Origin of the sequence: Stenotrophomonas sp. ZAC14A_NAIMI4_1, from assembly GCF_003086915.1 — a bacterium.
In the GTDB taxonomy this organism is placed as follows: domain Bacteria; phylum Pseudomonadota; class Gammaproteobacteria; order Xanthomonadales; family Xanthomonadaceae; genus Stenotrophomonas.
Genome location: NZ_CP026002.1, coordinates 1489472 through 1547142, shown reverse-complemented (window position 1 = coordinate 1547142; position 57671 = coordinate 1489472). Strand labels below are relative to the sequence as shown.

The following is a 57671-nucleotide window of genomic DNA, read 5'->3' as shown; positions in this document are numbered from 1 at the left end:
CCGCATGGCAATGGCCGCAGCTACGGCGACAGCTGCCTCAACCCGGACGCGTCGCTACTGGCCAGCCGCGCCCTGGACCGCTTCATCGGCTTCGACCCGGGCACCGGCATCGTGCGCTGCGAGGCAGGGGTCACCCTGGCCGAGATCCTCGACATCGCCCTGCCCAGTGGCTGGTTCCTGCCGGTCACGCCCGGTACCCGCTACGCCACCGTGGGCGGGGCCATCGGCAACGACGTCCACGGCAAGAACCACCATCGCGCCGGCACCTTCGGCCACCACGTGCGCTGCCTGGAACTGCTGCGCAGCGATGGCGCCCGCCAGCAGCTCACCCCCGCCGATGACAGCGGCCTGTTCGCCGCCACCGTCGGCGGTCTCGGCCTGACCGGATTCATCACCTGGGTCGAACTGCAGCTGCGGCGCGTACCCGGGCCGTGGATCGAAACCGAATCGATCCGCTTCGACAACCTGGACGCCTTCTTCGAGCTGTCGCGCGCATCGGCCAGCGACTTCGAATACACCGTCGCCTGGATCGACTGCCTGGCCAGCGGGCCGAACCTCGGCCGCGGCCACTTCCTGCGTGGCGACCATGCGCCGGGCGATGCACGAGCCGCCACGCCCAGCGCGGCTCCGCGCCGCAGCATGCCCATCGTACCGCCGGTATCGCTGGTCAATCCGCTCACCCTGCGCCCGTTCAACACGCTCTACTACTGGCGCCAGCCCGCACGGCGTGCCCGCCACCTGGCGCACTACCAGAGCTACTTCTACCCGCTGGACGGCATCAACCACTGGAACCGCATGTATGGCCCGCGCGGTTTCCTGCAGCACCAGTGCGTCCTGCCGCCCGCCGTCGCCCGCGATGCCACCGCCGCCCTGCTGGCGGAGATCGCGCGCAGCGGACGCGGCTCGTTCCTGGCCGTGCTGAAGGAGTTCGGCGACCGCCCCTCGCCGGGCCTGCTGTCGTTCCCGCGCCCGGGTACCACCCTGGCCCTGGATTTCCCCAACGACGGCCCGGAACTGCTGAAGATGCTTGACCGCCTGGACCGCATCGTCAGCGAGGCCGGTGGCGCCGTCTATCCGGCCAAGGACGCGCGCATGTCCGGCGCGCTGTTCCGCCAGGCCTACCCGGCCTGGGAAGAATTCTCCCGCTTCATCGACCCCCGATTCTCATCCGGCTTCTGGCGCCGGGTGATGGAGTAAGCATGCAGAAGATCCTGATCATCGGCGCCACCTCGGCCATCGCCGAATCCGTCGCGCGCCTGTACGCCGGGCGCGCCGCCGCGCTCTACCTGGTGGGCCGCAGTGCCGGCAAGCTGGATGCCATCGCCGCCGACCTGCGCGTGCGTGGCGCCCCGCACGTGCATACCGGCGTGCTGGACGTGAACGACCTGTCCGCACACGGCGCGCTGCTGGACGATGCCTGGTCGGCCCTGGGTGGCGTGGATACCGTGCTCATCGCCCACGGCACGCTGCCGGACCAGGCCGCCTGCGATGCGTCGGTGGAGCTGTCGCTGCGCGAGTTCGCCACCAACGGTACGTCCACGATTGCGCTGGCGGCCGCCCTGGCCCAGCGCCTGCAGTCCGGCGCCAGCCTGGCGGTCATCTCCTCGGTGGCCGGCGATCGCGGCCGCGCCAGCAACTACCTCTATGGCAGCGCCAAGGCGGCCGTGACCGCCTATCTGAGCGGTCTGGGCCAGCGCCTGCGCCCGGCCGGCGTCAACGTGCTGGTCATCAAGCCGGGCTTCGTCGATACGCCGATGACGGCCGCCTTCAAGAAGGGCGCGCTGTGGGCGACGCCGGACAAGGTGGCCGCCGGCATCCTCAAGGCCATCGGCAAGCGCAAGGCCGTGGCCTACCTGCCCGGTTTCTGGTGGGCGATCATGATGATCATCAAGAACATTCCCGAATTCGTCTTCCGCAGGATCAAGCTCTGACATGACCGACAAGCACGCCAAGATCGTCATCACCGGAGCCGCCGGGCTGGTCGGGCAGAACCTGATCGTCGAGCTCAAGCAGCAGGGGTATACCCAGCTGGTGGCCATCGACAAGCACGCGCACAACCTGGACATCCTGCAGAAGCTGCACCCGGATGTGCGCGTGGTGCTGGCCGACCTGGCCGAGCCGGGCGCCTGGGCCGGCGAGTTCAACGGCGCCGCCTGCGTGGTGCAGCTGCATGCACAGATCACCGGCAAGACCACCGACCTGTTCGTGCGCAACAACATCACCGCCACCGGCCATGTGCTGAAGGCAACCCAGGGCGCGGCCGTGCCCTACATGGTGCACATCAGTTCGTCGGTGGTGAACTCGGTCGCCAAGGATGACTACACCAACACCAAGCGCGAGCAGGAAGAGATGGTGGTGGCCAGCGGCCAGCGCCACTGCGTGCTGCGTCCCACGCTGATGTTCGGCTGGTTCGACCCCAAGCACCTGGGCTGGCTGTCGCGCTTCATGGCCCGCACGCCGGTGTTCCCGATCCCGGGCGATGGCAGGTTCATGCGCCAGCCGCTGTACGAGCGCGACTTCTGCCGCTGCATTGCCAAGTGCATCGAGACCGAACCGGATGGCGAGGTCTTCGACATCGTCGGTGACACCCGCGTGGACTACGTGGACATCATCCGCACCATCAAGCGGGTGAAGAAGCTGCACACCGTCATCGTGCATATCCCGATCGGCTTCTTCGGCTTCCTGCTGAAGGTCTACAGCCTGTTCAGCAGCAAGCCGCCCTTCACCGCCGACCAGCTGAAGGCACTCAGTGCCGGCGATGATTTCAAGGGCATCGACACCGAGGCCGTGTTCGGCGTGAAGCAGACGCCGTTCGAAGAGGCCATCCGCGAAAGCTACACCGACCCGCGCTACGCGAAGATCGTACTGGAGCGTTGACGCGTGCGAGCAGGACGCTGGTACCTGGGCCAGGGACTGGCCGCCGCATGCCTTCTGGTGGCGCTGCTGCTGTGGATCCGGCCGCCGGTACCGGGGCTGCCGCAGGGCGCTGGCGGTCCCGACGGCGGCTGCGCGGCGTCGGCATCGCCGTTCCTGCGTACCGGTACGGACATCCACCATGCCGCCGTCACCTACTGCGCAGGCGGTGACGCCACGCGCGGTTCCATCAGCCTGCGCCTGCCGGCCGACCCCGCGGCACGACCGCAGCTTGCGGTCGCCGGCTACATCGACGGGGAGGCCGTGCGCCTGCGCATCGCCCCGGAAGATGGCGGGGAATCGCTCTATGTGATCCAGCAGGCGGGCGAGCAATGGCAGCCGCTGAACATCCGCGTGCCAGAGAGCTGGTCGGGACGCCCCCTGCGCGTGGAGCTGGATGACCAGGGAACGGGATTCCGGCAGTGGGCCGGCATCGGCCTGCTGCGCGAGCCCGGACACCTGGACAGCACCATCGCGGCGCTGCTGCTGGCCAGCCTCCTGCTGGGCGTCTTCGCGCTGCCACCCACGACAGGCGACGGCACGGTCATGCCGTGCAGGAAAGCCCGCGTCCGCCGCACCGTGTCACTGGTGTTCCTGGCTGCGTCGGTGGCACTGCTGGGCGCACGCTTGTACCAGGGCGATGTCGCAGGCGTCTGGCACCATCCCGACCAGGCCATTCCGGTCAAAGTCATGGTGGCCATGCACGAGCATGGCGACCTGAACACCGATTGGGCGCGCGCGGACCTGCCTGAGTTCCATGCGTTCCGCTACAACTTCTCCGGTTACATCCAGGCGGCCTACCTGGCCATCCACGCGGTGGCACCGGCGGCATTCGACAACGAGCTTGACCTGCTGCACTGCCTGCTCGAGTTCTCGCGCTGGTCGGCCGCGCTTACCCTGGTGCTGTGCTTCCTGCTGCTGCTGCGCACGCTGGGCGCAGGCTATGCATTGGCCGGCGTGCTTCTGGTCGCAACCGCTCCCCAGTTCCTGCAGGATGCGCATTACGCCCGGCCGGAGCCATGGAGCACCCTGCTGGCGACGCTGGCGTTCGCGCTGGCCTGCCTGGCGCCCCGGCAACGGCGGGGCCAGTACGCGCTCCTGGCCGCGCTGGGCATGATCGCCGGCCTGCTGACGACCGTGAAGTTCACCTACGCCGTTTTCACCCTGTACTGCGTCGCGGTGGCCTGGCAACCGGCACGGCAGGCACCCGGACTGGCGCGGCAACTGCAGCAGCTGGGCATGTCCGGCGGCGTATCGCTGGCGGGGTTCGTCTTCGGCATCTGCCTGGGCTCACCGGCCATCGTGGCCGACCTGCCCGGCTTCCTGGCGGGCATCCAGGCGCTGGACCACCAGTACGGCGGGGGCCATCCCCCGTTCGGGCCGATGACGCACGGGCTGGTCCCGCAATGGCACTGGATCACCGGTTACTACCTGGCCACCCTCGGCCTGCCCTTGGTGGTGCTGCATGTGCTGGGCTACTTCCGCGCCTCGCTGGCGCCGGCCAAGGCCGGCTTCCTGGCGGTCTTTGCCATTACGTTTGGCGCCTTCCTGGTCCAGTCGGTGTTCTTCGAACGCAACCTGACCGCGTTGGTACCGGCCTTCATGATGATTGCCGTGGCGGGCGCCGCCAACATCGAGCGGTTCGCTGCGGCCCGCCTCGCGCTGCAGCGCCCCTTGGCCCGCACGCTGCTGCACCTGGCCTGCGTGGGTCTGCTGGTGCTGGCAGGCGCCTGGGGCATGTCGGTCAGCGCCCGGCTGGTGCCCTATTTCGACCGCATCCAGCTGCAGCAGATGCTGGATGAACGCACCGACCGGCTGCAGGGCATCGCTGCGGAAATGGGCGCCGTACGCACCGAGGTCATCACGTTCCCCCAGGTATTGGGCATGGACCTCCCACCACCCTCGACGGACTGTGTGCTGTTCATCGGCACCTCGTTCAACGACGACTGGTCAAGGCGCTATTATTCCCAGATGGATCAGTCATTTATCCGGATTGGCAGAATCGCCTCGGATTTCGACGACGTCCCGACCGGTACCCTGCACATCTACCACAGCCCGGCGTACGAATTGTTCGCCACGCGCCCGGCGTGCCGTCTCACGGCGCTCCCCACTTCCTTCCATTGAAACGATTGCCATGACCCAGAAGCGATTTGCCATCATCGGCGCAGGCCCCATGGGCCTGATGGCCGCCGTGAAACTCCTCGACCAGGGCCATTCGGTCACGATCTACGAACGTGACGACCGCATTGGCGGCATGTCGGCCAATTTCGATTTCGATGGGCTGTCGATCGAACGCTACTACCACTTCATCTGCAAGACCGATTACCCCCTGTTCGCGCTGCTCGAGCGCTATGGCCTGTCCAAGGCGCTGTGCTGGACCGACACCAAGATGGGCTATTTCTACAAGGGAAAGCTCTACAAGTGGGGCAACCCGTTCGCACTGCTGGCCTTCCCCCACCTCGGGCCGATCAGCAAGTTCCGCTATGCGCTGCACGTGATGTACACCAAGGGCATCAAGGACTGGACGGCGCTGGACAAGGAAGAGGCCGGCACGTGGATCCGCCGCTGGGTCGGCCAGAAGGCCTATGACGTGATGTGGAAGGATGCCTTCCGCCTGAAGTTCTTCGAGTTCAAGGACAACCTGTCGGCCAGCTGGATCGGCACGCGCATCAAGCGCGTGGCCCTGTCCCGCCGCAACCTGATGAACGAGAGCATGGGCTACCTGGAAGGGGGCTCGATGACCCTGCTCGAGCGCATGGTGCAGGACATCCAGGCCCGTGGCGGCCGCATCGAACTGTCCCGCGGCATCGATGAAGTGGTTTCCGAGAACGGCAAGGTCACCGGCGTCTCGATCGGTGGCGCGTTCACGGCCTACGATGCGGTGATCTCCACCGCGCCGATCCAGTACGTGCCGGCCCTGGTGCCGGGCCTGCCGGCCGACTTCCGCGACAAGGTCGCGGCAGTGCAGAACATTCCCGTCGCCTGCGTGATCCTCAAGCTCAAGCACGCGGTGAGCGAGAACTTCTGGATGAACATCAGCGATCCGGGCATCGAGATCCCGGGCGTGATCGAGTACAGCAACCTCAACCCGGGCCACGATCCGGAGCAGAAGATCCTGTACGCGCCGTACTACATGCCCAAGACCCATCCGAAGTGGCAGCAGTCCAACGCCGAGCTGATCGAGGAAGTGCTGGGCTACCTGGCGCGCATCAACCCGGCCTTCAAGCGTGACTGGGTGCTGGCGTCGCACTGCCATCGCTATGAGTTCGCGCAGACGATCTGCCCGCCGGGCTTCCAGGACATGCTGCCGTCGATGCGCACGCCGGTGCAGGGCTTCTTCATGGCCGACACCGCCTACTACTACCCGGAAGACCGCTCGATCAACGAGAGCATCAACACCGCCCAGGCACTGGTGGACGAGGCACTGCGCTGATGAATCCGAGGTCAGGCGCCGTGCGCGCCCGCTTGTCGCAGTGGTTCCATCCGCAGCACCCGGCGTTCCTGCTGGCGATCCTGCTGGTGCCGATGATGGCCGTGCGCGCCTACCTCGTGCTCCGCTTCGGCAGCAGCAGCCCGTTCTGGGACCAGTGGGATGCCGAGTTCGACAACCTGCTGCTGCCCTACCTGCGGGGCGAACTCGGGCTGGGCCACTTCTTCGCGGCCCACAACGAGCACCGCATCCTCTTCACGCGCCTGATCTCGCTGGGCCTGTTCTCCGCCAACGGCAACCAGTTCGATGCCAAGGTGGAGATGCTGTTCAACATCCTCCCGCATGCGGCAGCCCTGGGCGCGATGGCATTCGTTGGCATGCGCACGCTGCCGGCAACGGCACGCCCCTTCCTTGTGCTGGGCGTGTTCGCACTCACCGCCGCGCCGTTTGGATGGGAAAACCTGATCGCCGGCTTCCAGAACCAGTTCTTCATCCTGGCGCTGCTTTCGGTGGTGACGGTCTGGCTGGCATCGGCCGACGTGCTTGACCGCCGACGCCTGCTGGCCATGGTGGCCTGTGCCGTCCTGGCGCTGTTCACGATGGCCACGGGCGTGCTTGCGGCAGCCGCCGCAGCGGGGCTGCTGATCTACCGCCTGCTGGGCCGCGACATCAACACGCGCACCGGTTGGCTGGGCGTGGTGCTGATGATGGCCATTGCCGGCGCGGGCCTGCTGGCCATGCCGGCGGCACCCCATGGCGCGGCGTTCCACGCACAGTCCATGGCGCAGTTCATCGAAGCGCTGAAGCACACCCTGAGCTGGCCGATGCGCCCAAACTGGGCCAGTGTCCTGGTGCTGTGGGCACCGACGATCACGCTCACGGTCGTGTTGCTGAAGCGCCTGCTGTCACGCCAACCTGCAACCCGTGGCGAGCGCTTTGCCTTCGCCATCGCCGGCTGGGTCCTGGTCCAGGCGGTCGCGATGGCCTACTCGCGCGGCGTCGAGGTGCACAACGGGGTGACCTCGCGCTACACCGACCTGCTGGCCATCGGCGTCATCAACAACCTGTGGCTCGTCCTCCATGCGGCCTTCCGGCATGGGCGTGCGCTCCCGCAGTGGGCAAAGGCCACCGTGCCTGCCGTCTTCATCGGCTGGCTGGCGCTGTCGTCGTACCCCATCTTCATGGCATCCCAGGCCAGCATGGCGCACCGCGCGGTGATCGGTTCGGACCAGGAACGCATCCTGGCCGCGTACCTTGCCGACGGCAATGTCGACGCCCTCCGGAATGCGCCCGGCCTGCTGCCCTACCCGGATGCCGATCGCCAGGCGCGGCTGCTCGACAGCACCGAGGGCGCCTCGATGATGCCCGCGGAGATCAGGCGTCCGCTGGCGTTCAGCCCCACGGCATGCACTGGCATCAGCCACCCGGGTGCCTACTTCGCCCTGGGCAACAGGCCGCAGGCGCTGGGCACCTACGAGCCGGCGTCCGGCGATGCCAATACCACCGAGTGCAGCAGCGAGCCCGTCGCCTTCGAGGGTGGCCGCGTGGTCTATTTCCAGGGTGGCTACGGCCCGCCGCTGGTGTCGGCCACGCTGGTCGGCAAGCAGCACACCATCGAGCTGGTGAAGCGCGGCGTGGCCGGCGAGCGCTGGCAGGGGCATGTCCTCACGCTGCCGGCGGATGAGTACCGCCTGCGCATCGTCGACAACGACCCCCATGGCTGGGTCGCCGTGACGCCTCCGACCCCCGTCGGCGCGCTCACCGCACTGCGGATGTGGGCCGAGGAGCGCCGGGGCCCTGCGCTGTTCCTCGCGCTGGTGCTGACCCTGATGCTGCTCACCGTCGCGGTGGTCCGATCAACCCATAGCAGTGGGGAGGCGCTCGCATGAGCCGCCAGTTCCTGCTGTTCGTCATCTGTGGCGGCACCGCGGCGGCGGTCAACGTGGGCAGCCGCATCCTGTTCAGCCTCGCCGTACCGTTCGAGGTTGCCGTGTGCCTGGCCTACGGGCTGGGCATGCTGACGGCCTTCATCCTCAACCGCGTGCTGGTTTTCAAGGGCTCGGACCGCCCGATCGGCCAGCAGGTGGCGTGGTTTGTCGGCATCAACGTCATCAGCCTGCTGCAGACGCTGGCCATCAGCGTCCTCCTCAAGCGCTGGCTGCTGCCGGCGCTGGAATGGCCGCTGGACATCCCGCTCAGCGCCCATCTGGTCGGCGTCGCCGTCCCGATCGTCACCGCCTACCTGGGGCACAAGCACTTCACGTTCGCGCGCAGCAAGGGCAGCTGAACCTGAACGTTCACGCTGCGGCCCCCTCGGCCGCACAGTAAACTAGGGGGTCGATCCCTTTGTCACCGATGAATGGAAGCCTATCCCAGCTCCCCGCTGCACCTCCTGCGCAGCCTGCGCCATAACCGCGGGCTGGTCCTGGCCCTCGCCGCCCGCGAGATTGCCGCCCGTTACCGGGGGTCGCTGCTGGGCCTTGCCTGGGCCCTGGTCCAGCCGGTCTTCATGCTGGCCATCTACACCTTCGTTTTCAGCGAGGTGTTCAAGGCACGCTGGCCCGGCGGCAGCGGCTCGCGCACCGAGTTCGCCCTGGTCCTGTTCAGTGGCCTGCTGGTGTTCAACCTGTTCTCCGAAGTGTTCAACCGCGCGCCCACTCTCATCGTGGGCAACGCGAACTACGTGAAGAAGGTTGTCTTCCCGCTCGAAGTGCTGCCCTGGGTGAGCGTGCTCACCGCCATGTTCAGCCTGGCGGTGAACCTGGTGGTGTGGCTGCTGTTCTACCTGGTCTCGACCGGCCTGCCGCCGGTGACCGCCCTGCTCGCCCCGGTGGTCATGCTGCCGATGGTGCTGTTCATGACCGGCGTGGCCTGGCTGCTGTCGGCACTGGGCGTATTCCTGCGCGACACCGCACAGATCACGGCCATCATCACCACCGCGGTGATGTTCCTGACCCCCATCTTCTATCCGATCGACGCGATCCCGGCCTCGCTGCGCCCGTTCCTCAACATCAACCCGCTGGCGCCGATCGTCGCGCAGATGCGTGATGTCCTGATCTGGGGCAAGGGCCTGGACCCGGTGCTGTACCCCATCTGCCTGCTGGTCTCGGCACTGGTGTTCGTCGCTGGCTTCGCCTTCTTCCAGCGCACGCGCAGGGGGTTTGCCGATGTGCTCTGACATCGCGATCCAGGTGCGCGACCTGGGCAAGTGTTTCAACATCTACGAAAAGCCGGCGCATCGCCTGATGCAGATGCTCTGGCGTGGCCGCCGGCAGTACTACCGCGAATTCTGGGCACTGCGCGAAGTCGGCTTCACGATCCGTCGCGGCGAGACGGTCGGCATCATCGGCCGCAACGGTGCCGGCAAATCCACCTTGCTGCAGATGATCTGCGGCACCCTCACCCCGACCGAGGGCGAGATCACGGTCAATGGCCGGGTCGCCGCGCTGCTGGAGCTCGGCGCCGGCTTCAATCCGGAATTTTCGGGCCGCGAGAACGTCTACCTGGCAGCTTCGCTGTATGGCGTCGATCGCGAGACGGTGTCCAAGCGCTTCGATGCCATCGCGGCATTTGCCGATATCGGCGCCTTCATCGAACAGCCGGTGAAGACCTACTCCAGCGGCATGTATGTGCGACTGGCGTTTGCGGTGATCGCGCACGTGGATGCGGACATCCTCATCATCGATGAGGCGTTGAGCGTGGGTGATGCCTACTTCCAGCAGAAGTGCATGCGCTTCCTGGCGGGGTTCCAGCGCCAGGGCGGCACCCTGCTGTTCGTCAGCCATGACATGGGCGCGGTCAACGCGCTGTGCGCGTCGGCCGTGCTGCTGCGCCGCCAGGAAGGGCATTACCTGTGCGATGTGGGCAGTGCGCGCGAGATCTCGGCCATCTACCTGCGCGACCTGTATGCCGACCGCATGGACGCCCCCGAAGTGTCCGCACCGCAGGCGGCCCGGGCGGGCAACTACCAGGCCAGCAACGTGCAGTCCACGCATTTCCACGCGGGCAGCTTCCGCCCGGACGCCGAGGGATTCGGCGCCGGCGGCGCGACCATCGAGGACGTGGTGTTCACCGATGTGGATGGCAACGCGCTCACCGAGTTCACCTCCGGTGATGACGTTCGCCTGTGCATTTCCGCGCGTGCCGGCAAGGCCCTGGCCTACCCGGCGGTCGGCTTCATGCTGAAGGACCGCAAGGGCCAGTTCGTCGTTGCCGAAAGTTCGGACAGCTACCTGCGCGAAGAAGCGATTTCGGTCGATGCCGGCAGCGCGTTCACGGTCACGTTCCAGATGCGCCTGCCGCGCCTGATACGTGGCGAATACAGCCTGGATGTAGCCCTCGCCGAAGGCCCCGGCGATGATCACGTGCAGCATCACTGGCTGCACGATGTGATCGTCCTGACGGCCCTCAACTCCCAACTCGTCCATGGCATCTCCGGCGCCGAACCGCTGGATGTCTCGTTCCGCACGTCGCACACCACATGACCACGATCAACGGGCGCCATGGCGTCTTCGAAACCCTTCCGGGCGACTCCGTCGTCGCCGATTCGCTCCGCTGGTATGGCGAATGGGCCGAGACCGAGCTGGACCTGCTGCGCCGCTTCGTCCCCTCCGGCGGTGTCGTGGCCGACGTCGGCTCGTTCATCGGCACCCATGCCATCGCACTGGCCCGTGCCACCGGCCCGCTGGGGCGCGTGCTGGCCTTCGAGCCGCGCCGCGACACCTTCGCCGTGCTTGGCCGCAACATCCAGCGCAATGCGCTGGAGGCGATCATCGAGGCCCGCAACGTTGGTGTCTCCAGCCAGCCAGGCAGCATCCGCCTGCTGGATCCGGAGGAAGGCAGCCAGAACCTGGGAAGCCTGGCCCTGGTCGACCATCACGAGGGTTACGAAGTCGCGTTGATCACCCTGGACATGCTGGAACTGCCGCGCCTGGACCTGATCAAGATCGACGTCGAGGGCATGGAAGCCGACGTGATCCATGGCGCGCGGGACACGCTGCAGCGCTGCCGGCCGGTGGTGTTCGCCGAGTGCAATTCGGTCAGTGGCGCCGCATCGACGCTGGCCGCGTCCGAACAGCTGGGCTATCGCGCGTTCGGTGCGATCTATCCGGCGTATAACCCGGACAACATCAACCGCTGCCCGGACAACTTCTTCGGCAGCAATGCCGAGTGCGCGCTGTTCCTAGTACCGGAAGAACGCGTGGATGACCTGCCCCTGCAGGACATGCGGCCGATCAACATCCTGGAAGACGTGGTGGCCCTGCTGCTCGAGAAGCCGCAGTACCTGCCGGAGATGCTGCCGGATGCGCCGAAGGTGGAAGCGGTGCGCCGCCAGGCAATGCACGCCACCCCCGAAGAAGCGCAGGTCCGCCCGCCGCTGCACGTGGTGGTTCCCTTCTATCGCAACGAACAGCTCGTCGCCCCGTTGATGCGCGGGCTGCGCAACGTCGCCAGCGAGCTGGCTGCCGCACGCGCCTCGGTCTGGTTCTACAACGACAGCCCTGGCCACGACGGCCTGGCGCGGGCCCTGGATGATGCACTGCAGGCCGGCCTGGAGGGCGTACCGCTGCAGGGCATCGCCAACGAGGACAACCTGGGCTTCATCGGCACCTGCAACCGCGCGTTCGCCCGCGCGATCGCAGAGGGTGCCGACGTGCTGCTGCTCAATTCGGATACCGAAGTGATGCCCGGTGCGATCAGCGAAATGCTGGCCGTCGCCGGCCTCGATCCCATGTTCGGTTTCGTCTGCCCCCGCAGCAACAATGCCACCCTGGCCAGCCTGCCCCACTCGCTGGAGCACCAGGACGTCAGCGCCGCCGAAGCCTTCGCCCGCTTCGCGCCGCTGGCACGAAGGCTGCCACGCTGCACCCTGGCGCCGACCGCCATCGGCTTCGCGCTCTGGATCCGTGGCACGCTGCTGGCCGAGTTCGGCGTGTTCGACACCGCGTATGGCAAGGGCTACAACGAAGAAAACGACCTGATCATGCGCGCCAACCGCGCGGGTTATCGTGCGGTGCTGGCCAACCATGCCTTCGTATGGCACCAGGGCGAGCAGTCCTTCGCCACCACTCAGCAGCAGCGCAGCGAGCGCGACGCACACAACGGGGCGTTGCTGCGCGCGCGCTATCCGGAATACCCGAAGCTGGTCGAACGCTACTACCACTCGCCCGAGTACCGTGCCGAGACGCTGCTGGAAGCGCTTGAACCGGCTGATGCGCCGCGGATGATCGCGTTCGATTTCTCCTCGTTCGGCGCCTTCCACAACGGCACGTTCGAGTCGGGGGTGAAGCTGGTCGCCGCGGCACTGCGCTCCTGGCCCGACGACGTGCGCATCGGCGTGATCATGAGCCGGCAGGCCTGGGACTTCCACGGCATGCCGCGCCTGGCGGGCCTGACCCGCCTTGAGCCCGGCCAGAGCAACGGGCAGGCGGCAGCCGTCGTGCGCATCGGCCAGCCCTACCAGGTGGACGTGCTCACCCGGCTGTTCAGCACCGCGCCAGTGGTGGGCATTTTCATGCTCGACACCATCTCCAGCGACTGCGGCTACCTGGCGCTGGACATGGACGAGGACATCTGGCGCTTCGCGCTGGAGAACATGAGCGTGCTGTTCACCAATTCCGCTTTCACCCTGGACCGCATCCGCCAGCGCTACGCCATCGGCCCGCACGTGATGCAGAGCGTGTCGCGGCACTCGCTGGATCCGGCGGACTATGCCGCGTACGACCCGGCAGCGGCCGCCGGAAGCCATGTCCTGGTGATCGGCAACCACTACGCCCACAAGTTCGTGAAGGAAACGGCGGACGCACTGGCCAGTGCACTGCCGGGCCGCAGGATCATCGCCATCGGCTACCCGCAGGAAGGCGAGCGTTCGAAGGACATCGAGGCATTCCAGGCCGGTCACATCGACGACGAAACGTTCCGTGCGTTCTATCGCGATGCCGAGCTGGTGGTGTTCCCGAGCCACTATGAGGGCTTCGGTTTCCCGGTCCTGCATGCACTGGCGCACCGCCGCCCGGTGTTCGTGCGCGATACCGGGCTGAACCGGGAACTGGCCGGCCAGATAGCCACGTCAGCCAACATCCACCGCTATGACACCACCGGCGAACTGGTCGCGCGCCTCGGCGCCGGCATCCCGGCCTGGAACGAAGAGCGGCGCGAAGGCGAAGCAGACGGGTGGCGGCGTTCGGCGCTGGAGGTCTATGACACCCTGGACGAGGCCATGCGCCGCGTCGATGCGCAGCAGATCGCAACGACCCTGCGCCGCCTGGACGGACTGGCGGCGACGTTGCCGCCGCCCTCGCTGCGCACGTCCGGCCAGCGCGCCGGCGTCCGCCTGGGGCACCTGATCGACCGCGCGTTGCGCGTGCCCGGCATGTCCAGGCTGGCACGCGGACTGGCCCGGCTGTACCGCGGCGCGCGCGGGCGCTGAGGCACTGAGGCACTGAGGCACTGAGGCGGGATGCCAGCGGTGGCGCGCTGGCGTCGGCCCCCTTGCCGTGTGAAGAAGGCTTCCCAGGGGGCATCACCCGGTGTGGTAGGTTTCAGGCGCTGCCGGCATGTCAGCGCCCCTTCCCCTTCCACGGATAGACCTGGTTCATGGCCCTTGCTGAAAAGCTGCTGCCGAATCCGGACAAGAACATTCCCTTTCTCGACGCGGTACGCGGGATCGCCGTGCTCTTCGTCCTCGTGCGCCATGCCTGGGGCTTTTCCTGGTCGCCATCGGCCAGCATCGCCGGCGTGGAGCTGTCACGCATCATCGTGATGATGTCCTCGGGCGTGGACCTGTTCTTCGTCCTCAGCGGTGTCCTGCTCTCCACCCGGTTCCTGCGCGCCGATGCCAGTGGCAAGCCGGCACCGGACTACCTGCCCTACCTCAAGGCACGCGTGCTGCGGATCGGCCCACCCTATTGGCTGGTGCTGTTCCTGGTGGTCCTGTTCTACACCCCGGCATTCATTCCCCAGGAAAAGGTCTGGAGCGCTGCCGGCGCGGTCATCTTCATCTGCCACGTGACGTTCGGCCAGTCGCTGTTCCCGTTTTCCTTCGGCGCTTACACCGTGGGAACGCCGTTCTGGACGCTGACCATCGAGATGCTCTTCTATCTCGTGCTGCCGCTGGTGGTCCGTGCCTTCTACCGCGGGCGCTGGTGGCAGGGCATCGTCGTCGCCTTCCTGCTCAGCGGCGCGTGGCTCTACCTGTGCCGCTACCATCTCGATGGCTTCGTTGATTTCCTGCAGCGGCATACCTTTGGCTTCAGCTGGTCACAGGAAGGCATCCGCTTCTTCCTCAGCCACCAGATCCTGGGCTACCTGCCGCACTTCGCGATCGGCATCGGCATCAGTGCGCTGCTGCTGAAGCCGCGCACGCACCCCCTGCTGAGCGAAACCGCCGGCCTGCTCTATGCGCTGCTGGGCGCCGTGCTGCTGCTTGCCTTCATGTTCAAGCTCGGCGGCCTGTCGCTGGCCTACGGCTTCCAGGATCCCACGGCCTACTTCCGCACGGACGACCGGCCTGCGCGGCTGTTCTACTACCTGGAATCGATGCCGTTTGCTGTCGCCTATGGCCTCATCATCCTTGGCCTTTCACTCGGCAGCAGCATGTTCAAGCGCAGCTTCTCCAGCATCCCGGGCCTGGCCCTGTTCGGCGTGCTCGGCTATTCGATCTACCTGATCCACATGCCGCTGCTGTACACCATGAACAACCACTACTGGATCGCGGCGGAGACGCGTCCCTGGTGGCACCTGGCGAAGTTCATGACCGGCGGAACCGCCGTCATCCTGCTGCTCTCGCTGATCCTGTTCCTGACCGTCGAGAAGCCCTCGATGATCTGGTCCGCACGCGCCAGCCAACGCGTGCGGCCCCCCGCGCGGCCCAGCACCGAAGGGCGCTGAACCGCGGCGGCCGTCCGGCAGCGTCAGATCGTTGCCGGATAGTTCCCGAAGCCGGGACGCGCCACCGAAGCAAATTCGGCCGACAGCGACTCTGCCACGCCGCCGCGATCGAACAGGTTCAACTCCGACGGCTCGGTGCCGAACACGGCGCGGACCTGCGCGCCCAGGTCGCCGGATGCCAGCTTCATGGGCAGGCGGAAACCGCGGAACGATGCCACCACGTCGCCCTGTGCCGCGTCGGGTGAGAACTGGACGATGACCTGGCTCTCATCCGTGCGGTCGCGCGCAACCCAGCCCACATCGATGCCATATCCAAACTGCTGGCCTGCACTGACCACCAGCTTGCGGATCGCATCCTCATGCGCCCGGGCCAGCACGCCGGACTGCACGAACGCATCCACCTGCCGGCGGAACAACGGGTAGCGCAGATCGATGATCGCCTCGTTGGCAGGTACCGTGGTCGCATTGAGCGACACGATGCCGGCATCCAGGTTGGAACCGCGGCCGTGGTGGAACACGTAGGTGCCCGGCGCCAGCACGATGCGGTAACCGGCGGCGAGGCTGCGCAGGCTCCAGTCCGTCTCTTCGCAGTAACCGCGGCCGAAACACGGGTCCATGATGCCGACCTCGCGCACGACATCGGTGGAGATCAGGATGCAGAACGAGATGCCTGCCGGAATATCCATGGCGGCATCGCCGAAATGACCCGCCAGGCCGGCATGCACCCAGTCAACCACGCCCTGGTCATGCAGGAAGCGGTTGGGATCTTCATTGGGCAGCGAATAGATCGAAACGTTGTTGGACCAGGCGGTGACCGAACCCACACCGGGCTGCCGGGACACCTCCAGCATCTGCCCCATCAGGTCGCGCGGGTACAGCACGTCCGAATTGCTGATCACCACGTAGTCGTAGCCGCGCTTGACCGCAGTCAGCATGCCCAGGCTCACGTTGCGCGGAATGCCGAGGTTGCGCGGCGTCCGGTAATACATGACGTCGCGCTCGCGGCAGAACGCAGCCAGCTCCTCGCTCCAGCCCGGCTCCGGGCTGGCATCGTCCAGCACCAGCACATCGATCTGCGCGTGCGTCTGGTCCATGCGGATCGCACTTTCGATGGCGGCAGGCACGAAGGCCCGTCCGTTGTAGACGGTGATGCAATGCAGGATGCGTGGCCGGGTCATCAGAGGAACCGCCGCAGCTTGCCGCTGAAGATCGCTGCAATCTGCACCGCGCGCGACGAACGCACGCGCTCGAACCGCTCCTTCAGCTCGGCATGCTCGGCAACCAGGGCAGGCGGCACCACCGGCACGACCCGCTGCGTGGCCTGCTCGACCTTGATGCGCTCCAGTTCGGAACGTGCGCTGATCAGCTCACGGCTCATCGACGTCAGGCGCGACGTCAGGTCCATCACGCGGGCGTTGGCGACTTCGAAGTCGATCAGCGCCTGCTCCAGGGAAATTCCATCCAGGTCAGTGGTATTCATGCGTTCAATATTCCATTAGTGGCGCGGTGCGCCAGCCAGGATCTGGCGGTAGGCGTGGACGAGGTCAGTGGCCGTTGCGTCCCAGGTCAATGGGGCACCACTTGCAAGGATGTGGCGGATGTTGCGCGCGCCCTGCTGCGGGTCCGCCAGCAGCTGCTGGCAGTAGTCGGCCATGTGCGCCGGGTCCCAGTCACGCGGCAGGTCAGGCGAATCGATCAGCTCGCGGAGCGGCCCGAAGTTGACGTGCGCGGTGGGCGTGCCCATGGCTGCCGCTTCGAAGGGCACCAGGCCGAATCCCTCGGCGGAGGTTGGGTACAGCACGATGGCCGCATGGCGCAGCAGCCAGTTGCGCGCGGCGCTGCTGACATCGGGCAGCACCAGCAGCGCGTCCTCGTCGGATGCCCGCCGTGCCAGGGCCTCTTCCTGCCGCGACGAGCCCTTGGCCACCACGGCACCCGCCAGCACCAGCCCGATGGCATGCCCGCGCTCGCGCAGGGTGTTCCAGGTACGGATGGCCAGGTCACGGTTCTTGTGCGAATAGCTCGCGCCGAGCACCAGCAGGAACGGCATCGCGGCCATGCCACGGGCGACCAGCTCGGCCGGAATCTGCTCCACATCGGTATCGGCGAGGTGGTCACCGCCATTCTTGGCAATGTGGACGCGCTGGAGGTCGATCGGCAACCGCTCCTCGACCACGGAATCGCGGGTGTCTGCCGAAATGGCCACGATCGCATCGGCGTTGCGCGCGGCCGTCTCGATGTTGCTGCGGTACTGCAGCCAACGCTCGCCGCTGTCGTGGTAACTGCCGATCCGGTAGGCGATCAGATCCTGCAGGGTCACCACCGTGCGCTTGGCCAGCTGGCGCCAGCGATCCCAGGGAATCAGGCTGTCGGGCTGGAAGGGACGATGCAGGATGTCCACTTCGTCGGCGCCCTCGAAGCGCAGGTCCGCCGCATTGCACAGGGTTACCTTCGGCTGCAGCATCAGGTCGGCGGCATAGACCGGCAGGTGACCGTGCGGCACGGCCAGGATCACCCGGCTGACATCCTCGCGGCGCAGCAGCGCGCGCACCAGCGCCAGGGTCTGCACCTGGGTGCCCATCTCCATCGGCCCCAGGCAGGAGCCGTCGATCAGGATCCGCAGTCCCTGCACCTTCGACCTGGCAACATCCAGGGCGATGGCCAGCGGCGATTTTTCCGATGCACGCAGCTGGTCATGCAGGGCCGGGAAACTGGCATCGGCCGCATGCAGCGATGCGCGCGATCCCGCATCTTCGGTGGCTTCCACCGGAGCACCCGCCGCCGTCCACTGCGCGGTGACGTAGGTGCCGGCGTCGAGCACGTGGCGGAAGCCGCGGCGTGCGCTGCGCAGGCCGAACTCGGCCAGCGACAGCGAGACGAGATTGTCGCGCTGGTCGTCCAGCCCGCCCAGCGCGCGCAGCACGGATGCGTTCACCAGTACGGCCGGTCCCACCGGAACCTGCAGCGACACCGGCCCGCTGTCCGGCAAGGTCTGCCGGAGGCGCGCACACACGCCCACCTCATCCATGCCACCGATGCCGTAGGGCGTGGGCGAATTGCGGTAGGGGAAACTCAGCATGCCGGCGGCATTGGACAGGAACGATACCGATGCAATGCGCGGGTCGTCGCGCATCCAGGCCAGCGCCCGCTGCAGCACCGCCGGCGGCACCGCGACGGGTGAGCCGGCCACGAGCACCGCCTCAAGGCCGGGGCGCTGTTCGAGCACGCTGGACAGGGCCGCCGACAGCGTCCACGCCGACAGCAGCTGTGCCTTGGCACCCTTGAAGCACTGCTCGGCAGTCACGTTGTCCCAGGCGGCGATGAAGCAGCCGTTGCTGTCCTGCACCTTCTCCAGCGAGCGTACCGAATCGAGCCAGTCCCGCGGCGACCCCGTGATTGCCGCCAGCGTGACGACAGCGCAGGGCTCATCCATGGACGACGACTGGCTCATGCGTACCCCCGCTCGATCAGCCACTGGCCGACACGGCGCGCACCTTCATCGAAGGAAACCTGCGCACGCACGCCCAGCGACGCCGCCAGCGGCGATGCATCGGCAACGGCCCAGCGCACGTCGCCGTCGCGGAACTTGCCGCAGACCACGGGCGCCGGAGCATCGTGCATGGCGGCGATCGCACGGGCAGCATCGGCGATGGTGGTGACCACGCCACTGCCGACGTCGAGGGTGCGCACGCTCGACGGCGGGCTGTGCAGGCCTGCCACCAGGGCTGCCACCACGTCATCGATGTAGACGAAATCGCGCCCGATCAAGCCGTCTTCGTAGATGTCCAGCGCCTGGCCCTTGCGCGCCAGCCGGTGGAACAGCGTGATGATGCCGGTATAGGCGTTGAAGGGCGACTGGCCCGGGCCGTACACGTTCTGCAGGCGGAAGACCGACAGCGGGACCTGCATCGCGCCACACCACGCGGCGAGGATGTGCTCCTGCGCCAGCTTGGTGCCGCCGTACACGCTGGTCGGGGCCGGGAACACGGCATCTGCGCGATGCGGCAGCGGCTGCGCCGGACCCGTGGCCGAAGGGGATGCCGCGTCCCACTGCGCCCGCGCCAGGACGGCATGCGAACGCGGCGGCGGATAGAACGTCGTGCCATCAGCATCCAGCCATGCGCCTTCGCCATATACCGCGCGGCTGGAGGCCAGCAGCACATGGTCAGGCACCAGGTTGCGGGCCGAGAACGCATCGATCATCGCCGTGGTTCCCACGACGTTGACGTGCGCGTGGCGCGACGCCTCGGTCAGTGACTGCCCGGTGCCGGTCTCGGCAGCAAGGTGCACCACGATGGACGGGTGCCAGCGGTCGAGCACCTTTTCCCAGGTCGCGGCCTCGGTGACGTCGCCGACGATCAGCTCCACGTCCGCGTCCAGTGCATCAGGCCGGCGCGATTCCGCGTGGATCTGGGGATGCAGGTTGTCCACCGCCACGATGGGAAGACCAAACGCCTTGAGCTGCGCGGAGAGCGCACACCCGATGAAGCCTGCGCCGCCCGTGACGATTACTGCCTTCTGCATTGTCATGAATTCCTTGTTCGTTCTAGTGGCCGTTGCCACGCAACATCTTTCAGTCGCGGGAAAGCAGCAGATCTACCTGGCCCGACGGGCCGGCAGTGGCGCAGTGGCGAAGGATCTCGCCGTTGTTCAGTTCCTGCAGGGAGCCATCGCCTATCACCAGCAGGCGCAGGCCGAACGCCCGATAGGCATCCAGCGCCTGCAGGGGGTCGATGTGCTCGGCACGCAGCAGCGCCGGGCTGAATTCCACGACGATGCGTATGCCCGGTGATCGCGCGATCACGCCGGCCATGCCACGCAGCACCTGCAGCTCGTACCCCTGCACGTCGATCTTGACGACGTCGGCCTGCAGCTCCGGATACAGGGCATCCAGGCTGATGCAGGGCACCAGCATGTCCACGGCATCGTCTTCCACGCCACGGGTATCGCCCAGGTTGTTGGGCGAGCTGCGCAGCCCGATGACACCGCGTGCTTCACCCAGCGCGCAGGCGTGCACGCGGACCCGGTCACCGTGCGGCCAGACGTTGAGCCGAAGCAGGTCGCTCATCTTCGGCTGCGGTTCGAACGCCAGCGTGCGCAGGGCCGGATAGCGCTGCGACAGCAGGCAGGAGAAGTAGCCCACGTTTGCGCCGATATCGATGAACACACCCTCGGCGCGGTTCCTTGCTGCGTCCAGCAGCACCTTGCCGACCTCGGCGTCCCAGTGCCCGCTGTTGCGGGCATGCTCGCGCATCACCTGGTCTTCCATTGGAAACCACAGGTCACCGGCATCGGTGGAGATCCGTTGAACGCGCCAATCCTGTATGCCTGCCGGCATGCCAGGTGCATTGGTGTCTCTGTACCCACGCTCGGGTGCGTTCATCTTCTGCTCCAGGCTGCAGTCTCCATCAAGCCACGCCCGCAGGCGGGCGCTTACATCGCCAGTGCGTTCTCCAGGTCCACCTGCAGGTCACCCAGGTCTTCCACGCCCACGCTCAGGCGCACCAGTGCATCGCTGATGCCCAGCTGCTCGCGGCGTGCCACCGGGATCGAGGCATGGGTCATCACCGCCGGGTGGTTGACCAGGCTTTCCACGCCACCCAGCGACTCGGCCAGGGTGAACAGTTCGGTCTTCTCGCAGAAGCGCTTGGCCGCGTCGAAACCGCCCTTGAGCACGATCGAGACGATGCCGCCGTAGCCGGACATCTGCTTGCCGGCTAGTTCATGCTGCGGGTGCGAGGGCAGGCCCGGGTAGATCACCTTGTCCACGGCCGGGTGCTTTTCCAGCCACTGGGCCAGGGCCAGCGCATTGGCGCAGTGCGCCTTCATGCGCAGCGGCAAGGTCTTCAGGCCACGCAGGGCCAGGAAGCTGTCGAACGGACCCTGCACGCCACCGACCGAGTTCTGCAGGAAGGCCATCTGCTCGGCCAGCTCGGCATTGTCGCCGGCCACGACCATGCCACCGACCATGTCCGAGTGGCCGTTGAGGTACTTGGTGGCCGAGTGCAGCACCAGGTCCGCGCCCAGCTCCAGCGGACGCTGCAGCATCGGCGAGGCGAAGGTGTTGTCGACGACCACGATCAGGCCATGGCGCTTGGCGATGGCGGCGACCGCGGCGATGTCCACGATCTTCAGCATCGGGTTGGTCGGGGTCTCGATCCAGACCATCTTCGTCTTCGGCGTGATCGCTGCTTCGAAGGCCGCCAGGTCGGTCAGGTCGACGAAGCTGAAATCCAGCGCGGCGGTGCGGCGGCGCACGCGTTCGAACAGGCGGAAGCTGCCGCCATAGATGTCGTCCATCGCCACCACGTGGCTGCCGGCGTCCAGCAGTTCGATCACGGTGGAGCTGGCGGCCATGCCCGAGGCGAAGGCGAAACCACGCGTGCCACCTTCCAGCGACGCAACGCAGCGCTCGTAGGCGAAGCGGGTCGGGTTGTGCGTACGCGAGTACTCGAAGCCCTGGTGTTCACCCGGGCTGGACTGGGCGTAGGTCGAGGTAGCGTAGATCGGCGGCATCACCGCGCCGGTGCTCGGGTCGGGCGACTGGCCGCCATGGATGGCCAGCGTGGCCAGCGCCAGCGCGCGGTCGGGCGAAGAAGGGTTGGACATGTGTCGTTTCCTGATTGGCGCCGACATACGGCGCCGCCAAAGCATCAAAAGTCTATCAGCGCAGTCTTAACGAGCTTTGACGCGGATAAACCGGGAATAAGCAGGGATCAGCGGCGATCTGCCGCTTACTGAACGCGACGGCGCAGGTAGTTCAGCAGGTCGATGCGGGTGATCAGGCCGAGGAAGGCGGCGCCGTCCATGACGATGGCCACCTGGCCGCGGTCGAACACCGGCAGCAGCGCCTCGATCGGCGACTTCACGTCCAGGCGGTCCAGCTTGCTGACCATGGCCGTGGCCACCGGGTCGCGGAAGCGCGCTTCATCGCCGTACACATGCAGCAGCACGTCGCTTTCATCGACGATGCCGACCAGCTGGTCGCCGTCCATCACCGGCAGCTGCGACACGTCGTACAGCTTCATGCGCTGGTAGGCGGTGGTCAGCAGGTCGTTCGGGCCGATCACCACGGTGTCGCGCTGGCCGTACGGGCGCAGGATCAGGTCACGCAGGTCGCCGTGCTGCGGGCGTTCCAGGAAACCGTTGTCCAGCATCCAGTAGTCGTTGTACATCTTCGACAGATACTTGTTGCCGGTGTCGGGCACCAGCACCAGCACCTTCTTCGGCGTGGTCTGTTCCCTGCAGTACTTCAGGCCGGCGGCCAGCAGCGTGCCGGTGGACGAACCACCGAGGATGCCTTCCTTGCCCAGCAGCTCGCGGGCGGTGTGGAAGCTCTCCGCATCGGTGATGGGATACGCCTTCTTGACGCGGCTGAAGTCCGAGATCGACGGCAGGAAGTCCTCGCCGATGCCTTCCACCAGCCAGCTGCCCGACTTGTCGTTCAGGTTGCCGTCGTTGATGTACTCGGCCAGGATCGAGCCGACCGGATCGGCCAGCACCAGCTCGGTCTTCGGCGACAGCTTGGCGAAGGCGCGCGACAGGCCGGTCATGGTGCCCGAGCTGCCGCAGCCGAACACGATGGCGTCGAGGTCGCCGCCCATCTGTTCGAGGATTTCCGGACCGGTGCCGAATTCGTGCGCGGCCGGGTTGTCCGGGTTGCCGAACTGGTTGATGAAGTACGCGCCCGGGGTCTGGTCAGCGATGGTCTTGGCCAGGTCCTGGTAGTACTCCGGGTGGCCCTTGGCCACATCCGAACGGGTCAGGCGCACTTCGGCGCCCATCGCCTTCAGGTTGAAGATCTTTTCGCGGCTCATCTTGTCGGGGACGACAAGGATCAGCTTGTAGCCCTTCTGCTGCGCCACCAGCGCCAGGCCCAGTCCGGTATTGCCGGCGGTGCCTTCAACCAGGGTCGCGCCGGGCTTGAGGTCGCCGCGCTGTTCCGCTGCTTCGATCATCGACAGACCGATGCGGTCCTTGATCGATCCGCCCGGGTTGGCGCTTTCGAGCTTCAGGTAGAGCTCGCAGACGCCGGTATCCAGGCGCTGGGCCTTGACGATGGGGGTCTGGCCGATGAGTTCGAGGACGGAGGAATGGATGGGCATTCGGAAACTTCGGTTCGCGCCACGCAGGGCCGGACAGATGATTATCCGCCGGATAGTCGTGAAAGTCAGGAGTGGAGCGTGCCGACCAACGGTCGGCACCCACCAGGGTACGGTCGGCACCCACCAGCTGAGCCTTTGTAGAGCCGAGCCCATGCTCGGCTGAGCGCCCAAGGGGATGCGGACGGCCCCGGATCGACGAGGAGACCAGTACCGCCCGCATCGGTGGACTGAAGGTATGCGCAGGGTTGCAGGCCGTGCCTGCAGGCCAAGGCACCACCGCCTGTGGTGCCTTGGCGCGGCCGCCGTTGCCGGCAACCGCGGGGCCATCGTTGGCCAGGTCACGCCGTTCCCGGCGCGACCGGAGCGTCAGTGCGTGGGGGACGTCGTTGCGAGCGGTGTTTCGTACATACGCAGAAGGCGTTGCTTGGCCAGCAGCTTCTCGCGCTTCATGCGACCCAGGGTGACATCATCGATCGGGAGTACACCCAGCTCCGCGTCCATGCACTTCTTGTTCAACTTGCGGTGCTGGTCATGGAGTGCCCGGAACTCCGGATCACGCGCGCGACGGGCGTCGATCTCGCTCTGGGGCTGATCTTCAAACATGATGGACCTCCTTCGACAGATACACGAACGCCCCGGCCGCAAGGCACGGGGCGTTGTTCATGGAGGAGCGCCGGTCGATTGCCACATGGGTGCCCACAACGACCTGCGGCACTGGCCTGCGCACGTCGGTCTGCTGCGGTTCGCGCCCTGCTTTCATCGGCCCGGCCCTCCCATCGTCCGGTCCGCGGCATTGCGTCCCGGACGATTGACCCTACGCCTGCTCCGGGCCGGGTACAAGACCCCCGCGACAAAAAGACCGAACCCCGCCGGGGCGGGGTTCAGGCTGAATACTCAACGCAACGAAAAACAAACAGATTCAAGCAATTACGGCGCGACGATGACCTCGGCCGAGCGGGCCTTGGTGGACGCTGCCTTCTTGCCGCTGACCTGGATGCGGCTGCTGGCGACACCGGCCGAAACCAGGGCATCGCGCAGGGCTTCGGCGCGCTTCTGGCCGACGCCACTGGCGCTGTCATAGGCCTCGATGCGGACCCGGCCCTTCTTGCCGATGTTCAGGTACTCGGCCAGCGCCTTGGCCTGGTTCTTCGCACCGCCGGACAGGCTGGCCGCACCGGCGCCGAAGGCGTCGCCGCCCAGGGTGAAGACTTCGCCACGGGCATCGAACTTCGACCCCGGCAGCTTCTGCCCGGACACCAGTTCGGCTTCCTCGCGGGCCAGCTTGGCCGCGTTCTGCTGGGCCGAGCTGAGGCGCTGCTGCTGCTTGCCGGCCACGCTGGTCAGGGCGTTCTCGGCGTCCTGGCGGGCCAGGGTCTCGGCTTCGGCGGCCTGGCGCAGGCGCTCGGCTTCCTCGGCCTGCATCTGCGCCTGCATGCGCAGCTGTTCCGCTTCCTGGCGGGCACGGGCAGCATCGCGGCGGCTGGCTTCGATCAGCAGGTCGCTGCGGGTGCGGTCCAGGCGATCCACCTCGCGGGCGGCCAGGGCGGCGCGCACGCTGGTCTCGGCGATCTCGACCCGGCGTTCGGCCAGGTAGGTGGCCAGTTCCTGGTCACGGCGCTTGGCCTTGTCCAGGGTGGTGATGGCCTGCTGGGCCTGCATGCGTTCGAACGCGGCCAGCTCGGCGGTGTCAGGATTGGCCTGGATGTTCATCAGGCGCTGGGTCAGCTGGCCGACCATCGGGTTGTCGGCGGCGGCGGCCAGGGCCGGCAGCGCCAGCGCGGTGGCCAGGGCCAGGGCGGAGATCGACTTCATCGGCGGTCCTCCCCGGTCGACAGCTGGCGCTGCAGCTGGTTGACCTCGTTGCGGCGCAGCTGCAGCTGGGCGGTGGCGGTGGCTTCCTCGCTGCGGGCACGGGCCAGGTCGGCATCGGCGGCGGCGCGCAGGGCCAGCGCCGGGGCGTTCTTGCGCTCGCGGCGGTCGCCGGCGGCACGCTGGGCCTGCTCCAGGCCCTGGCGGGCCAGACCGATCAGATCGGGGGCGTACTGGTCGGCGTCGGCCTGGGTGGCCTTGTCCACCGCCTGCCGGGCCTGGGCCAGTTCCTGTGCGCCATCCTGCGCCCAGACGGGGGCAGAGAGTGCGAATGCAAACGCCATCACATACAGGCTGTGGCGCATTCGTGCGAAGCTAAGTCGTTTCATTGGGGAGGCCGTACCGGTTGTCGGTTCACGGCCATTGTCGTCAAGCCGACACCGTGCTTGCAACGGGCGTCGGCAGTTTCGTTGGGGAAAATTCGCAATGGATATCGGCTACTTCCTGAAGCTGATGACCGAAAAGAACGCTTCGGACATGTTCTTGACCACCGGTGCGCCGGTCTACATCAAGATCGAGGGCAAGCTGTACCCGCTGGGCAATACCGGCCTGCCGCCGGGAATGGTGAAGAAAATCGCCTATTCGCTGATGGACGAGGGCCAGGTGCCCCAGTTCGAACGCGAGCTGGAACTCAACATGGCCATCGCCCTGGCCGATGCCGGGCGCTTCCGTGTCAACGTGTTCAAGCAGCGGGGCGAGGTCGGCATGGTCATCCGCGCCATCCGCAGCCGGATTCCGAGCATCGAAGAGCTCAACCTGCCGCAGGTGCTGAAGGACGTCATCATGACCCCGCGTGGCCTGGTGCTGGTGGTGGGGTCCACCGGCTCGGGCAAGTCCACCTCGCTGGCGTCGATGATCGACCACCGCAACAGTACGACCACCGGGCACATCCTCACCATCGAGGACCCGATCGAGTACCTGCACAAGCACAAGATGTCGATCGTCAACCAGCGCGAGGTCGGGCTGGACACCCATGCCTTCCACAACGCGCTGAAGAACGCGATGCGCGAGGCGCCGGACGTGATCCTGATCGGCGAGATCCTGGATGCGGAAACGATGGAGGCGGCCATCGCCTTCGCCGAGACCGGCCACCTGTGCCTGGCCACCCTGCACTCCAACAACGCCGACCAGACCATCGAGCGCATCCTCAACTTCTTCCCGGAAAGCGCGCACAAGAACGTGCTGATGAACCTGGCGCTGAACCTGCGTGCGGTGATCAGCCAGCGCCTGGTGAAGAACAAGGAGGGCCGCCGCCTGCCGGCCACCGAGGTGCTGATCAACACGCCGATGATCCGCGACCTGCTGCGCCGCGGCCAGGTGCACGAGATCAAGGCCGCGATGGAGGCCTCGCTGGAAGAAGGCATGGAGAGCTTCGACCAGTGCCTGTTCCGGCTGGCCAAGAACGGGGTGATCGAGCAGGAGGAAGCGCTGCGCGCCGCCGACTCGCGCGACGGCCTGGCCTTGAAGTTCCGCCTGTCCGAAGGCAGCAGCGGCGAGCACGATCCGTACGCGGATTTCTCCTCGCCGACCCAGGCCAGCATCACCCACGGCTTCTGAGCCGCCCGGACGCCGGGCATGGCCCGGCGCTACCGGTATGACCGGGCCATGCCTGTTGCCCAGGTGCCACAGGGCCATGCACGTTCCCCAAGGTAGCGCCGGGCCATGCCCGGCGGAATCCTGAAGGGTTAAGGGGCCGTCTCATCCAATGAGACCCGCTGTCCGTAGGTTTCCTCAATGGAAACCATCCGCAAGCTGGCCATCCTGGCCGACGCCGCCAAGTACGACGCTTCCTGCGCCTCCAGCGGCGCGGGCAAGCGGGATTCGCGCGCCAGCGGCGGCATCGGCAGCACCGAAGGCATGGGCATCTGCCACAGCTACACGCCCGATGGCCGTTGTGTGTCGCTGCTGAAGATCCTGCTGACCAACTTCTGCATCTACGACTGCGCCTACTGCGTGAACCGCGTGTCCAGCAACGTGCCGCGGGCGCGCTTCAGCGTGGACGAAGTGGTCGCGCTGACCCTGGACTTCTACAAGCGCAACTACATCGAGGGCCTGTTCCTTTCCAGCGGCATCATCCGCAATGCCGACTACACCATGGAACAGATGGTGGAAGTGGCGCGGCAGCTGCGCGAGGAACACCGCTACGCCGGTTACATCCACCTCAAGACCATTCCCGAGGCCTCGCCCGAGCTGCTGGCCAGTGCCGGGCGCTATGCCGACCGGCTGTCGATCAACGTGGAACTGCCGACCGAGGCCGGCCTGAGCGCGCTGGCACCGGAAAAGACCGTGCAGTCGATCCGTGGCGCGATGGGCGAGCTGCGCTGGCGCATCGAGGAGGCCAAGGAGGCACGCAAGGCGCCGGCCGTAGTCGCGCCGCTGGCCACCCGCAGCGCGCGCCCTCGCCCGCCGCGCTTCGCCCCGGCCGGGCAGAGCACGCAGATGATCGTCGGCGCCGACGGGGCCAACGACCAGCAGATCCTGGCCAGCGCCGATGCCCTGTATGGCAACTACCGCATGCGCCGGGTCTACTACTCGGCCTTCAGCCCCATTCCCGATGCCAGCCGCCAGCTGCCCCTGCAGCCGCCACCGCTGCAGCGCGAGCACCGCCTGTACCAGGCCGACTGGCTGCTGCGTTTCTACGGTTATGGCGTGGAGGAGATCACCGACACCACCCAGGACGGCATGCTGGACCTGGACATCGACCCGAAGATGGCCTGGGCGATCCGCCACCCCGAGCGCTTCCCGGTGGACCTGAACCGCGCGCCGAAGGAACTGCTGCTGCGCGTGCCCGGGCTGGGCGTGCGCAACGTGAAGCGGGTACTGATGGCCCGGCGGCATGGCCGCCTGCGGGTGGCCGACGTGGCCCGGCTGAAGGCACCGATGAGCAAGCTGCTGCCGTTCGTGCTGCTGGCCGACCACCATCCGCGCAAGGCACTGGATGATCCGGCGGCGTTGCGCGCGCAGCTGGCCCCGCCACCGCGCCAGGGCTCGTTGTTCGATGCACCGCCCGCCGCCTGACGCGCAGCGCTGGTCACTGCGGGTGGACCCGCCGTGGTCGCTGGAGGCCTGGCGCGAGGCCGCGCGCGAGGCCCTGCTGCGCGGCGTGGCACCGGCGCAGCTGGACTGGCTGGAAGGCAGCGAGGCCTCGCTGCTGGACGCCCCTTCCGTGCAGAGCGCCGCCCTGCCCGCCGACGCCAGCGCGCCCAGCGTGCCACGCGACTTCATGGAGCTGGCGGCGACCTGCCTGTGCCACCGCGAGCCGCAGCGCCTGGCCCTGCTGTACCGGCTGCTGTGGCGCATCGCCCATGGCGAACGCAGCGTGCTGTCCAATCCAGCCGATGCCGACGTGCTGCGGGCAATGGCCCTGGCCCAGGCGGTGCGCCGCGACACCCACAAGATGAAGGCCTTCGTGCGCTTCCGCGAGGTGCCCGGCCAGGCTGATGCCTTCATTGCCTGGTTCGAGCCGGACCACAACATCGTCGAGCGGGTCGCGCCGTTCTTCGCGCGCCGCTTCGCTGGCATGCGCTGGGCCATCCTCACCCCCGGCCGCAGCGTGCACTGGGATGGCCAGGCGCTGGCGTTCGGGCCCGGCGCCCGCCGCGAAGATGCGCCGGCCGAGGATGCGCGCGAATCGCTGTGGCAGACCTACTACGCCAGCATCTTCAACCCGGCCCGGTTGAACACCCGGATGATGCTGCAGGAGATGCCAGCGCGGTACTGGCGGCACCTGCCGGAAGCACGGCTGCTGCCCGGGCTGGTGCGCGACGCCGCCGATCGCGTGCAGGAAATGCACGACCGGCCCGCGCAGGCACCGCAGCGGAAGATTCCGCAGCGGCCGGCGCTGGCACCGCCTGCCTCCAGCGCCGACAGCCTGGAGGCGCTGCGCGCCCAGGCCGCTGGCTGCCGGCAGTGCCCGCTGTGGGAGTCGGCCACCCAGGTGGTGTTCGGCCAGGGCCCGGCAGATGCGCGGGTGATGGTGATCGGCGAGCAACCCGGCGATACCGAGGACCTGTGTGGCCGGCCCTTTGCCGGGCCGGCCGGCCAGCTGCTGGACCGTGCCCTGGCCGAACTCGGCATCGACCGCGCCACGCTGTACCTGACCAATGCGGTCAAGCATTTCCACCACGAGCGGCGCGGCAAGGTCCGCCTGCACAAGCGGCCGGAAAGCCGCCATGTGCGCGCCTGCCAACCGTGGCTGCTGGGCGAGATCGCGCGGGTGCGGCCGCAGCTCATCGTCTGCCTGGGCGCCACCGCCGCCGCGTCGGTGTTCGGCGCGGGTTTCCAACTGTCGCGCGACCGTGGGCGCTGGCACACGCTGGAAGACGGCACCCGGGGCTACGCCACCGTGCACCCGGCGTGGGTACTGCGGCAGGGCGATGACGTGCGGCGCGAAGAGGCCTACCGGCTGTTCCGCGATGACCTGCGCCGTGTGCGGGCCGACGACGCGGAATCCGCCGGGAATGGCCCGGCGCTGCCACCGTCGTCCGACCGGTAGCGCCGGGCCACGCCCGGCGAGCGATGCGGCATGTCAGCCTGCGTCGGGCTGGTTTTCCGGGCGGGCGCGGTCGAAGGCATCCAGTGCCAGGCAGGCGGCCTCGATGCGGCGCAGGGTCGGGTACGGGGCCAGGTCCAGACCGAAGCGGTGCGCGTTGTACAGCTGCGGCAGCAGGCAGATGTCGGCCAGGCCGGGGCGGTCGCCGTGGCAGAACACGCCGGTATCCGCGCTGCCCGCCAGCATCGACTCCATCGCCGCAAAGCCGTCGGCCATCCAGTGCAGGGTCCACTGCGTGCGTGCGTCGGCCGGTGCTTCCAGGCGGCGTTCGAGGTACTGCATCACCCGCAGGTTGTTGATCGGATGGATGTCGCAGGCCACCAGCTGGGCCAGTGCCCGCACCCGCGCGCGGCCGACCGCATCGGCCGGCAGCAGCGGCACCTGCGGGAAGCGCTCGTCGAGGTACTCGAGGATCGCCAGCGACTGGGTGAACGTGTGTCCCTCATGCAGCAGCGCCGGCACCAGCTGCTGCGGGTTGAGCGCGGCATAGGCGTCGGCATGCTGCTCGCCACCGTCGCGCACCAGGTGCACCGGCCGGCCCTCCCAGGCCAGGCCTTTCAGGAACAGGCCGATGCGCACGCGGTAGGCGGCGCTGGATCGCCAGTAGGTGTACAGCACGAGGCCGTCGTCAACCAGGATGTCCATCGCCGCCTCCATGCTCAGGGCCGGGCCGCCTGTTCGATGCGCTGCTCGATCGCACCGAAGATGCTGTTGCCGGCGGCGTCGAGCATCTCGATGCGCACCACGTCACCGAAGGACATGAAGGGCGTGCTCGGCTTGCCGTCGCGCAGGGTTTCCACGGTGCGCTGCTCGGCGAAGCAGGAGGCACCCCTGCTGGTGTCCTCGTTGGCGATGGTGCCCGAGCCGACGATGGTGCCGGCGCCCAGCGGACGGGTTTTCGCCGCATGCGCGACCAGCTGGGCGAAGTTGAACTGCATGTCCACGCCCGCTTCCGGCGCACCGAACCACTGGCCATTGATGTGGGTCAGCAGCGGCAGGTGCACCTTGCTGTCCTGCCAGGCGGTGCCCAGCTCATCGGGGGTGACGAACACCGGCGACAAGGCCGAGCGCGGCTTGGACTGCAGGAAACCGAAGCCCTTGGCCAGTTCGCCGGGGATCAGGTTGCGCAGCGAGACGTCGTTGACCAGGCCGACCAGCTGGATGTGGCCAGCGGCCTGTTCCGGGGTGGCGGCCATCGGCACGTCGTCGGTGATGACCACGATCTCGGCTTCCAGGTCGATGCCGTACTCCTCGCTGACGACCTTGACCGCATCGCGCGGGCCATAGAAGCCGGCGCTGGTGGCCTGGTACATCAGCGGATCGGTGTAGAAGCTTTCCGGCACCTCGGCGCCACGGGCGCGGCGCACGCGCTCGACGTGCGGCAGGTAGGCGCTGCCATCAACGAATTCGTAGGCACGCGGCATCGGCGCGGCCAGCGCCTGCGGGTCGAGGTCGAAGACGCCATCGGCGTCGCCGGCGTTCAGCGATTCGTACAGGGCGTTCAGGCGCGGGGCGATGTGGCTCCAGTCCTCCAGGGCCTGCTGCAGGGTGGCGGCAATGCCGGTGGCGCGCACGCCGTGGCGCAGGTCACGCGAGACGACGATCAGGGTGCCGTCGCGGCCGCCTTCCTTCAAAGAACCAAGCTTCATGGGTGGGTGTCCGGAGTCGTGGGCAAACAAGTTTCAAGTGTAATCAAATGCACGGTGTAGCCAAGCTGCAGCGCGGCATCGGCCCACCCTACCGTAGTGGGGGGTTCGGCAGGGCTTGCAGCCCTGCACCTGCTTCAAGCCACGTCCAAGTCAAAAGCCAGAGCGGCATTCCGAGGGATGGCGGGGCGGTGTGGGTGGGCAGGACACGCCGTAAACCCATCCATGGGGGCTCGATGGCGCCATCCATGGCGCCAACGGTCCTGCCCACCCACACCGCCCCACCCCCGACAGATCCCTGCGGCGGCTGTTGGTGGGTGCCGACCGTTGGTCGGCACATCTGTCAGATCTCGAAATTCTTCTGGGGTCAGAGCCCGTTGCGAAGCAACGGGATCCGACCCCGAGCTCTGACAGATCGCGGAGAACTGTCGAAGGCGGGGTGGGTCCGGTTGAGGGGGTGTGAGCGCCATGGATGGCGCGACCAAGCCCCCATGGATGGGTTTACGGCGTCCCCCTCAACCGGACCCACCCCGCCAACCCTCAGGAAGCCAGCTTTTGCCGTTGCTCCGGCCGTTGACGTTGATCTGAGGCGGGTGCAGGGCTGCAAGCCCTGCAGATACCCTCCCCCCTTCCTGAACAGGGGTTTTTGCGTGGAGTCTTGAAGATCGTTTAGACTTGCGGGGTCTGCAGCGGCCGTCCGTTTCCCTCCGGGATCGCCGGCGACCTGGGTCCGCCCTGTTCGCCCGCCCCCACTCCGACGCCGTTCGTCACGCATTCCAGCCTGCGCTCCGTGCCGGCTGCACCCAATTCTCGCAGCGCGGTTCACGGGAACGCTCCGAGTCAGCCGATCAGTTTGATCTGCCCCCGTCTGTCCGTTCGGACAGGCGTTTCTTGTACTTGGAGCAATCTCAATGTCTTTTGAATCCCTGGGCCTCGCGCCTTTCCTGCTGCGCGCGCTCGCCGAGCAGGGCTACGAAAACCCGACCCCGATCCAGCAGCAGGCGATCCCGCTGGCGCTGGCCGGTCGCGACCTGCTGGCCGGCGCGCAGACCGGTACCGGCAAGACCGCCGCCTTCGGCCTGCCGCTGCTGCAGCACCTGGGCACCGCCTCGCAGGAAGTCCGCACCGGCCCGCGCAAGCCGCGTGCGCTGATCCTGGCCCCGACCCGCGAACTGGCCACCCAGGTGCATGACAGCCTGCGCGGCTACAGCAAGTACCTGCGCATCCCCAGCGCCTGCATCTACGGCGGCGTCGGCATGGGCAACCAGCTGGACATCCTGCGCCGTGGCGTGGACCTGCTGGTCGCCTGCCCGGGCCGCCTGATCGATCACCTGGAGCGTCGCAGCGTCGACCTGTCGGGCATCGAAGTGCTGATCCTGGACGAAGCCGACCGCATGCTCGACATGGGCTTCCTGCCGTCGATCAAGCGCATCCTCGCCAAGCTGCCGAAGCAGAACCGCCAGACCCTGCTGTTCTCGGCCACCTTCGAGGACAACATCCGCCAGCTCGCGCTGGAGTTCATGCGCAACCCGGAACAGATCCAGGTGACGCCGAAGAACACCGTGGCCGAAACCATCACCCACCGCGTGCACCCGGTCGATGGCGCCCGCAAGCGTGACCTGCTGCTGCACCTGCTGGCGCAGGACAGCCGCGAGCAGACCCTGGTCTTCGCGCGTACCAAGCACGGCAGCGACAAGCTGGCCACGTTCCTGGAAAAGTCCGGCATCAAGACCGCGGCGATCCACGGCAACAAGAGCCAGGGCCAGCGCCTGCGTGCCCTGGGTGACTTCAAGGCCGGTCGCGTGACCGTGCTGGTGGCCACCGACATCGCCGCGCGTGGCATCGACATCAACGAACTGCCGAAGGTGATCAACTTCGATCTGCCGATGGTGGCCGAGGATTACGTGCACCGCATCGGCCGTACCGGCCGCAACGGTTCCACCGGCCAGGCGATTTCGCTGGTGGCGCAGGATGAAGTGAAGCTGCTGCGCGCGATCACCCGCCTGCTGGGCCGCGACATGGACATCCGCGACGTGCCGGGCTTCGAGCTGCAGACGCCGATCCGCTGGGGCAACAGTGCACCGGGCAAGGCCGAGCACGATACCGGCGAGCGCGCACCGCGCAAGAGCCACGCACGCCGTCCGCACGGTGATGCGCCGCGCCACGCGCACGCAGGCCCGAAGAAGGCCGGCGGCGGCCGTCGCGAGGGCGGTGGCAATGGCCAGCAGCGCGCCGGTGCGGGCGCCGGCCAGGGCCAGCGTCGTGGCGGTGGCGGCAATGGTGGCGGCCGTGGCCGCAGCCAGGGCGGCAACGGCGGCGGTCGCGCGGGCTGATTGCCCACGCCTGCAATACACGAAGGGACGCCGCGCAAGCTGCGTCCCTTTTTTGTTGGCGCAGGCCGCGGCGCGCTTGCTGAATGATTGGATACCCGCCGCGCCATCGGCGGCGCAGAACGTTCACGGCGCGTGAAATATGGATAGACTCGGCCAGCGACACGACGTCGCAGCCGGGGCGCGTCCCTGCATGTCCCGGTCTGGATCGCTGCATGACAAGGACCCGCATGATGCGCAAGATTTTCCTGGCCTCGACGTTGCTGCTCGCCGCTCCGCTGACCGCCCTTGCCGACGACGGCATGAGCTACACCTACGTGGAAGGCGGCTGGAACCAGCTGCAGATGAACTCCAGCATCCTCAACGACCCGAAGGCCAATGGCGGCTACGTGCGAGGTTCCTTCGCCATTGCCGAACAGGTCAACGTGTTCGGTGGCTGGTCGCGCGTGAGCGACACCACCCGTTACGCCTTCTCCAGCGTCAAGACCACGCTTGAGCAGCCCCACCTGGGTATCGGCTACCACATGCCGATGAGCGAGCGCGTGGACTTCACCGCCGACATCGCGTGGAACCGTCGCACGGGCAAGGGCGAAATCCATTCCGATGGCCTGACCTACTCCACCAGGACCTCCGTCAACACCGCCGTGGGCAACTTCGGCGTGCGTGGCAAGCCTTCGGCAAAGACCGAGGCGTGGCTCAAGGCCGGCTACATGGACGGCAGCGACCACTTCAAAGGCACCTGGACCGGCACCGTCGGTGGCCAGGTCAGCTTCAACCGCACCTGGGGCGTGGTTGCCGAAGGCCAGTTCTACGATGACTTCGCCGAGTACCGCGTCGGCGTCCGCGCCAGCTTCTGATTGAAGCCTGCGTTTTCCAGGCACCTGCACGACCCCGTACTGCGGTACGGGGTTGCGCGGCCCTGCACCCCTCGCACCCCATAAGGACTTGAACGATGCGCAAGATGCTCCTGGCAACCGGCCTGCTGCTTGCAACGCCACTGCTGGCCTCGGCCAGCGACGAGCTCAGCTACACGTACGTGGAGGGCGGCTGGAACCGGCTGCAGCTGGACGCCGGCAGCGCCGGTGACATCACGGCCGATGGTGGCTACGTGCGGGGTTCGTTCGCGGTCGCGCCGCAGTTCCACGTGATCGTCGGCGCTTCGCGGGTCAGCGGAAGCGAGCACGCGGGCGCTGCGCGGGTGAAGACCACGCTCGACGTTCCGTACCTGGGCGTGGGATACCACGCGCCGATCAGCGACGGCCTGGACTTCACCAGCGAGTTCGCCTGGAACCACCGTTCGGCGAAGTCGGACTACCGCCTCGACGACGCGCGATTCCGCGAGACCTCCCGGTTCAACGAGGTGCTGGGCATGGTGGGTGTGCGCAACCGGTTCACCGAGACGCTCGAAGGCTGGCTGAAAGGCGGTTACGCCAACGGCGGCGATGGGCAGGACGCGCGCTGGTATGGCGTGGTGGGCGGGCAGGTGAGCTTCACCGATACCTGGGGCGTTGTACTGGAAGGCCAGTTCGACAAGGACGTATCCGAGTACAGGGTGGGCGTGCGCGCCAGCTTCTAACGGTTGTTCCCGCTGCGCGGGGGTGGTTACCGAGGGACGGCGCTGAGGCGCCGTCTTTTTTTTGGGGCTACCTGGGTGGCTTGAGAGCCTGCGGTGGGTTGTGCGTGGGGCGGATCGGGGCGGGGGGAGCGCGAAACACGCCGTGAACCCATCCATGGGGGCTCGTAGGCGCCATCCATGGCGCCTGCGGTTTCGCGCTCCCCCCGCCCCGATCCGCTTCAGACATTTCCAGCGCCTTCTTTTCCCGCGGGGTAGCTGGAAGAAGAAGAATCAAATTCAAATTCAAGAGCAAAAGCCGGAGCCGCTGCTTTTGCTTTTGCTTTTGTTTTTGCTTTTGCTTTTGCCCCCGCCCTGGGTTTGATGCGTCCGCGCCCGCAGGAAACCGTCGAGGGGAGGCCGGGCGGGCTGCGCAGGACCGTTGGCGCCATGGATGGCGCCATCGAGCCCCCAAGGATGGGTTTACGGCGTGTCCTGCGCAGCCCGCCCGGCCTCCCCCACACGCACCAGTCAAGGCGCGTAAAGCCTCAACCTCGCGCCTTAGCCGGATTCACCAGATTCCCGAAGAAGATCGCGTTGATCAGCAGGCGATCTGTGCCATGCCAGTACTTGCGATGTGCCGGGTCATCGGCAAACAACACCACGTTGCCCTGCCCCTGCGCCGACACCAGCAGCCATGCGCTGCCCGCCACCCGCGCCCGGTTGCGCTCGGACAGGTAGCCATTCACCCGCGGCGTCGCATCGATACGCACCACGGTCGAGAACGGGTTCGCGCTCGGCTGCAGCGTCACCGTGTTTTCCTTGTTGATCGCCAGCTGCCGGCGCGGCACGCCGAAGGCCAGCGGATGGCTGGTATCGACGTCGGCGCTGAGGATGTTGCCGCTCACCCGCTCGATCGCGGCGATGTCACGCTGGTCACCGAATGCGCGACGGTCAGCGTCACCCGCCTCCTCGTCCTTGCCCAGCGTCTCGCCATCGGCCAGCTTCTGCTCCACCGCCCACTTCGATGCGCTGCCGTAGGTCACCAGCGAGCCCCCCGCCTGTACCCAGCGCTTCAGCGCGGCCACGGCGGTGGCGTCGATGCCGGTGTAGGTGCCACCGGACAGCACGATCGTGGTGTAGCGGTCCAGCGGAACCTTGCCCAGCTGCTGCGGGTCCAGCTTGCTGGCCGGCAGGTGCAGTTGCTGGTCCAGCAGGAACCAGGCCGATCCAATCTCGGTGGCAGCCACGCCCTCGCCCATCACCAGCGCCACGGCCGGCTTGCGCAGTGCCTTGACGCCATCGCTGCCGAGGTCGATGCCCTCATTGCTGCGGCCGCTGGACAGGGCATGTACCTGCACACCGGCATCGCGCGCGGCGGCGCTCACCGCTTCGAGCAGGGCTGTACCCTGCAGCGGCTGGCCGGCCACCGGAATGATCAGGGTGCCCGCGGCAAAGTCGACCTGGCCCTGTGCGGTGGCACTGCTGAACGGCTTGAATGCCGCGCGTGCGTTCAGCCCCTTGGCCTGCAGCGCGGCCAGCGCGCGGCCGGCATTGTAGTCGCGCCAGTCGATGGCGTAGGCGAAGCCTGCCTGGCCGCCGTTCACCGCGCCCTGCAGCGGCGGCAGCGCGGTTACGCTGGCGCCGCCATCGATGCGGCTGCGGCTGCCGGCGAACGCCACGCCGTAGGCCGGTGCAATGGCATAGCTGGTGCTGCCGTAGAACACGTCGCCCTTGATGGACGGGGTCTCGGCGAAGATCGAATGGACCAGGCGGAACTGCGCCTGCTGCACCGGCACAACGTATGCGCTGCCGGCGTCGAAGCGCTGGCCGTCGACCGTCACCGTGCGATCCAGTGCATGCACGTCGATGCGATGCAGCAGCAACAGCTCCAGCAGGCGGCGGGTCAGTGCCGGGTCATGCGCATCGCCGAACACGAAGCTCTTCACCGGCTGCTGCGCGGCCTGCTTCAGGGCGCTCTGGAAGAAGCTCTTCTGCAGATCGAACAGGCCACTGCGCTCGGTCACCGCACCACGCACGGTGCCCAGGCCGGTGGCCACCTGGTTGCGGATGGTGAACGGGAAGGTCAGCAGGCCGTTCACCGATTCCTGCACGCGGCCACGCGAACTGGCCTGCTCGACGGTGACGCCGACCGCACCGTGGAAGTCCGGATAGGTCGAGCCGTACACCGGCGAGAAGTTGTCGAAGTTTTCGCCGGTGTAATACAGCGAGCCCAGCGCATCCAGCGACTGTGCGTGGTACTTGGCCAGGGTTTTGTTGAACTCGTAGGACGCCGCCGGAATCAGCGGGCTGTGCATGCTCTTCGGCGAGGGCTCGAAGTAGTACGTGCTGTCCTTGCCCATCTCGTGGAAGTCGATCTGCACGTTCGGGTACCACTGGTGGAACACGTCGATCTTGGGCCGCGAGTCCTGCTGGGTCAGCGCCAGCCAGTCGCGGTTGAGATCGGTGAAGTAGTGGTTGGTGCGCCCCTGCGGGAACGGCTCGACGTGTTCCTTGTCGGCCGGGTCGGCCGACGCCGGGTCGGACGCCCAGGCGTTGTGCCAGTTCGCAGCGCGGTCGCGGCCATCGGGATTCTGCGCCGGGTCGAACAGCACCACCGACTGCTGCAGCCACTGCTGGGTTTCGGCACTGCGGTTGGCCACCAGGTAGTAGGCGGTCAGCATCGCCGCTTCACCGCTGGAGGTTTCGTTGCCGTGCACGCTGTAGCCCAGCCAGACCACCACCGGGCTGTCGCCGGCCGCGCTGCGCGGCTGCGCTGGGTCGACCAGCGTGGCGTGCTGCTGGCGGATCTGTTCGATGCGCGCCTGGTTGTCGGCGGCGGTGACGGTGGCGATCAGCAGTGGGCGTCCTTCGTAGCTGCGGCCGATCTGCTGCACGCGGATCTTGTCCGAGTGCTTGGCAAGTTCCTGGAAGTAGGCCACCAGCTGGTCATGCCGGGTGTAGCGGCTGCCGATCGGGTAGCCGAGGAACTGCTCGGGGGTGGGAATGGCGGCATCGAACGCAGCAGCGTCGGTGGCCTGCGGGAAGAAGTACGCACTCTGGGCCTGCGCCGGCAGCGGTGAGGACAAGGCGGTGGCGGCGGCAAGCAGCAGCGGAAGAACGGCACGGCGGTGGAAGGACACGGTGACTCCCCAGGAAACAGGACAGCGGCAACGCGGCCGGCCACACGGGGTGGCCGGCTGCGGCGATGGCATCAGAAGCGGTAATCGAAGCCGAGGGTGAAGTAGCGGCCGCGCAGGTCGTACTGGCTGAAGTCGTACGGCGCGCGGATGCCCGGGAACGAGGCGTCGTACGGCGGCGTCTTGTCAGCCAGGTTCTGCACCTTGGCGTACACGGTCAGCTTGTCGATGCCGGCGTAGGCCAGGTACAGGTCGAACTGGTTGTACGCATCGACGCGGTCCTGCACGGCCGCGGCGGCGGTGCTGGCCTTCTGGTCGTAGCCGCTGGTGTAGTACCAGGTGATGGCGGTGGTGAAATCGCGGTAGGTCCAGTCCAGCGTGGTGGTCGCCTTGTTCTTCGGCAGGGTCGCGCCGAGATTGCTGCCGGCGTAATCCACCAGCGGGCCGCCCACCACGGTGGGGCGACGGTAGTCGCGCACGTGGGTGTAGGCCGAGGACAGGGTGAAGTCACCCAGCGCGGCAGTCGGGATGCGCTGGCGCAGCTCGACGTCGATGCCCGAGGTCTTCAGCTCGCTCAGGTTCTGGTAGCGGTTGAACACGGCCTGCAGCTTGCCGCGCTCGTCGCGCTGCACGGCACCGGCCACGTTGTCGTTGACCAGGGTCTGGGTGTTGTTGGTGCCGACCAGGTTGTCCAGCTGGATGCGGTAATAGTCGACGCTGAGGTTGGTGTTGGCCCAGGGCGAGAGCACCACGCCGAAGTTCACGCTTTTGGTGCGCTCAGGCTTCAGCTCGCTGTTGCCGACGGTGAAGAAGGTCGGGTTCTGCCGCGAGCCCGGCACGTCCGGATCACGCGGGTCGACCACGCTGCCGTAGGCGATGCTGGTGCTGTTGGAGTTCTCCGACAGCGACGGCGCGCGGAAGCCCTTCGACGCCGAAGCACGCACCAGCAGGAAATCCAGCGGCTGCCAGCGCAGGCCGAGCTTGGGCGAAAACGCGTCGCCGAAGTCGTCGTAGTGGTCGGCACGCGCGGCGGCGGACAGTTCCAGGCCCGAGGCCAGCGGCACGTTCACTTCGGCATAGGCGGCGCTGACCTTGCGCTCGCCGTGCACTTCAGCGATGGCCGGGCGCACCTGCAGGCCGGCGTCGATCTGCCAGGGATTGTTGGAATCGAGCTTCTCGCGGCGCCACTCGGCACCGGCGGCAAAGCCGATGTCGCCCGCCCAGGTGCGGCCCAGGGTGCCGGAGATCTTCGCGTCCACGCCCTGCAGCACCGATTCGGCCGGGCGCAGGGTGGAGATGTTGATGGCATCGATCACCGACTGCGGGGTGGCCGACGGGTTGAGCAGGTTGTAGCTGCCGCTGGCCAGCGCATCGGCCAGCGCCCAGCGGTTGGCGAAGCCGCCGGACACCGTTTCGCGCTCGCTGCTGCGTGCGCCGAACGCGGCCACTTCCCAATCCCAGGCGGCGGTGCTGCCGCGCAGGCCGACCACGCCGCGATAGGCCGTGGAGCGGTTGGTCTTGATGGTGCCGCCGAGGTCGAAGAAGGTGTATTCGATCGGCACGGCGCGGCCGTACGGGTTGTACGGGCTGCTGGCCGGCAGGTTGGACGATACCGGTTCGGCAAGGCCGGTTTCGGCGTTCAAGGCGAAGCGGCCGCTTTCCAGGGTGAAGAACGGGCTGCTGCCGAACCACGCGGCGCTCTTGATCTGGCTGTAGAGCACTTCGCCGAAGGCCTCCACATTCTCGCCGAGGCGGAAGGTGCCGTTGGCGTAGGCCTGGTAGCGCTTGGTCGACGGAATGAGAGTGGTGTACGGCGCCTGGTTGAAGCCGCAGGTATCACCGGCCAGGCCGTCGATGGGCGCGCTGGCGACGCGGGTGGTGCCGGTGGGGCAGTTGCCGTTGGCATCCAGCATCGGCACCGAGACGCCGTTGACGAGGTAGCGCGCGCCCTTGGCCGACCAGCCGTTCCAGCGGCCGCCGGGCTGGTCGCTGTAGATGCCGCTCCTGGTCAGGTTGCGCTCGTCCTGGTCCAGGCGTTCGCGGTTATAGCCCTGCAGGCTGAAGAGGATGTTGTAGCCATCGCTGTCCAGGTCACCGAGGCCGCCGACGAACTTCAGGTTCTGCTCGTGCAGGCCGCCCTGGTCGGCGCCGCCGAAGCTGCCGCCGATCTCGGCGCCTTCGAAGTTCTGCCGGGTGATGATGTTGACCACGCCGGCCACCGCATCGGAGCCATACACGGCCGAAGCACCGTCCTTGAGCACTTCGATGCGCTCGACCGCCACCAGCGGCAGCGCGTTGAGGTCGACGAAGGTGTCGGACAGGCCACCGGCCGGGAAGCCGTAGTTGGCCAGGCGGCGGCCGTTGAGCAGCACCAGCGTGTTCTTCTGCGAGAGCCCGCGCAGGCCGATGCCGGCCGAGCCGGACGCCCAGCCGTTGTTGGTGGTTTCGTTGCTGGCATTGCCGGTGTTGGCCGAGATCGAGCGCAGCACGTCGGCGACGGTGGCCTTGCCGGTCTGTTCCAGCTGCTGGCGGCCGATCACCTGCACCGGGTTGGACGCTTCGGTGTCGGTGCGCTTGATGTTGGAACCGGTGACGCGCACGGCGGCCAGGGTGCTGGCTTCGCCACTGGCGTCGGCGGTGGTTTCGGCGGCGGCAGACAAAGGCGCGGCCAGAGCGACGGCCAGGGCCGCCACGAGCAGGGTGTGCTGGGGCATGACGATGTGGGGGGTGGTAGTGGACGACGGAAGTTCCGCAGTAATCCATGCCAGGTCGGGTGCGACCAATAACATCTCTTCATACGGATATAAGAGAAACTATCATCTCTTCATCCGGATGGAAAGAATTCCTTTACGGAAACCCAACATCCGGGACGATCGCGACGACAGGGCCGGCGTACAATCGCGCCATGGAAATCTTCAAAGTCTTCATGCTCGAGGCGGCCCACCGCCTGCCCAACGTGCCGCCGGGCCACAAATGCGCGCGCCTGCACGGCCATTCGTTCCGGGTGGAACTGAAGGTGGAAGGCGAGCCGGGGGCACAGACCGGCTGGATCATGGATTTCGGCGACGTCAAAGCCGCCTTCCAGCCGATCTACGACCGCCTGGACCACCATTACCTCAACGACATCCCCGGCCTGGAAAACCCGACCAGCGAGAACCTGGCGGTGTGGATCTGGAACGAGCTGAAGCCGGTGCTGCCCGCGCTGAGCGAGATCACCGTGCACGAAACCTGCACCTCCGGCTGCCGTTACCGCGGCCCGGCCGCCTGATCAAATCGTTGATCCATAAGGCTTTCTGAAGGCGCCTCGAGCGCCTTCATGATTTTTGTTGCATTGCGGCATGATCAGCGTATGCTGCATTGCATCAACCGCTTTCGATGCCGCTATGGCCAACGCCTTCGCCGATCGTTTCAGTGATGCCACCCGCCAGCTGGCGGCTGCGGCAACGCGTGCGAACCGACTGGCGCTGGAAAATGCCGAGAGCATGTTCGGCGTGCAGCTGAAGGCGATGGAACGCAACCTGACCGCGACCGGCGGCTGGCTGGGCGAACTGGCCCGCAGCGAAGATCCGGCCGGGTTGCTGCCCAAGGGCGCACAGCTGTGGCAGGACAACCTGCAGCGGCTGGGCCAGGCCCAGCAGGACGTGGTCGATCTGGGCCTGCAGGCCGGTCGCGCCTGGTCCGACCTGGTGCAGGGCCAGGCACATACAACGGCGGACGCCACCGGCAACAGCCACTGACGTCCCGCCCACGCTCATTGCATGGGTCCCTCCCCCCATGCAATCCGGACCCGGCAGATCCCTCCCTCTGCCGGGTCTTTTTTTGCCTGCGATCTGGTGAAGCCCATCCACGCATGGCGTGGATCTACCGGTTATGTGCGATCTGGTGAAATGCATCCACGCATGGCGTGGATCTACCGGGCGTGGCCGGGCGACGCCCCAGAGACCGGTAGCGCCGGGCCATGCCCGGCGAGCGCGGCGGCGCGGTCAGGGCGCCGCGTGGTCGGCGCGCGGCAGGGCGAACACGAACAGCGCCCCCGCCTCGCTCGGCCGCAGTTCGATGCGGCGCCCGTGCAGCTGCACGATCCGCTGCACGATCAGCAGGCCCAGCCCACCGTTCTCGCCACGTCGCGCCCCCAGTGCCGCCGGTGCCTGGAACAGCTGCGCGCGCAGCGCCGGGGCCACGCCCGGGCCGTCGTCGGCCACGCTCACTTCCACGCTGCCTTCAATGGCGCGCAGCTGCACGCGCACCTCACCGCCTTCGGGCGCATGCCGCAGCGCGTTGTCGAGCAGGTTGGTCAGCACCCGCTCGACCAGGCCGAGATCGGCGCGCACCAGCGGCAGGCCCGGCGGGAAATCCGCGTGCAGGTGCTGGCCACGCGCCTGCGCCGCCAGCTCGAACTTCTGCAGCACGTCCTGCAGCAGCTCCGGCAGCGCGAACACCTCCCATTCCAGGCGTACCTCGCCGTGCTCCAGCCGCGCCAGTTCGAACAGCGCGCGGGCCAGGCGGCCCACTTTCGCGCTCTGCGCCAGCGCGATGCCGAGGTAGCGCCGGCGTTCGTCCGGTGACAACGTGGCTTCCTTCAGCGCCAGCGTTTCCAGGTAGCCATGCAGCGACGACAGCGGCGTGCGCAGGTCATGGGAGATGTTGGCCACCAGCTCGCGGCGCTGCAGGTCCTGCTGGCGCAGCTGCTGCCATTGTTCACCCAGCCGTTGCGCCATCTGCGCGTGGGCATGCTCGAGGATCTTCAGTTCATCGCGCTCGCCGCTGCGCAGTGGCACCGGCGCCGGCAACGGCGTGGGTGCATCGATGTCGAAGGCCTGGATGCGCCGGGTCAGCCGGCGCAGCGGCCGGGTGACCCAGTAGAAGGCCACCAGCCCGGCCAGCAGGCCCAGCCCGCCCACCAGCAGCACCGACCACAGGGTGGTGTTCCACTGGTTGCTGGCGGCCAGATCGTCGGCCAGCATCTGCCGGTGCTCGCCCACCAGCACCACGTACACGTAGCCGGCCTGGCGGCCCTGCACCACCAGCGGGGCCACGCTGAACACCTTGCGGCCACCGGTGCTGCGCGGGTCATCGCCGAGGATCGGCAACGGCGCACCGGCCAGCAGGTGGCGCAGCGGCGCCAGGTCGACACGGTCGCGCAGCAGGTGGCCGCTGGGCGCATCGTGGCCGAGGATGCGGCCCTGGTCGTCCAGCAGGTAGACCTCCACGCTGGGATTGACCGCCATCAACTGGCCGAACAGCGCGCGCACCGCGGTATCGCGCATGCCGCTGGTGTCCATCAGCTCGCTGCGCTGGGCGATGTGTTCGGCCAGGCCCAGCGACAGCCGCTGCACCACCTCCTGTTCGTGGCGGGTACTGGCGCGCATCTGCAGGGCCAGCAGGGCCATGCAGCACATCAGCATCAGCGCGGCGATCACCGCTGCCAGCTTCTGCCACAGGTTGGGCGTGATCATGCCGCCGCCCCGGCCGGATCGACCAGCTTGTAGCCGCGACCCCACACCGTCAGCAGCCGGCGCGGGTTGGCCGGGTCGCCCTCGATCTTGCTGCGCAGGCGGTTGATGTGGGTATTCACCGTGTGCTCGTAGCCATCGTGCTGGTAGCCCCAGACCTGGTTGAGCAGTTCCATCCGTGCGAACACCTGGTCGCGGTGGCGGGCGAAGAACAGCAGCAGGTCGAACTCACGCGGGGTCAGCTCCAGCGCGCTGCCATCGACCGAGGCAGTGCGCGCCACCGGGTCCAGCTGCAGGCCACCCACTTCCACGGCACCGGCATCGATGCGTGCGTTCTGCGCCATGGCTTCGGCACGGCGCAGCAGCGCACGCACGCGGGCCACCAGTTCGGGCATCGAGAAGGGCTTGGCCAGGTAATCGTCCGCACCCAGTTCCAGGCCGACGATGCGCTGGGTTTCACTGCCGCGTGCGCTGATGATGATGATCGGCACGTAGCGCGCCATCGCCCGGGCACGCTGGCAGATCTGCAGTCCGTCCACGCCGGGCAGCATCACGTCCAGCACCAGCGCGTCCCACGGGCCGTCCTGTTCCAGCAGGCGCAGGCCGGCATCGCCGGTGGCGGCGTGGGCGACGTCGTAGCCCTCGTCGGCCAGGTGCATGCGCAGCAGGTCGGCGATGTGGGCATCGTCTTCAACGATCAGGACGCGTTTTGCGGACATCGGCAACTCAGGGCCAGTGGGGAGGCTGCCCGCATTGTGGCGCGGCTTGGCCACCGATACCTCACGAAAAATTGAATCCTGCGTGAGGATTCGTTGACCCGGGCAGGCGCAGCATGGCCCCGTCGCCCCTTCCCGGAGTCCGCCATGCCCCTCACCCGCCGCCACCTGCTGGGCCTGGGTGGTCTTGCCACCGCCGCTGGCGTGCTCGGCCTGGGCGCGTGCAGCCGCCCCGCCACGGCCGCCGCCGAGAACCGCCCGGCACGACAGTTCCCGCTGATGCGCAGCGACGCCGAATGGCGCCGGCTGCTGACCCCGGCGCAGTACGCGGTGCTGCGCCAGCAGGCCACCGAACGCGCCGGCAGCAGCCCGCTGGATCGGGAACACCGGCAGGGCACGTTCACCTGCGCCGGCTGCCAGCAGCCGCTGTTCTCCTCGTCCACCAAGTTTGAAAGCGGCACCGGCTGGCCCAGCTTCTGGGCACCGCTGCATGGCGCCGTCGGCGAGGACCGCGACACCACCTTCGGCATGTTGCGGGTGGAAGCGCACTGCAGCCGCTGCGGCGGCCACCTCGGCCATGTCTTCAACGATGGCCCGCGCCCGACCGGCCTGCGCTACTGCATGAACGGTGCCGCCCTGCTGTTCCAGCCCGGTGCGGCCCGGCAGGACAGCGACGGTGGCTGGCGCGTGCCGCTCGGTTCTTCCCGTGTTTCTGGAGCCTGATGATGCTGCTGTTGCTGCTGGCCTACCTGGGCGGCGTACTGACCCTGCTCAGCCCCTGCATCCTGCCGGTGCTGCCCTTCGTGTTCGCACGCGCCAACCGGCCGTTCCTGCGCAGCACGCTGCCGCTGCTGCTGGGCATGGCGCTGACCTTCGCCGTGGTCGCCAGCCTGGCCGCCGTGGGCAGCCAATGGGTGGCCCAGGCCAACCAGATCGGCCGCTGGATGGCCCTGGTGCTGATGGCCGTGTTCGCTCTGGCACTGCTCTGGCCGCGCCTGGCCGACCACCTGCTGGCGCCGTTCCAGCGCGTGGGTGCACGGCTGAGCGCGCGCGCCGATGCCGCCGATGATGCCGGCCGTGGCGGGGCATGGACCTCGCTGCTGATCGGCATCGCCACCGGCCTGTTGTGGGCACCCTGCGCCGGGCCGATCCTGGGCCTGGTGCTGACCGGTGCGGCACTGCACGGCGCCAGCGTGGGCACCAGTGGGCTGCTGCTGGCCTACGCGCTGGGTGCGGCGACGGCGCTCGCGCTGGCGGTGTGGATCGGTGGCCGCGTGTTCAATGCCCTGCAGGCGCGGCTCGGCCTGGGCGACGTGCTGCGCAAGGCATTGGGTGTGGCCGCGCTGCTGGCAGTGGTGGCCATCGGCCTGGGCTGGGATACCGGCCTGCTGACCCGCCTGTCCTCGGTCAGCACCGCGCGCATCGAGCAGGGCCTGCTGGAAGCCGTACCCGGTGCCCAGCCGGCCGCGCCGCCGATGATGATGATGGCCGGTGCCAACGCCGCCAATGCGCCCCTGCCGGTGGAAGGCACCCTGCCCGCCCTGGACGGCGCCACCGGCTGGCTCAACAGCCCGCCGCTGCAGGCCGAACAGCTGCGCGGCAAGGTCGTGCTGATCGATTTCTGGACCTATTCCTGCATTAACTGCCTGCGCGCGATGCCCTTCGTGCACGAATGGGAGCGCCGCTACCGCGACCATGGCCTGGTGGTGGTGGGCGTGCACACGCCGGAATTCGCCTTCGAACGCGACCCGCGCAACGTGATGAAGGCGGTGCAGCAGCTGAAGGTCGAGTACCCGGTGGCGCTGGACAACCAGTATTCGATCTGGCGCGCGTTCAACAACCAGTACTGGCCGGCGCAGTACTTCGTTGATGCACAGGGCAACATCCGCGCCCACCAGTTCGGTGAAGGCAACTACGCGCATTCGGAACAGGTGATCCGCCGCCTGCTGGCCGAAGCCGGCCGGACCGACCTGCCGCCACCGGCCGACCCGGCCGCCGCCGACCTGCAGGGCGTGGCCACGCAGGCCGACATGGGCAACCTGCGCTCGCCGGAAACCTACCTGGGCCATGCACGCGCCGAGCACTTCGCCTCGCCCGGCGGGCAGCGCACCGATGCGGCCTTCGACTACACGCTGCCGGCCAGCCTTGCACTGAACCAGTGGGGCCTGTCCGGGCACTGGACCATCACCAACGAAGCCGCGCAGCTGCAGCAGGGCGGCGGCCGCATCGCCTTCCAGTTCCACGCCCGCGACCTGCACCTGGTGCTTGCGCCGAAGCAGGACGGCACGCCCGTGCGCTTCCGCGTCTGGCTGGATGGCAAGCCCCTGCCCGCCGCCGATGCCGGCAGTGATGTCGGCGCCGATGGCAGTGGCGTGGTCAACGAGAACCGTCTGTACCAGCTGGTGCGCCAGCGCGGCACGGTCGGCCCGCACCGCTTCGAGATCGAGTTCCTCGACGCGGGCGTGCAGGCCTATGCCTTCACCTTTGGTTGAGAGCAGGAGGGCACGATGAAATTCTCCTTTGAACAGGGCATTGCGGCGGGTATTGCCGGGCTGGTCGCCACGGCGCTGGTGGCTGGCGTGCTGCTGGTGGATCACGGTGCGATGGCCGCGCCGGCCACGGCCAGCGCGCCGGTGCAGGCGCTGCCGGCACCGGCCGGCGACGCCGCCTTCAGCGATGACGCCACCCACGCCAGCGTGGTGTTTGCCGGTGGCTGCTTCTGGGGCGTGCAGGGTGTGTTCCAGCACGTCAAAGGCGTGAGCAATGCCGTGGCGGGCTATGCGGGCGGCAGCGCCGCCGATGCACGCTATGAGCGGGTCAGCAGCGGCCGCACCGGCCACGCCGAAGCGGTGAAGGTCGACTACGATCCGCGCCAGGTCAGCTATGGCCAGCTGCTGCAGGTGTTCTTCTCGGTGGCGCACGACCCCACCCAGCTGAACTACCAGGGCCCCGACCACGGCAGCCAGTACCGCTCGGCGATCTTCAGCGATGATGCGCGGCAACTGGCCGCCAGCCGCGCCTACATCAGCCAGCTGGGCCAGCCTGGCAGCTACCGCGGCCCGATCGTCACCCAGGTGGCCAGCGGCCAGCGCTTCTACCCGGCCGAGAGCTACCACCAGAACTACATGGCCAACTACCCGCAGGCGGCCTACATCCGCTATTACGACGCACCGAAGCTGGCCGCGCTGGGCAGGCAGTTCCCCGCGCTGTACCGGCGCCAGGCCTCGCTGGTGCCGATGCGCTGACCGCGCTTTTGTAGAGCCGAGCCCATGCTCGGCTGCCGCGCCGGGAAAGCAGCCGAGCATGGGCTCGGCTCTACAAAAAAAGACGCACGGCCCTGCGGCCGTGCGTTTGAAATGGATCGGCCAGGCCCCGATCAGGCCCCACCGACGGCACCATGCTAGGCTCGGCGGCATCATGGGTACAGCTCCAGATGCAGGCCAGTCCAATGGATACAGATCCACGCGCCACCCCGGCCCCACCGCGCTACCAGCGCCTGTCCGATGAACTGGCCGAAGCGATCCACGGCGGCCGCCTGCCGGTGGGCAGCCGCCTGCCCTCGCTGCGGCAGATGGCGGCGCAGCGCCAGCTGAGCCTGAACACCGTCATCGCCGCCTATCGGCAGCTGGAAGATGCAGGGCTGGTGGTGCCACGGCCGAAGGCCGGTTTCGAGGTGGCGCCACGCCTGTCGGTGCCGCAGCGATCACTGCGCGATGCGCCCTCGGCGCCCACCGCACCGCTGCAGCAGGCACTGATGGCCCGCGTGCTCGAGGCGCAGCGCCGCCCAGGGGTGATCGACCTGGCATTCGCCGGGCCGCGCGGGCGCCAGTTCTACCCTGGCGCGCAGCTGGCCCGGCACACCGCGCAGGTGCTGCGCCACGGCCAGCAGACGGTGGAAACCTATGCGCGCCCGAACGGCTCGCCGCGCCTGCTGGCGCAGATCGTGCGGCGTGGCCCGCGGCTGGGCTTGCACACCCACGCCGACCGCCTGCTGCTGACCCATGGCGCGATGGAAGCGCTGCAGCTGGCCCTGCGTGCCGTGACCGAGCCGGGCGCGGCGGTGGGCATCGAAGCCCCCTCCTACTTCAACCTGTACCCGTTGCTGGCCAACCTCGGCCTGCAGGCCATCGAGCTGCCCACCCACCCGCAGCACGGGTTGGACGTGGATGCGCTGGAAGCGCTGCTGGAGCACACGCCGCTGGCCGCGCTGGTGGTGATGCCCACGGTGCACAACCCGCTGGGCTGCACCATGCCGACGGCGGCCAAGCAGCGCCTGGCCGAACTGGTCAACGCGCACCAGCTGCCGCTGATCGAGGATGCGGTGTATGCCGAGCTGCAGTTCTGCGAACCGCCTGCGCCGCTGCTGAAGGCATTCGATCGCGATGGCTGGGTGATGGTGGTGGGGGGCTTCTCCAAGACGCTGGCACCGGATTACCGCATCGGCTGGCTCGATGGCGGTCGCTTCGCCGAGCGCATCGCCCTGCTGAAGTTCCAGTCCACCGGCGGTGAACCGCAGCTGCTGGGTGATGCCGTGGCCGCCTATCTGGAAGCAGGCAGCTACGAGCACCACCTGCACCGCATGCGCCGGCTGTACCGCGAACAGGTGGGTCGCCTGCGGCAGCTGGTGGCCGAGCACTTCCCCACAGGCACCCGCGCCACCGAGCCGCAGGGGGGCTTCCTGCTGTGGCTGGAGCTGCCTGGCGTGGACACGCGTGAACTGTTCGAGCGTGCGCTGGCCGAGGACATCGTGTTCATGCCCGGCCAGGTGTATTCGCGTGGCGCGCGCTACCGGCATTGCCTGCGGCTGTCGTGCTGCCAGGCGCTGGACGCGCGCTTCATCAGCGCGGTGGAGCGGCTGGGCGCGATCGCGCGGAAGCTGGCAGCGCGGTAGTGCCGGCCGCTGGCCGGCAATCGCGGTGCCGTTCGTATCGGGTTGCCGGGTAGAGTCGACCGTTGGTCGACTGCTCCTGATCAGACCCCGCGCTGCGCGCGATAGTCGACTGACAGTCGACTCTACCGCTGCTCCGCTCCCAGGTGTGCGCCCAGGGTTTGGCCATCCGCGCCCGGCAGGTACGGCAGGCGGCCCCAGCACGGCATCGGCAGGCGCTGCTGCAACGTGGCGATGTTCTCGTCCTGGCGCTGCATGGTGGGATCGATGTGGTTGCCGATCCAGCCCAGGCACTCCACGCCGCTGGCCTGCAGCGACTGCGCGGTCAGCCGTGCATGGTTCACGCAGCCCAGGCGCATGCCCACCACCAGCAGCACCGGCAGGCGCAGCGCGCGCACCAGGTCGAGCTGGTCCAGCGTGGCCGACACCGGCGCCAGCCAGCCGCCCACGCCTTCCACCACCACCACATCGGCCTGCGCACGCAGGCGCTCGAAGGCGGCCACGATCGGCGCCAGCTGCACCTCCACGCCGTCCTCGGCCGCAGCCAGTTCAGGTGCCAGCGGCTGCCGCAGCGCATAGGGGTTCAGATCGGCGTAGTCCGGCACCGGCCAGCTGGCCGCCTGCAGCGCCAGCGCGTCCTCGTTGCGCAGGCCGTGGCCCAGGTCCCGGCTGCCGCTGGCGACCGGCTTCATGCCCACCGCGCGCAGTCCGCGCCGGCGCAGTGCATGCAGCAGCGCGGTGCTGCTGGCGGTCTTGCCGATCTCGGTATCGGTGCCGGTGACGAACACCGCCGGCGGCATCAGGGTGGGCAGGGGCATCGATGGCTCCAGGCATGCAACAGAGCGTGCATTATCGCTGGTCCCGTACGCTTGCTAGACTGCAGGCATGTTCGCCAACGCCTCGCTCACCGGCAGCAAGCCGGAACAATACGCCCAGCTGCTGGAACAGGCCCGAGGCCTGGTCTACGGCGAGTCCGACCGCATCGCCAACGCGGCCAACCTCTCCGCACTGGTCTACCACTCCCTTCCCGACCTGAACTGGGTGGGTTTCTACCTGTACGACGGCAAGGAGCTGGTGGTCGGCCCGTTCCAGGGCCTGCCGGCGTGCGTGCGCATCCCGCTGGACAAGGGCGTGTGCGGTGCCGCTGCCAGCCAGCGCGTCACCCAGCGCGTGGAAGACGTCGATGCCTTCCCGGGCCACATCGCCTGTGATTCGGCCTCGCGCTCGGAACTGGTGGTGCCGCTGCTGCGCGGTGATGAGCTGATCGGCGTGTTCGACATCGACAGCCCGAAGGTGGGCCGCTTCGATGCCGAGGACCAGGCCGGACTGGAAGCCATCGCCCGCGTGTTCGTCGAGGCCTTGGGATGAGCGCACCCAAGCTGCGCAACATCGGCCCGAAGAGTGCGGCGTGGCTGCGCCAGGTCGGCCTGCGCAGCCGCGAGGACCTGGCTGCGCTCGGCGCCGTCGGGGCCTTCGTCAAGGTCAAGCGCGCCGGCTTCAAGCCCAGCTTGAACCTGCTTTATTCGCTGGAAGGCGCGCTGCTGGACTGCCACTGGCAGGAACTGGGCGAAGCACAGCGCGAAGCGCTGGTGCAGGACTACGAGGCACGCATCGCCGCGCACCCGTTGAAGGCGGCCGGCCCGGCATCGGGCCCGGTGCGTGAGCAGCGCTTCGACAACGAGGATGACGGCGAAGAGCGCTTTGCCGAGAGCGCGGACGAGGATTAGAGCGTCCGCATTGCTGGGAATGCCGGCCAGCGGCCGGCACTACCACGGTGTGGCGGTCGTGCGGGATCGGTAGCGCCGGGCCATGCCCGGCGGTCGCGGTTACGGCTGCTGCAGTTCCAGCAGCTCGCCCACCAGGCCCACTTCACCGCGTTCCAGCCACACCCGCAGGCGCGTGCCGTGGTCGATGCGCAGCGCCCAGCACAGTGACAGCGGCAACCCGCAGACCTGTGACAGCACCATGCGCAGCGGGCCGCCATGGCTGACCACCACGGTGGGCAGCGGATCCTCATCGTCCAGCAGGCGATCCAGTGCGCGCGCAATGCGCCGTTCGAAGTGGCCCCAGCTTTCGCCATTGGGCGGCGGGTAGGCATGCGGATCGGCGTGGAAGGCCGCCAGCGCGTCCTCCGGCAGGTCAAACAGCGATTGTCCGTCCCAATCGCCGAAATCCAGTTCTTCCCATTCCTCGTCCGCGTCCACGTCAAGCCCGCGCGGGGTGGCCAGGGCCATCGCCGTATGCAGCGAGCGCAGGCGCGGCGAGCTGATCACCCGCTGCCAGTCGTGCCCGGCATAGGCGTCGACCAGTTCCTGCGGCAGGCGGGCCAGCTGCGGCGGATCGCTGCGGCCATCGAGGAACTCGTCGCGGCCGTTGCCGGCATGGCGGACCAGGTCGAGGATCATGCGTGCGTCCTGTGCAGGCAACGCGGGAACAGCGGAAAACAGCGGGACATCGGCAACGGCACCACGGGTATCGAAGGGATATTCTACGGGCACAGCCGAGGCAGTCGAGCGGAAGCGACGAAGGCAGTCGAGCAGAAGCGGCAACGGCAGTCGAGCAAGCTCGACTCTACGGGCCGCCGGCGATGCCGTAGACTGCGCCCACTTCCAGGTGACCTGCGGCCGCGGCCGGCAGGTTGAAACGGGAAGCCGGTGACGCGTGGCAACACGCCAGGCCGGCGCTGCCCCCGCAACGGTAAGCACGTCTGTTCCAGGCAATACCGCCACTGTGCCACCGGCATGGGAAGGCGCCTGGACGGTGGCCTCGCGCCACCTGGCGGCAAGCCCGGAGACCGGCCCGGAAGCCTCAGGTCGCGATGCGGTGGGCATGGCGCTGGATGATCGCGGCATCTGCTGCGGCTTCGGCGCGTGCCTGCCTTCGTGGCTCCTCCCCTTCGCCACGCGGGCGTGCGTGGCACCCGGAGTCCTCCCGATGAAGCTGCAGTTCCAAATGCTGTCCCTGGCCGTGCTGGCCGCCCTGCCCGCCCTGGCCCATGCCCAGGCGAGCGATGACACCGCTGCGCTGGACCAGGTGCTGGTGACCGCCACGCGCACCCCCATCGCCCTGCAGGACAGCATCGCACCGGCGCAGGTGATCGACCGCGCACAGATCGAATCCAGCCAGGCCACCTCGCTGCAGGAACTGCTGGCCGGCCGCGCCGGCATCAACCTGACCAACAGCGGTGGCCTCGGCAAGCAGAGCTCGCTGTTCCTGCGCGGCACCAATTCCTCGCACACCGTGGTACTGGTCGATGGCGTGCGCATCAACAGCGCCGACCTTGGCCTGGCGATGTACCAGGACCTGCCGCTGGCGCAGATCGAGCGCGTGGAAATCGTGCGCGGGCCGCAGTCCAGCCTGTACGGCGCCGATGCCATTGGTGGCGTCATCCAGATCTTCACCCGCCGCAACCAGGGCGGGTTTGCGCCGCACTTCCAGCTGGGCGGCGGCAGCAATGGCCTGCGCGAAGCCAGCGGTGGCATCGGTGGCAGCGGCGAGCACGGCTGGTTCGGCGCCGATATCGCCTACCAGCACACCGACGGCATCAACGCCTGCCGCGGCTCGGCCACGCTGTTCATCGGCTGCTTCGCCGATGAGCCCGACCACGATGGCTACCGCAACCTGTCCAAGAGCCTGCGCGGTGGCTACACCTTCAACGAGCAGTGGAGCGTGGAAGGCAGCGCCCTGCGTGCCGAAGGCGAGAACCACTACGACGGCTACTACAACTACTCGGAAACGCTGCAGCAGGTGATGTCCGGCAAGGTGCGCTACACACCGTCCGAGCGCCTGGCCTTCACCGCCAGCGTCGGCCGCAGCGACAACGAGTCGGACAACTACGGCGACTTCGGCGTGTCCGGCAGCGCGCAGACGCACCGCGACAACGCCTCGCTGCAGGCCGATATCGGCCTGGCCGAGGGCCAGCTGCTGAGTACCGGCGTGGACTGGAGCGAGGACAACCTGGATGGCAGCAGCGCCGGCTATCTCGTGGACAGCCGCCGCAACACCGGCGTGTTCGTGCAGTACCAGGGCCGTTTCGGCCGCCACCAGCTGCAGGTGAGCGCGCGCAACGACGACAACGCGCAGTTCGGCAACCATGCCACCGGCAGCCTTGGCTGGGCGATGGACCTGGGCCACGGCCTGCGCGTGAATGCCAGCTACGGCACCGCGTTCAAGGCACCGACCTTCAGCGACCTGTACGACCCGTGGAGCGGCGTGCCGACGCTGGATCCGGAGACGTCGAAGAGCGCCAACATCGGCCTGTCACAGCAGGGCCAGGGCTGGCACTGGGGCGTGGACGTGTACGAGACCCGCATCGATGACCTGATCACCTACGACGCGGCAACCTTCATGATGCAGCAGATCGAGAAGGCGCGTATCCGTGGTGCCGAACTGACCGCAGGCGTGGTGCTGGCCGGCTTCGACATCAACGGCCAGCTGAGCTTCACCGACCCGCGCAACCGCACCGCTGGCAGCGCGCAGTTCGACAACTGGCTGCCGCGTCGCGCGCAGCAGACCGCGCGCCTGGACGTGGACCGCCGCTTCGGCGATTTCCGCGCCGGACTGACCGTGCAGGGTGCGGGCAAGCGCTTCGACGACGCCGGCAACGCGGTGAAGGTGGGCGGCTACGGCACGCTGGACCTGCGCGCGGAGTACGCGCTGACGCCGTCGTGGTCGCTGCTGGCCCGCGCAGCCAATGTGTTCGACCGCCGCTACGAGACCGTGGCGTGGTTCAACCAGCCGGGCCGCGAGTACCAGCTGAGCGTGCGGTACCAGCCGAAGTAACCACGCCGGCCATGGTAGTGCCGGCCGCTGGCCGGCAACGTCATGGTCTATGGCAGCGTGTAACGGGTTGCCGGCCAGCGGCCGGCACTACCCTCAGCGTCAGCGCTGCAGGCCCGGGAGTTCGCGCAGCCGGTTGAGCGTGCGTTACCAGCCGAAGTAAGCGCGCCCGCCATGGTAGTGCCGGCCGCTGGTCGGCAACCTCATGGTCTATGGCAGCGTGCAACGGGTTGCCGGCCAGCGGCCGGCACTACCCAGTGCGTCAGCGCTGCAGGCCGGGGAGGTCACGCAGATCGTCGATGACCGCCACGGCATCCGCGGTGTCCAGATCCAGGCCACGCGGATAGCCGTAGCGCACCAGCGCGATCGGCATGCCGGCGTCTTCGGCGGCACGGTAATCGGTGAGCGAATCACCCACCATCAGGCAGGCGTCCACCGCCTGGCCGAAGTGCGCGGCGATGTGCCGCAGCGGTTCACCACTCGGCTTGCGCTGCGGCAGCGAATCACCGCCCAGCACCAGCGAAAACGCATCCGCAATGCCCAGGTGCTGCAGCAACGGCGGCACCAGCGCGGCCGGCTTGTTGGTGCAGATGGCCAGCGGCACGCCGCGCGCGCGCAGCAGCGCCAAGGCTTCCGGCACGCCATCGAACAGGCGCGGGCTGCGCAGCAGGCATTCGCGGTAATGCACCATGAAGGTCGGCATCACCTCGGCCAGGTCCACGTCGCGGCCGGCGGCGTGCACCGCCTGCTCGACCAGCCGCCGCACGCCATCACCGATCCAACCCAGCACGGTGGTTTCCGGCACGCGCGCGACGCCGATGTCTTCCAGCGTGCGGTTCAGTGCTTCGGCAATGTCAGCCGCGCTGTCCACCAGCGTGCCGTCCAGATCAAACACAATCAACGGATAGGGATACGACAAGGGACGGTTACCTGTACGACGTGGGCCGTCCATTGTACGCCCCGGCATTTCCGCATCCGCCTCAGCCGATCCGGCGGGCGCGGGTGGCCAGGAACGTGGGCAGGTAGCGGTCGATCAGGAAACGCGGGCGCGGCTGCCAGTCTTCCATGAAGCGCTCGACCACGAAGCCGGCATCGAGCTGGCCACCGATCAGGTCGCCGAGGCTGTGGCCGAAGGTCAGCGCTTCACCACGGGCCAGCTTGGCCTCGCGCTCTTCGGCCGGCAGGTCTTCCAGGTCCGAATACGGAATGGCGTACCGCGGGCGGATCAGGCCCTGTTCCTGCAGCTGCGGATCGCGCGCGCCCACGAACACCACCGGGTTGTAGAAGCTGGCCAGCAGCAGGCCATCCCGTGCCAGCACGCGCTGGCACTCGGCCCAGACCGGGCGCACATCCGGCACGTACAGGTTGGAAATGGGGTGGAACACCACATCGAAACTGCCATCGGCGAAGGCATGCAGGTCACGCATGTCGCCCTGCACGGTGCGCAGTGACAGCCCATCGCGCTCGGCCACGCGGCGGTCCTGCGCCAGCTGCCCGTCGGACAGATCGAACACGGTGACCACCGCGCCAGCGGCGGCAAGCACCGGCGCCTGCTGGCCACCGGCCGATGCCAGGCAGAGGATGCGCCGGCCGCGCACATCGCCCAGCCAGTCCAGCGGCAGCGGGCGGGGCGTCAGGTGGACCTGCCAGCGTCCCTGGCGTGCGGCAGCGATGGTTTCGGCATCAACCGGGCGCGACCAGTCGCTGGCCTCGCGTGCCTGGCGGTCCCACGCCGCGCGGTTGTGCTCGAGCAATCCCTGTCCATGGTTCATGTGTCCTCCTTGACCGGTGGGCGCCAATCCAGATCCTGGAATGCCGGGCTGGCGAAACACTCGGCCAGGAAATCCAGGAACCGCCGCATGATAGCGGGCTGCTGTCGACGCGATGCGTACACGGCATGAATGCCCAGCTCGTCCAGCGCATAGGCCGGCAGCAGCTGCACCAGTTCCCCCGAACGCAGCAGCGGTGCCACCTGGTAGGTCGGCAGCATGGCGATGCCGGCACCGGCGCGCACCGCTTCCAGCAGCAGGGAGGCTTCGTTGGCGCTGATGTTGCCGCCCACCGCCACCGACAGCGAGCGACCGTCGCGATGCAGCTGCCACAGGCTCTTGCCAACGTAGTGGTGGGTGAGGCAGTTGTGCGCGGGCAGCTGCTCCGGTGCGCTGGGCGTGCCGTGTGCCTGCAGGTAGGCAGGCGTGGCGCACAGCACCGAACGGCAGGTGGCCAGCCGTCGCGCGATCAGGCTGGGATCGATCTGGCGGGCGATGCGCACGGCCAGGTCCACGCGCTCCTCCACCAGGTTGACCATGCGGTCGACCAGCAGCAGCTCGATGCGCGCGGCCGGGTGGCGCTGCACGAAGGCCGCCACTGCGCGTGCCAGGTGGCTCTGCCCGAACGACACGCTGGCGGTGATGCGCAGGGTGCCGTGCGGCTCGGGATCGTCGCTGGCCAGTTCGCCCTGCAGTTCCTCGCCGATGGCCAGCATCTGCCGGAAGCGCGCCAGCGCGGCTTCACCGGCGCCGGTCAGGCTGATCCGCCGCGTGGTCCGGTGCAGCAGGCGCGCGCCCAGCCAGCCCTCCACCTCGGCCAGGTAGCGGCTGACCATCGCGCGGGACATGTCCAGCACCTCGGCGGCAGCGGTCAGGCTGCCACGCTCGGCCACTTCGACGAACACGGTCATGGCGGTCAATCGGTCCATCTGCTCGATCCATGCAACAAACAAGCGCGTTATACGCTGTTTTTCGAGCAACTGCAGCGGCCTACAGTGGCCTTGTTCCCACCCCATTCCGCCCCAAGGAGTTCAGCCATGAAGATCGCCCTCGTCGGTGCCACCGGCAACATCGGCCGCCAGATCGCCCGCCACGCCCTCGCCCACGGCCACCAGGTGACGGCCGTGGTCCGCAGTGAAAAAGACCTGCCGGCCGAGCTGGCCGGTGCCCAGCTGGCCATCGCCGCGCTGGACGACACCGCCGCCCTGGCCGCCGTGATCGCCGGCCATGACGTGCTGGCCAGCGCCTATGGCCCGCGCCCGGGTGATGACATCGGCCAGATCGCCAGCGTGGCCGACCAGCTGGTCGCCGCCGCACGCCAGGCCAAGATGCCGCGCGTGGTGGTGGTCGGTGGCGCCGGCAGCCTGGAGATCGCGCCGGGCGTGCAGCTGGTCGACACCCCGGATTTCCCCGCCGCCTACAAGCCGTACGCACTTGCCGCGCGCGAAGCGCTGAAGCGCCTGCAGGCGGTGGAGGACCTGGACTGGACCTTCTTCTCGCCGGCCGCGGAAATCGGCCCGGGCGAAGAGCGCGGCAAGTACCGCGTGCAGGCGAAGACCTTCCTGGCCGATGCCAGCGGCCACAGCCGCATCAGCTACGCCGATTACGGTGCGGCGTTCGTGGCCGAGCTGGAAGCGGGC

General features: G+C 67.8%; 49 protein-coding genes and 1 riboswitch (2 of these 50 running past the window's edge). Of the genes, 27 read left to right on the top strand and 22 right to left on the bottom strand.

Going from position 1 to position 57671, the window contains the following annotated elements; all coding sequences use genetic code 11:
* The 11 genes from C1926_RS07165 to C1926_RS07115 all read left to right on the top strand — a co-directional run.
* Positions 1-1197: the 3' portion of an FAD-binding oxidoreductase gene (locus tag C1926_RS07165; protein ID WP_108758728.1), read on the top strand. It extends 117 nt beyond the left edge of the window; the window shows 1197 of its 1314 coding nt (coding positions 118-1314); its start codon lies off the left edge, out of view; it ends in the stop codon at positions 1195-1197.
* A gap of 2 nt (positions 1198-1199) precedes the next feature.
* Positions 1200-1931, top strand: coding sequence for an SDR family oxidoreductase (locus C1926_RS07160; RefSeq protein ID WP_108745924.1), 732 nt, complete (start codon positions 1200-1202; stop codon positions 1929-1931).
* A gap of 1 nt (position 1932) precedes the next feature.
* Positions 1933-2877, top strand: a complete 945-nt coding sequence (locus C1926_RS07155; protein WP_079220543.1) for an NAD-dependent epimerase/dehydratase family protein — start codon at positions 1933-1935, stop codon at positions 2875-2877.
* Between the two features lie 3 nt (positions 2878-2880).
* Positions 2881-5037: a hypothetical protein gene (locus C1926_RS07150; RefSeq protein WP_159095046.1), complete on the top strand. Its 2157-nt coding sequence runs from the start codon at positions 2881-2883 to the stop codon at positions 5035-5037.
* A 10-nt stretch (positions 5038-5047) separates the two neighbouring features.
* Entirely contained in the window at positions 5048-6346 is a 1299-nt protein-coding gene (locus C1926_RS07145) for an NAD(P)/FAD-dependent oxidoreductase (RefSeq protein WP_108758726.1), read from the top strand.
* The gene (locus C1926_RS07140) at positions 6346-8232 is read left to right on the top strand and encodes a hypothetical protein (RefSeq protein WP_159095045.1); all 1887 of its coding nucleotides are present in this window, start codon (positions 6346-6348) and stop codon (positions 8230-8232) included. Before C1926_RS07145 ends, C1926_RS07140 begins: the two co-directional genes overlap by 1 nt.
* Positions 8229-8630 carry a GtrA family protein gene (locus C1926_RS07135; protein WP_108745920.1) on the top strand — a complete coding sequence of 134 codons (402 nt, stop codon included), beginning with the start codon at positions 8229-8231 and terminating at the stop codon, positions 8628-8630. Before C1926_RS07140 ends, C1926_RS07135 begins: the two co-directional genes overlap by 4 nt.
* A 72-nt stretch (positions 8631-8702) precedes the next feature.
* Positions 8703-9521, top strand: a complete 819-nt coding sequence (locus tag C1926_RS07130) for an ABC transporter permease (RefSeq protein ID WP_079220538.1) — start codon at positions 8703-8705, stop codon at positions 9519-9521.
* Positions 9511-10827 (top strand): ABC transporter ATP-binding protein, encoded by a 1317-nt coding sequence (locus tag C1926_RS07125; RefSeq protein WP_108758724.1) that lies wholly within the window; start codon positions 9511-9513, stop codon positions 10825-10827. Before C1926_RS07130 ends, C1926_RS07125 begins: the two co-directional genes overlap by 11 nt.
* A complete protein-coding gene (locus tag C1926_RS07120; protein ID WP_108758723.1) occupies positions 10824-13772 on the top strand; it encodes an FkbM family methyltransferase in 2949 nt (982 codons plus the stop codon). Before C1926_RS07125 ends, C1926_RS07120 begins: the two co-directional genes overlap by 4 nt.
* A 167-nt stretch (positions 13773-13939) precedes the next feature.
* Entirely contained in the window at positions 13940-15232 is a 1293-nt protein-coding gene (locus C1926_RS07115; RefSeq protein WP_108758722.1) for an acyltransferase, read from the top strand.
* Positions 15233-15255: 23 nt separating this feature from the next.
* Here the strand turns inward: C1926_RS07115 and C1926_RS07110 are convergent, their stop codons facing one another.
* The 10 genes from C1926_RS07110 to C1926_RS07065 all read right to left on the bottom strand — a co-directional run bounded on the left by C1926_RS07110 (position 15256) and on the right by C1926_RS07065 (position 25511).
* Positions 15256-16410 carry a glycosyltransferase family 2 protein gene (locus C1926_RS07110; RefSeq protein WP_108758721.1) on the bottom strand — a complete coding sequence of 385 codons (1155 nt, stop codon included), beginning with the start codon at positions 16408-16410 and terminating at the stop codon, positions 15256-15258.
* A complete protein-coding gene (locus C1926_RS07105; RefSeq protein ID WP_079220533.1) occupies positions 16410-16712 on the bottom strand; it encodes a hypothetical protein in 303 nt (100 codons plus the stop codon). The genes C1926_RS07110 and C1926_RS07105 overlap by 1 nt, the downstream gene beginning before the upstream one ends.
* Positions 16713-16727: 15 nt before the next feature.
* Positions 16728-18683: a glycosyltransferase gene (locus C1926_RS07100; protein ID WP_254057379.1), complete on the bottom strand. Its 1956-nt coding sequence runs from the start codon at positions 18681-18683 to the stop codon at positions 16728-16730.
* Positions 18680-19756: an NAD(P)-dependent oxidoreductase gene (locus C1926_RS07095; RefSeq protein WP_108758719.1), complete on the bottom strand. Its 1077-nt coding sequence runs from the start codon at positions 19754-19756 to the stop codon at positions 18680-18682. Before C1926_RS07095 ends, C1926_RS07100 begins: the two co-directional genes overlap by 4 nt.
* 49 nt (positions 19757-19805) lie before the next feature.
* A complete protein-coding gene (locus C1926_RS07090) occupies positions 19806-20486 on the bottom strand; it encodes an FkbM family methyltransferase (protein WP_254057378.1) in 681 nt (226 codons plus the stop codon).
* A gap of 179 nt (positions 20487-20665) precedes the next feature.
* Positions 20666-21841, bottom strand: coding sequence for a cystathionine gamma-synthase (locus C1926_RS07085; protein WP_079220529.1), 1176 nt, complete (start codon positions 21839-21841; stop codon positions 20666-20668).
* 125 nt (positions 21842-21966) lie between these two features.
* Positions 21967-23337: a pyridoxal-phosphate dependent enzyme gene (locus C1926_RS07080; RefSeq protein WP_079220528.1), complete on the bottom strand. Its 1371-nt coding sequence runs from the start codon at positions 23335-23337 to the stop codon at positions 21967-21969.
* A 366-nt stretch (positions 23338-23703) separates the two neighbouring features.
* The gene (locus C1926_RS07075; protein WP_079220527.1) at positions 23704-23940 is read right to left on the bottom strand and encodes a YdcH family protein; all 237 of its coding nucleotides are present in this window, start codon (positions 23938-23940) and stop codon (positions 23704-23706) included.
* A 324-nt stretch (positions 23941-24264) separates the two neighbouring features.
* On the bottom strand, positions 24265-25149 hold the full coding sequence (locus C1926_RS07070) for an OmpA family protein (protein WP_108758717.1): 885 nt from the start codon (positions 25147-25149) through the stop codon (positions 24265-24267).
* A complete protein-coding gene (locus C1926_RS07065; RefSeq protein ID WP_079220525.1) occupies positions 25146-25511 on the bottom strand; it encodes a DUF4398 domain-containing protein in 366 nt (121 codons plus the stop codon). The genes C1926_RS07070 and C1926_RS07065 overlap by 4 nt, the downstream gene beginning before the upstream one ends.
* A 121-nt stretch (positions 25512-25632) precedes the next feature.
* Here C1926_RS07065 and C1926_RS07060 point away from each other — a divergent pair, with 121 nt between their 5' ends.
* The 3 genes from C1926_RS07060 to C1926_RS07050 all read left to right on the top strand — a co-directional run bounded on the left by C1926_RS07060 (position 25633) and on the right by C1926_RS07050 (position 29701).
* Complete coding sequence (locus tag C1926_RS07060) at positions 25633-26763, top strand: PilT/PilU family type 4a pilus ATPase (protein WP_079220524.1); 1131 nt, start codon at positions 25633-25635, stop codon at positions 26761-26763.
* A gap of 177 nt (positions 26764-26940) precedes the next feature.
* Positions 26941-28224, top strand: a complete 1284-nt coding sequence (locus tag C1926_RS07055) for a putative DNA modification/repair radical SAM protein (RefSeq protein WP_108758716.1) — start codon at positions 26941-26943, stop codon at positions 28222-28224.
* Positions 28205-29701 (top strand): UdgX family uracil-DNA binding protein, encoded by a 1497-nt coding sequence (locus C1926_RS07050; RefSeq protein ID WP_108758715.1) that lies wholly within the window; start codon positions 28205-28207, stop codon positions 29699-29701. Before C1926_RS07055 ends, C1926_RS07050 begins: the two co-directional genes overlap by 20 nt.
* A gap of 33 nt (positions 29702-29734) precedes the next feature.
* Here C1926_RS07050 and maiA read toward each other — a convergent pair whose 3' ends face one another.
* Positions 29735-30403, bottom strand: a complete 669-nt coding sequence (gene maiA / locus C1926_RS07045) for a maleylacetoacetate isomerase (RefSeq protein ID WP_108758714.1) — start codon at positions 30401-30403, stop codon at positions 29735-29737.
* Between the two features lie 14 nt (positions 30404-30417).
* Positions 30418-31407 (bottom strand): fumarylacetoacetate hydrolase family protein, encoded by a 990-nt coding sequence (locus C1926_RS07040; protein ID WP_108758713.1) that lies wholly within the window; start codon positions 31405-31407, stop codon positions 30418-30420.
* Between the two features lie 908 nt (positions 31408-32315).
* On the opposite strand from C1926_RS07040, the gene C1926_RS07030 reads away from it, so the two are divergent.
* The 3 genes from C1926_RS07030 to C1926_RS07020 all read left to right on the top strand — a co-directional run bounded on the left by C1926_RS07030 (position 32316) and on the right by C1926_RS07020 (position 35310).
* The gene (locus C1926_RS07030) at positions 32316-33737 is read left to right on the top strand and encodes a DEAD/DEAH box helicase (RefSeq protein ID WP_108758712.1); all 1422 of its coding nucleotides are present in this window, start codon (positions 32316-32318) and stop codon (positions 33735-33737) included.
* Between the two features lie 230 nt (positions 33738-33967).
* On the top strand, positions 33968-34591 hold the full coding sequence (locus C1926_RS07025; protein WP_108760641.1) for a hypothetical protein: 624 nt from the start codon (positions 33968-33970) through the stop codon (positions 34589-34591).
* Between the two features lie 95 nt (positions 34592-34686).
* Positions 34687-35310 carry a hypothetical protein gene (locus C1926_RS07020; protein WP_079220519.1) on the top strand — a complete coding sequence of 208 codons (624 nt, stop codon included), beginning with the start codon at positions 34687-34689 and terminating at the stop codon, positions 35308-35310.
* A gap of 218 nt (positions 35311-35528) precedes the next feature.
* Here the strand turns inward: C1926_RS07020 and C1926_RS21435 are convergent, their stop codons facing one another.
* The 3 genes from C1926_RS21435 to C1926_RS07010 all read right to left on the bottom strand — a co-directional run bounded on the left by C1926_RS21435 (position 35529) and on the right by C1926_RS07010 (position 41140).
* The gene (locus C1926_RS21435; RefSeq protein WP_159095044.1) at positions 35529-35738 is read right to left on the bottom strand and encodes a hypothetical protein; all 210 of its coding nucleotides are present in this window, start codon (positions 35736-35738) and stop codon (positions 35529-35531) included.
* A gap of 96 nt (positions 35739-35834) precedes the next feature.
* Positions 35835-38429: a M14 family zinc carboxypeptidase gene (locus C1926_RS07015; RefSeq protein WP_108758711.1), complete on the bottom strand. Its 2595-nt coding sequence runs from the start codon at positions 38427-38429 to the stop codon at positions 35835-35837.
* Positions 38430-38500: 71 nt separating this feature from the next.
* A complete protein-coding gene (locus tag C1926_RS07010; protein WP_108758710.1) occupies positions 38501-41140 on the bottom strand; it encodes a TonB-dependent receptor in 2640 nt (879 codons plus the stop codon).
* A gap of 191 nt (positions 41141-41331) precedes the next feature.
* Between C1926_RS07010 and queD the strand changes: the two genes are divergently transcribed.
* On the top strand, positions 41332-41694 hold the full coding sequence (gene queD / locus C1926_RS07005; protein WP_100554652.1) for a 6-carboxytetrahydropterin synthase QueD: 363 nt from the start codon (positions 41332-41334) through the stop codon (positions 41692-41694).
* A gap of 115 nt (positions 41695-41809) precedes the next feature.
* Positions 41810-42163, top strand: coding sequence for a phasin family protein (locus C1926_RS07000; protein WP_108747756.1), 354 nt, complete (start codon positions 41810-41812; stop codon positions 42161-42163).
* A gap of 246 nt (positions 42164-42409) precedes the next feature.
* Here C1926_RS07000 and C1926_RS06995 read toward each other — a convergent pair whose 3' ends face one another.
* Entirely contained in the window at positions 42410-43882 is a 1473-nt protein-coding gene (locus tag C1926_RS06995) for a HAMP domain-containing sensor histidine kinase (protein WP_079220515.1), read from the bottom strand.
* Entirely contained in the window at positions 43879-44598 is a 720-nt protein-coding gene (locus C1926_RS06990) for a response regulator transcription factor (protein ID WP_079220514.1), read from the bottom strand. The genes C1926_RS06995 and C1926_RS06990 overlap by 4 nt, the downstream gene beginning before the upstream one ends.
* Before the next feature lie 144 nt (positions 44599-44742).
* On the opposite strand from C1926_RS06990, the gene msrB reads away from it, so the two are divergent.
* From msrB to C1926_RS06970, 4 genes are all read left to right on the top strand, one after another.
* A complete protein-coding gene (msrB, locus tag C1926_RS06985; RefSeq protein WP_108758709.1) occupies positions 44743-45318 on the top strand; it encodes a peptide-methionine (R)-S-oxide reductase MsrB in 576 nt (191 codons plus the stop codon).
* Positions 45319-45320: 2 nt separating this feature from the next.
* Positions 45321-47087, top strand: a complete 1767-nt coding sequence (locus tag C1926_RS06980; protein WP_108758708.1) for a cytochrome c biogenesis protein CcdA — start codon at positions 45321-45323, stop codon at positions 47085-47087.
* Positions 47088-47102: 15 nt separating this feature from the next.
* On the top strand, positions 47103-47840 hold the full coding sequence (gene msrA, locus C1926_RS06975) for a peptide-methionine (S)-S-oxide reductase MsrA (RefSeq protein WP_108758707.1): 738 nt from the start codon (positions 47103-47105) through the stop codon (positions 47838-47840).
* 203 nt (positions 47841-48043) lie between these two features.
* Entirely contained in the window at positions 48044-49486 is a 1443-nt protein-coding gene (locus C1926_RS06970; RefSeq protein WP_108758706.1) for a PLP-dependent aminotransferase family protein, read from the top strand.
* 122 nt (positions 49487-49608) lie between these two features.
* Here the strand turns inward: C1926_RS06970 and bioD are convergent, their stop codons facing one another.
* Positions 49609-50286, bottom strand: a complete 678-nt coding sequence (gene bioD, locus C1926_RS06965; RefSeq protein WP_174214119.1) for a dethiobiotin synthase — start codon at positions 50284-50286, stop codon at positions 49609-49611.
* A gap of 82 nt (positions 50287-50368) precedes the next feature.
* On the opposite strand from bioD, the gene C1926_RS06960 reads away from it, so the two are divergent.
* Both C1926_RS06960 and C1926_RS06955 read left to right on the top strand, forming a co-directional pair.
* Positions 50369-50851 carry a GAF domain-containing protein gene (locus C1926_RS06960; protein WP_079220508.1) on the top strand — a complete coding sequence of 161 codons (483 nt, stop codon included), beginning with the start codon at positions 50369-50371 and terminating at the stop codon, positions 50849-50851.
* The gene (locus C1926_RS06955; protein ID WP_108758704.1) at positions 50848-51210 is read left to right on the top strand and encodes a TfoX/Sxy family protein; all 363 of its coding nucleotides are present in this window, start codon (positions 50848-50850) and stop codon (positions 51208-51210) included. Before C1926_RS06960 ends, C1926_RS06955 begins: the two co-directional genes overlap by 4 nt.
* Positions 51211-51309: 99 nt before the next feature.
* Here the strand turns inward: C1926_RS06955 and C1926_RS06950 are convergent, their stop codons facing one another.
* The gene (locus tag C1926_RS06950; RefSeq protein WP_108745902.1) at positions 51310-51888 is read right to left on the bottom strand and encodes a histidine phosphatase family protein; all 579 of its coding nucleotides are present in this window, start codon (positions 51886-51888) and stop codon (positions 51310-51312) included.
* Between the two features lie 189 nt (positions 51889-52077).
* A riboswitch (cobalamin riboswitch) is annotated at positions 52078-52301 on the top strand.
* A gap of 116 nt (positions 52302-52417) precedes the next feature.
* Between C1926_RS06950 and btuB the strand changes: the two genes are divergently transcribed.
* A complete protein-coding gene (gene btuB / locus C1926_RS06945) occupies positions 52418-54265 on the top strand; it encodes a TonB-dependent vitamin B12 receptor (protein ID WP_108758703.1) in 1848 nt (615 codons plus the stop codon).
* A gap of 259 nt (positions 54266-54524) precedes the next feature.
* Here btuB and gph read toward each other — a convergent pair whose 3' ends face one another.
* From gph to C1926_RS06930, 3 genes are all read right to left on the bottom strand, one after another.
* The gene (gph, locus tag C1926_RS06940) at positions 54525-55181 is read right to left on the bottom strand and encodes a phosphoglycolate phosphatase (protein WP_108758702.1); all 657 of its coding nucleotides are present in this window, start codon (positions 55179-55181) and stop codon (positions 54525-54527) included.
* Between the two features lie 61 nt (positions 55182-55242).
* Positions 55243-56034 (bottom strand): class I SAM-dependent methyltransferase, encoded by a 792-nt coding sequence (locus tag C1926_RS06935; RefSeq protein WP_108758701.1) that lies wholly within the window; start codon positions 56032-56034, stop codon positions 55243-55245.
* Complete coding sequence (locus tag C1926_RS06930) at positions 56031-56960, bottom strand: LysR family transcriptional regulator (protein WP_108758700.1); 930 nt, start codon at positions 56958-56960, stop codon at positions 56031-56033. The genes C1926_RS06935 and C1926_RS06930 overlap by 4 nt, the downstream gene beginning before the upstream one ends.
* A gap of 108 nt (positions 56961-57068) precedes the next feature.
* Between C1926_RS06930 and C1926_RS06925 the strand changes: the two genes are divergently transcribed.
* Positions 57069-57671, top strand: the 5' portion of a protein-coding gene (locus C1926_RS06925; RefSeq protein ID WP_108758699.1) for an NAD(P)H-binding protein. Its footprint extends 36 nt past the window's final position; 603 of the gene's 639 nt are visible here — the first part of the coding sequence; it begins with the start codon at positions 57069-57071; the stop codon falls past the right edge of the window.

Excerpts from the sequence above, each read along its gene's own strand:
- C1926_RS07160 (WP_108745924.1), top strand. The coding sequence starts at position 1,200 with ATGCAGAAGATCCTGATCATCGGCGCCACCTCGGCCATCGCCGAATCC.
- C1926_RS07155 (WP_079220543.1), top strand. The coding sequence starts at position 1,933 with ATGACCGACAAGCACGCCAAGATCGTCATCACCGGAGCCGCCGGGCTG.
- C1926_RS07145 (WP_108758726.1), top strand. The coding sequence starts at position 5,048 with ATGACCCAGAAGCGATTTGCCATCATCGGCGCAGGCCCCATGGGCCTG.
- C1926_RS07140 (WP_159095045.1), top strand. The coding sequence starts at position 6,346 with ATGAATCCGAGGTCAGGCGCCGTGCGCGCCCGCTTGTCGCAGTGGTTC.
- C1926_RS07135 (WP_108745920.1), top strand. The coding sequence starts at position 8,229 with ATGAGCCGCCAGTTCCTGCTGTTCGTCATCTGTGGCGGCACCGCGGCG.
- C1926_RS07130 (WP_079220538.1), top strand. The coding sequence starts at position 8,703 with ATGGAAGCCTATCCCAGCTCCCCGCTGCACCTCCTGCGCAGCCTGCGC.
- C1926_RS07125 (WP_108758724.1), top strand. The coding sequence starts at position 9,511 with ATGTGCTCTGACATCGCGATCCAGGTGCGCGACCTGGGCAAGTGTTTC.
- C1926_RS07120 (WP_108758723.1), top strand. The coding sequence starts at position 10,824 with ATGACCACGATCAACGGGCGCCATGGCGTCTTCGAAACCCTTCCGGGC.
- C1926_RS07115 (WP_108758722.1), top strand. The coding sequence starts at position 13,940 with ATGGCCCTTGCTGAAAAGCTGCTGCCGAATCCGGACAAGAACATTCCC.
- C1926_RS07110 (WP_108758721.1), bottom strand. The coding sequence starts at position 16,410 with ATGACCCGGCCACGCATCCTGCATTGCATCACCGTCTACAACGGACGG.
- C1926_RS07105 (WP_079220533.1), bottom strand. The coding sequence starts at position 16,712 with ATGAATACCACTGACCTGGATGGAATTTCCCTGGAGCAGGCGCTGATC.
- C1926_RS07100 (WP_254057379.1), bottom strand. The coding sequence starts at position 18,683 with ATGAGCCAGTCGTCGTCCATGGATGAGCCCTGCGCTGTCGTCACGCTG.
- C1926_RS07095 (WP_108758719.1), bottom strand. The coding sequence starts at position 19,756 with ATGCAGAAGGCAGTAATCGTCACGGGCGGCGCAGGCTTCATCGGGTGT.
- C1926_RS07090 (WP_254057378.1), bottom strand. The coding sequence starts at position 20,486 with ATGCGCGAGCATGCCCGCAACAGCGGGCACTGGGACGCCGAGGTCGGC.
- C1926_RS07085 (WP_079220529.1), bottom strand. The coding sequence starts at position 21,841 with ATGTCCAACCCTTCTTCGCCCGACCGCGCGCTGGCGCTGGCCACGCTG.
- C1926_RS07080 (WP_079220528.1), bottom strand. The coding sequence starts at position 23,337 with ATGCCCATCCATTCCTCCGTCCTCGAACTCATCGGCCAGACCCCCATC.
- C1926_RS07075 (WP_079220527.1), bottom strand. The coding sequence starts at position 23,940 with ATGTTTGAAGATCAGCCCCAGAGCGAGATCGACGCCCGTCGCGCGCGT.
- C1926_RS07070 (WP_108758717.1), bottom strand. The coding sequence starts at position 25,149 with ATGAAGTCGATCTCCGCCCTGGCCCTGGCCACCGCGCTGGCGCTGCCG.
- C1926_RS07065 (WP_079220525.1), bottom strand. The coding sequence starts at position 25,511 with ATGCGCCACAGCCTGTATGTGATGGCGTTTGCATTCGCACTCTCTGCC.
- C1926_RS07060 (WP_079220524.1), top strand. The coding sequence starts at position 25,633 with ATGGATATCGGCTACTTCCTGAAGCTGATGACCGAAAAGAACGCTTCG.
- C1926_RS07055 (WP_108758716.1), top strand. The coding sequence starts at position 26,941 with ATGGAAACCATCCGCAAGCTGGCCATCCTGGCCGACGCCGCCAAGTAC.
- C1926_RS07050 (WP_108758715.1), top strand. The coding sequence starts at position 28,205 with ATGCACCGCCCGCCGCCTGACGCGCAGCGCTGGTCACTGCGGGTGGAC.
- maiA (WP_108758714.1), bottom strand. The coding sequence starts at position 30,403 with ATGGACATCCTGGTTGACGACGGCCTCGTGCTGTACACCTACTGGCGA.
- C1926_RS07040 (WP_108758713.1), bottom strand. The coding sequence starts at position 31,407 with ATGAAGCTTGGTTCTTTGAAGGAAGGCGGCCGCGACGGCACCCTGATC.
- C1926_RS07030 (WP_108758712.1), top strand. The coding sequence starts at position 32,316 with ATGTCTTTTGAATCCCTGGGCCTCGCGCCTTTCCTGCTGCGCGCGCTC.
- C1926_RS07025 (WP_108760641.1), top strand. The coding sequence starts at position 33,968 with ATGCGCAAGATTTTCCTGGCCTCGACGTTGCTGCTCGCCGCTCCGCTG.
- C1926_RS07020 (WP_079220519.1), top strand. The coding sequence starts at position 34,687 with ATGCGCAAGATGCTCCTGGCAACCGGCCTGCTGCTTGCAACGCCACTG.
- C1926_RS21435 (WP_159095044.1), bottom strand. The coding sequence starts at position 35,738 with ATGGCGCCAACGGTCCTGCGCAGCCCGCCCGGCCTCCCCTCGACGGTT.
- C1926_RS07010 (WP_108758710.1), bottom strand. The coding sequence starts at position 41,140 with ATGCCCCAGCACACCCTGCTCGTGGCGGCCCTGGCCGTCGCTCTGGCC.
- queD (WP_100554652.1), top strand. The coding sequence starts at position 41,332 with ATGGAAATCTTCAAAGTCTTCATGCTCGAGGCGGCCCACCGCCTGCCC.
- C1926_RS07000 (WP_108747756.1), top strand. The coding sequence starts at position 41,810 with ATGGCCAACGCCTTCGCCGATCGTTTCAGTGATGCCACCCGCCAGCTG.
- C1926_RS06995 (WP_079220515.1), bottom strand. The coding sequence starts at position 43,882 with ATGATCACGCCCAACCTGTGGCAGAAGCTGGCAGCGGTGATCGCCGCG.
- C1926_RS06990 (WP_079220514.1), bottom strand. The coding sequence starts at position 44,598 with ATGTCCGCAAAACGCGTCCTGATCGTTGAAGACGATGCCCACATCGCC.
- msrB (WP_108758709.1), top strand. The coding sequence starts at position 44,743 with ATGCCCCTCACCCGCCGCCACCTGCTGGGCCTGGGTGGTCTTGCCACC.
- C1926_RS06980 (WP_108758708.1), top strand. The coding sequence starts at position 45,321 with ATGCTGCTGTTGCTGCTGGCCTACCTGGGCGGCGTACTGACCCTGCTC.
- msrA (WP_108758707.1), top strand. The coding sequence starts at position 47,103 with ATGAAATTCTCCTTTGAACAGGGCATTGCGGCGGGTATTGCCGGGCTG.
- C1926_RS06970 (WP_108758706.1), top strand. The coding sequence starts at position 48,044 with ATGGATACAGATCCACGCGCCACCCCGGCCCCACCGCGCTACCAGCGC.
- C1926_RS06960 (WP_079220508.1), top strand. The coding sequence starts at position 50,369 with ATGTTCGCCAACGCCTCGCTCACCGGCAGCAAGCCGGAACAATACGCC.
- C1926_RS06955 (WP_108758704.1), top strand. The coding sequence starts at position 50,848 with ATGAGCGCACCCAAGCTGCGCAACATCGGCCCGAAGAGTGCGGCGTGG.
- C1926_RS06950 (WP_108745902.1), bottom strand. The coding sequence starts at position 51,888 with ATGATCCTCGACCTGGTCCGCCATGCCGGCAACGGCCGCGACGAGTTC.
- btuB (WP_108758703.1), top strand. The coding sequence starts at position 52,418 with ATGAAGCTGCAGTTCCAAATGCTGTCCCTGGCCGTGCTGGCCGCCCTG.
- C1926_RS06935 (WP_108758701.1), bottom strand. The coding sequence starts at position 56,034 with ATGAACCATGGACAGGGATTGCTCGAGCACAACCGCGCGGCGTGGGAC.
- C1926_RS06930 (WP_108758700.1), bottom strand. The coding sequence starts at position 56,960 with ATGGACCGATTGACCGCCATGACCGTGTTCGTCGAAGTGGCCGAGCGT.